48 protein-coding genes and 2 pseudogenes (2 of these 50 only partly in view) are annotated in these 57442 nt (G+C 71.6%); 29 read left to right on the plus strand and 21 right to left on the minus strand.

What is annotated here, in order from left to right; translation table 11 throughout:
- The 3 genes in view from AB0C28_RS30380 to AB0C28_RS30390 are tightly spaced (at most 28 nt apart) and all read right to left on the minus strand, a layout consistent with a single transcriptional unit that may run on beyond the window.
- On the minus strand, nucleotides 1-137 hold the 5' end (the start) of the coding sequence (locus AB0C28_RS30380; protein WP_357861524.1) for a helix-turn-helix domain-containing protein. The gene continues 697 nt to the left of window position 1, outside the view; 137 of the gene's 834 nt are visible here — the first part of the coding sequence; the start codon lies at nucleotides 135-137; its stop codon lies beyond the left edge, outside the window.
- A 28-nt stretch (nucleotides 138-165) separates the two neighbouring features.
- Nucleotides 166-750: a hypothetical protein gene (locus AB0C28_RS30385; protein ID WP_358079316.1), complete on the minus strand. Its 585-nt coding sequence runs from the start codon at nucleotides 748-750 to the stop codon at nucleotides 166-168.
- Complete coding sequence (locus AB0C28_RS30390; protein WP_358079318.1) at nucleotides 747-1406, minus strand: dihydrofolate reductase family protein; 660 nt, start codon at nucleotides 1404-1406, stop codon at nucleotides 747-749. Before AB0C28_RS30390 ends, AB0C28_RS30385 begins: the two co-directional genes overlap by 4 nt.
- A 101-nt stretch (nucleotides 1407-1507) precedes the next feature.
- Here AB0C28_RS30390 and AB0C28_RS30395 point away from each other — a divergent pair, with 101 nt between their 5' ends.
- On the plus strand, nucleotides 1508-2416 hold the full coding sequence (locus AB0C28_RS30395; protein ID WP_358079320.1) for a LysR family transcriptional regulator: 909 nt from the start codon (nucleotides 1508-1510) through the stop codon (nucleotides 2414-2416).
- Between the two features lie 2 nt (nucleotides 2417-2418).
- Nucleotides 2419-2673: a hypothetical protein gene (locus AB0C28_RS30400; protein ID WP_358079323.1), complete on the plus strand. Its 255-nt coding sequence runs from the start codon at nucleotides 2419-2421 to the stop codon at nucleotides 2671-2673.
- Here the strand turns inward: AB0C28_RS30400 and AB0C28_RS30405 are convergent.
- Nucleotides 2657-4132 carry a nitrilase-related carbon-nitrogen hydrolase gene (locus AB0C28_RS30405; RefSeq protein ID WP_358079326.1) on the minus strand — a complete coding sequence of 492 codons (1476 nt, stop codon included), beginning with the start codon at nucleotides 4130-4132 and terminating at the stop codon, nucleotides 2657-2659. The genes AB0C28_RS30400 and AB0C28_RS30405 overlap by 17 nt on opposite strands.
- Nucleotides 4133-4239: 107 nt before the next feature.
- Here AB0C28_RS30405 and AB0C28_RS30410 point away from each other — a divergent pair, with 107 nt between their 5' ends.
- On the plus strand, nucleotides 4240-5226 hold the full coding sequence (locus tag AB0C28_RS30410; protein ID WP_358079329.1) for an AraC family transcriptional regulator: 987 nt from the start codon (nucleotides 4240-4242) through the stop codon (nucleotides 5224-5226).
- Nucleotides 5227-5253: 27 nt separating this feature from the next.
- Nucleotides 5254-5502 (plus strand): annotated as a pseudogene (locus AB0C28_RS30415) (nitroreductase family protein); the annotation flags it as partial.
- 18 nt (nucleotides 5503-5520) lie between these two features.
- Here AB0C28_RS30415 and AB0C28_RS30420 read toward each other — a convergent pair.
- Nucleotides 5521-6825, minus strand: coding sequence for an MFS transporter (locus AB0C28_RS30420; RefSeq protein ID WP_358079332.1), 1305 nt, complete (start codon nucleotides 6823-6825; stop codon nucleotides 5521-5523).
- Nucleotides 6826-6910: 85 nt separating this feature from the next.
- Here AB0C28_RS30420 and AB0C28_RS30425 point away from each other — a divergent pair, with 85 nt between their 5' ends.
- Nucleotides 6911-7351, plus strand: coding sequence for a helix-turn-helix domain-containing protein (locus tag AB0C28_RS30425; RefSeq protein WP_357861508.1), 441 nt, complete (start codon nucleotides 6911-6913; stop codon nucleotides 7349-7351).
- 11 nt (nucleotides 7352-7362) lie between these two features.
- On the opposite strand, the gene AB0C28_RS30430 is transcribed toward AB0C28_RS30425, so the two are convergent.
- From AB0C28_RS30430 to AB0C28_RS30445, 4 genes are all read right to left on the minus strand, one after another.
- On the minus strand, nucleotides 7363-8223 hold the full coding sequence (locus tag AB0C28_RS30430; protein ID WP_357861506.1) for a hypothetical protein: 861 nt from the start codon (nucleotides 8221-8223) through the stop codon (nucleotides 7363-7365).
- Complete coding sequence (locus tag AB0C28_RS30435) at nucleotides 8216-8815, minus strand: RNA polymerase sigma factor (protein ID WP_357861504.1); 600 nt, start codon at nucleotides 8813-8815, stop codon at nucleotides 8216-8218. The genes AB0C28_RS30430 and AB0C28_RS30435 overlap by 8 nt, the downstream gene beginning before the upstream one ends.
- Before the next feature lie 72 nt (nucleotides 8816-8887).
- Nucleotides 8888-10567 (minus strand): ribosomal protection-like ABC-F family protein, encoded by a 1680-nt coding sequence (gene abc-f / locus AB0C28_RS30440; protein WP_358079335.1) that lies wholly within the window; start codon nucleotides 10565-10567, stop codon nucleotides 8888-8890.
- Between the two features lie 115 nt (nucleotides 10568-10682).
- Nucleotides 10683-12131, minus strand: coding sequence for an MFS transporter (locus AB0C28_RS30445; RefSeq protein WP_358079337.1), 1449 nt, complete (start codon nucleotides 12129-12131; stop codon nucleotides 10683-10685).
- 104 nt (nucleotides 12132-12235) lie between these two features.
- On the opposite strand from AB0C28_RS30445, the gene AB0C28_RS30450 reads away from it, so the two are divergent.
- From AB0C28_RS30450 to AB0C28_RS30490, 9 genes are all read left to right on the plus strand, one after another.
- Nucleotides 12236-12850 (plus strand): TetR/AcrR family transcriptional regulator, encoded by a 615-nt coding sequence (locus tag AB0C28_RS30450; RefSeq protein ID WP_357861498.1) that lies wholly within the window; start codon nucleotides 12236-12238, stop codon nucleotides 12848-12850.
- A gap of 183 nt (nucleotides 12851-13033) precedes the next feature.
- Nucleotides 13034-13657 (plus strand): DUF1326 domain-containing protein, encoded by a 624-nt coding sequence (locus AB0C28_RS30455; protein ID WP_357861496.1) that lies wholly within the window; start codon nucleotides 13034-13036, stop codon nucleotides 13655-13657.
- The gene (locus AB0C28_RS30460; protein WP_358079339.1) at nucleotides 13654-14409 is read left to right on the plus strand and encodes a DUF2182 domain-containing protein; all 756 of its coding nucleotides are present in this window, start codon (nucleotides 13654-13656) and stop codon (nucleotides 14407-14409) included. The genes AB0C28_RS30455 and AB0C28_RS30460 overlap by 4 nt, the downstream gene beginning before the upstream one ends.
- Entirely contained in the window at nucleotides 14409-16739 is a 2331-nt protein-coding gene (locus AB0C28_RS30465; protein ID WP_358079341.1) for a galactose oxidase early set domain-containing protein, read from the plus strand. Before AB0C28_RS30460 ends, AB0C28_RS30465 begins: the two co-directional genes overlap by 1 nt.
- Nucleotides 16732-20154: a DUF6603 domain-containing protein gene (locus tag AB0C28_RS30470; protein ID WP_358079343.1), complete on the plus strand. Its 3423-nt coding sequence runs from the start codon at nucleotides 16732-16734 to the stop codon at nucleotides 20152-20154. Before AB0C28_RS30465 ends, AB0C28_RS30470 begins: the two co-directional genes overlap by 8 nt.
- Nucleotides 20151-23210 (plus strand): hypothetical protein, encoded by a 3060-nt coding sequence (locus tag AB0C28_RS30475; protein ID WP_358079345.1) that lies wholly within the window; start codon nucleotides 20151-20153, stop codon nucleotides 23208-23210. Before AB0C28_RS30470 ends, AB0C28_RS30475 begins: the two co-directional genes overlap by 4 nt.
- Nucleotides 23203-28641, plus strand: coding sequence for a hypothetical protein (locus tag AB0C28_RS30480; RefSeq protein ID WP_358079346.1), 5439 nt, complete (start codon nucleotides 23203-23205; stop codon nucleotides 28639-28641). Before AB0C28_RS30475 ends, AB0C28_RS30480 begins: the two co-directional genes overlap by 8 nt.
- Nucleotides 28634-30454 carry a hypothetical protein gene (locus AB0C28_RS30485; RefSeq protein ID WP_358079348.1) on the plus strand — a complete coding sequence of 607 codons (1821 nt, stop codon included), beginning with the start codon at nucleotides 28634-28636 and terminating at the stop codon, nucleotides 30452-30454. The genes AB0C28_RS30480 and AB0C28_RS30485 overlap by 8 nt, the downstream gene beginning before the upstream one ends.
- Before the next feature lie 75 nt (nucleotides 30455-30529).
- A complete protein-coding gene (locus tag AB0C28_RS30490; protein ID WP_358079350.1) occupies nucleotides 30530-32512 on the plus strand; it encodes a hypothetical protein in 1983 nt (660 codons plus the stop codon).
- A 48-nt stretch (nucleotides 32513-32560) separates the two neighbouring features.
- On the opposite strand, the gene AB0C28_RS30495 is transcribed toward AB0C28_RS30490, so the two are convergent.
- Nucleotides 32561-33130, minus strand: coding sequence for a dihydrofolate reductase family protein (locus AB0C28_RS30495; protein ID WP_357861480.1), 570 nt, complete (start codon nucleotides 33128-33130; stop codon nucleotides 32561-32563).
- Between the two features lie 160 nt (nucleotides 33131-33290).
- Nucleotides 33291-34262, minus strand: a complete 972-nt coding sequence (locus AB0C28_RS30500) for an alpha/beta hydrolase (RefSeq protein ID WP_358079352.1) — start codon at nucleotides 34260-34262, stop codon at nucleotides 33291-33293.
- 235 nt (nucleotides 34263-34497) lie between these two features.
- Here AB0C28_RS30500 and AB0C28_RS30505 point away from each other — a divergent pair, with 235 nt between their 5' ends.
- Nucleotides 34498-35034 carry a GNAT family N-acetyltransferase gene (locus tag AB0C28_RS30505; protein ID WP_358079354.1) on the plus strand — a complete coding sequence of 179 codons (537 nt, stop codon included), beginning with the start codon at nucleotides 34498-34500 and terminating at the stop codon, nucleotides 35032-35034.
- Between the two features lie 81 nt (nucleotides 35035-35115).
- Here AB0C28_RS30505 and AB0C28_RS30510 read toward each other — a convergent pair whose 3' ends face one another.
- A complete protein-coding gene (locus AB0C28_RS30510; protein ID WP_358079356.1) occupies nucleotides 35116-35664 on the minus strand; it encodes an ATP-binding protein in 549 nt (182 codons plus the stop codon).
- 574 nt (nucleotides 35665-36238) lie between these two features.
- On the opposite strand from AB0C28_RS30510, the gene AB0C28_RS30515 reads away from it, so the two are divergent.
- On the plus strand, nucleotides 36239-36844 hold the full coding sequence (locus AB0C28_RS30515) for a DUF2975 domain-containing protein (RefSeq protein WP_358079358.1): 606 nt from the start codon (nucleotides 36239-36241) through the stop codon (nucleotides 36842-36844).
- Nucleotides 36841-37059 carry a helix-turn-helix transcriptional regulator gene (locus AB0C28_RS30520; protein ID WP_357861470.1) on the plus strand — a complete coding sequence of 73 codons (219 nt, stop codon included), beginning with the start codon at nucleotides 36841-36843 and terminating at the stop codon, nucleotides 37057-37059. Before AB0C28_RS30515 ends, AB0C28_RS30520 begins: the two co-directional genes overlap by 4 nt.
- A gap of 277 nt (nucleotides 37060-37336) precedes the next feature.
- Here AB0C28_RS30520 and AB0C28_RS30525 read toward each other — a convergent pair whose 3' ends face one another.
- The gene (locus AB0C28_RS30525; protein ID WP_357861468.1) at nucleotides 37337-38029 is read right to left on the minus strand and encodes a GNAT family N-acetyltransferase; all 693 of its coding nucleotides are present in this window, start codon (nucleotides 38027-38029) and stop codon (nucleotides 37337-37339) included.
- A 97-nt stretch (nucleotides 38030-38126) separates the two neighbouring features.
- Here AB0C28_RS30525 and AB0C28_RS30530 point away from each other — a divergent pair, with 97 nt between their 5' ends.
- Nucleotides 38127-38861 (plus strand): TetR/AcrR family transcriptional regulator, encoded by a 735-nt coding sequence (locus AB0C28_RS30530; RefSeq protein WP_358079360.1) that lies wholly within the window; start codon nucleotides 38127-38129, stop codon nucleotides 38859-38861.
- Nucleotides 38862-39538: 677 nt separating this feature from the next.
- Here the strand turns inward: AB0C28_RS30530 and AB0C28_RS30535 are convergent.
- Genes AB0C28_RS30535 through AB0C28_RS30550 form a run of 4 tightly spaced genes read right to left on the minus strand, consistent with a single transcriptional unit; the run spans nucleotide 39539 to nucleotide 42954 of the window.
- Nucleotides 39539-39925 (minus strand): hypothetical protein, encoded by a 387-nt coding sequence (locus AB0C28_RS30535; RefSeq protein WP_358079362.1) that lies wholly within the window; start codon nucleotides 39923-39925, stop codon nucleotides 39539-39541.
- Nucleotides 39926-39980: 55 nt separating this feature from the next.
- Nucleotides 39981-41558 (minus strand): hypothetical protein, encoded by a 1578-nt coding sequence (locus AB0C28_RS30540; RefSeq protein ID WP_358079364.1) that lies wholly within the window; start codon nucleotides 41556-41558, stop codon nucleotides 39981-39983.
- Complete coding sequence (locus tag AB0C28_RS30545) at nucleotides 41558-41881, minus strand: helix-turn-helix transcriptional regulator (RefSeq protein ID WP_358079366.1); 324 nt, start codon at nucleotides 41879-41881, stop codon at nucleotides 41558-41560. The genes AB0C28_RS30540 and AB0C28_RS30545 overlap by 1 nt, the downstream gene beginning before the upstream one ends.
- On the minus strand, nucleotides 41878-42954 hold the full coding sequence (locus tag AB0C28_RS30550) for a site-specific integrase (protein WP_358079368.1): 1077 nt from the start codon (nucleotides 42952-42954) through the stop codon (nucleotides 41878-41880). Before AB0C28_RS30550 ends, AB0C28_RS30545 begins: the two co-directional genes overlap by 4 nt.
- A gap of 297 nt (nucleotides 42955-43251) precedes the next feature.
- Between AB0C28_RS30550 and AB0C28_RS30555 the strand changes: the two are divergent.
- Nucleotides 43252-43335: pseudogene (locus tag AB0C28_RS30555) on the plus strand (DUF6545 domain-containing protein); the annotation flags it as partial.
- Between the two features lie 180 nt (nucleotides 43336-43515).
- On the opposite strand, the gene AB0C28_RS30560 reads toward AB0C28_RS30555, so the two are convergent.
- Together AB0C28_RS30560 and AB0C28_RS30565 are read right to left on the minus strand one after the other, a co-directional pair.
- Nucleotides 43516-44007, minus strand: coding sequence for a nitroreductase/quinone reductase family protein (locus tag AB0C28_RS30560; protein ID WP_358079370.1), 492 nt, complete (start codon nucleotides 44005-44007; stop codon nucleotides 43516-43518).
- Entirely contained in the window at nucleotides 44004-44447 is a 444-nt protein-coding gene (locus AB0C28_RS30565; RefSeq protein WP_357861458.1) for a hypothetical protein, read from the minus strand. Before AB0C28_RS30565 ends, AB0C28_RS30560 begins: the two co-directional genes overlap by 4 nt.
- A 538-nt stretch (nucleotides 44448-44985) precedes the next feature.
- Here AB0C28_RS30565 and AB0C28_RS30570 point away from each other — a divergent pair.
- From AB0C28_RS30570 to AB0C28_RS30590, 5 genes are all read left to right on the plus strand, one after another.
- Nucleotides 44986-45627 (plus strand): TetR/AcrR family transcriptional regulator C-terminal domain-containing protein, encoded by a 642-nt coding sequence (locus AB0C28_RS30570; protein ID WP_358079372.1) that lies wholly within the window; start codon nucleotides 44986-44988, stop codon nucleotides 45625-45627.
- Nucleotides 45628-45675: 48 nt separating this feature from the next.
- Nucleotides 45676-46926, plus strand: a complete 1251-nt coding sequence (locus tag AB0C28_RS30575; protein ID WP_357861454.1) for a hypothetical protein — start codon at nucleotides 45676-45678, stop codon at nucleotides 46924-46926.
- A 177-nt stretch (nucleotides 46927-47103) separates the two neighbouring features.
- Entirely contained in the window at nucleotides 47104-47292 is a 189-nt protein-coding gene (locus AB0C28_RS30580) for a hypothetical protein (protein WP_358079374.1), read from the plus strand.
- Nucleotides 47293-47554: 262 nt separating this feature from the next.
- Nucleotides 47555-48505, plus strand: a complete 951-nt coding sequence (locus tag AB0C28_RS30585; RefSeq protein WP_358079376.1) for an amidase — start codon at nucleotides 47555-47557, stop codon at nucleotides 48503-48505.
- Nucleotides 48427-48954: an amidase family protein gene (locus AB0C28_RS30590; protein WP_358079378.1), complete on the plus strand. Its 528-nt coding sequence runs from the start codon at nucleotides 48427-48429 to the stop codon at nucleotides 48952-48954. Before AB0C28_RS30585 ends, AB0C28_RS30590 begins: the two co-directional genes overlap by 79 nt.
- Nucleotides 48955-49061: 107 nt before the next feature.
- Here AB0C28_RS30590 and AB0C28_RS30595 read toward each other — a convergent pair whose 3' ends face one another.
- Nucleotides 49062-49985 carry a hypothetical protein gene (locus tag AB0C28_RS30595; protein WP_358079380.1) on the minus strand — a complete coding sequence of 308 codons (924 nt, stop codon included), beginning with the start codon at nucleotides 49983-49985 and terminating at the stop codon, nucleotides 49062-49064.
- Nucleotides 49986-50204: 219 nt separating this feature from the next.
- On the opposite strand from AB0C28_RS30595, the gene AB0C28_RS30600 reads away from it, so the two are divergent.
- The 5 genes from AB0C28_RS30600 (at nucleotide 50205) to AB0C28_RS30620 (ending at nucleotide 57190) form a co-directional block, all read left to right on the plus strand.
- Nucleotides 50205-50396 (plus strand): hypothetical protein, encoded by a 192-nt coding sequence (locus tag AB0C28_RS30600; protein WP_346103884.1) that lies wholly within the window; start codon nucleotides 50205-50207, stop codon nucleotides 50394-50396.
- Nucleotides 50397-50552: 156 nt separating this feature from the next.
- Complete coding sequence (locus tag AB0C28_RS30605) at nucleotides 50553-51851, plus strand: glycerophosphodiester phosphodiesterase family protein (protein ID WP_358079382.1); 1299 nt, start codon at nucleotides 50553-50555, stop codon at nucleotides 51849-51851.
- A 66-nt stretch (nucleotides 51852-51917) separates the two neighbouring features.
- Nucleotides 51918-55442, plus strand: coding sequence for a serine/threonine-protein kinase (locus AB0C28_RS30610; protein WP_358079384.1), 3525 nt, complete (start codon nucleotides 51918-51920; stop codon nucleotides 55440-55442).
- Nucleotides 55443-55542: 100 nt separating this feature from the next.
- Nucleotides 55543-56205 (plus strand): VC0807 family protein, encoded by a 663-nt coding sequence (locus tag AB0C28_RS30615; protein ID WP_358079386.1) that lies wholly within the window; start codon nucleotides 55543-55545, stop codon nucleotides 56203-56205.
- A complete protein-coding gene (locus AB0C28_RS30620; protein WP_358079388.1) occupies nucleotides 56195-57190 on the plus strand; it encodes a hypothetical protein in 996 nt (331 codons plus the stop codon). Before AB0C28_RS30615 ends, AB0C28_RS30620 begins: the two co-directional genes overlap by 11 nt.
- 10 nt (nucleotides 57191-57200) lie before the next feature.
- On the opposite strand, the gene AB0C28_RS30625 is transcribed toward AB0C28_RS30620, so the two are convergent.
- Nucleotides 57201-57442: the final stretch of a hypothetical protein gene (locus AB0C28_RS30625; protein WP_358079390.1), read on the minus strand. 304 nt of this gene lie beyond the right edge of the window; 242 of the gene's 546 nt are visible here — the last part of the coding sequence; its start codon lies beyond the right edge, outside the window; it ends in the stop codon at nucleotides 57201-57203.

Raw genomic sequence — 57442 nt, forward strand, 5'->3', positions numbered from 1 at the left:
CCGAGGTTGACGATGAGCAACGCGGCCGGCATCGGCGGCAACATCAGCCGGGCGTACGGCGGCGTGCCCGCCAGGTAATAGAGGTCGTCGATCAGCCCGTCCAGCGGCGGTCGCGGCACTCTGGACACGTACTCCACGCCCACAGTATTCACGTCAAAGGGCGCGTCAGACGCCGGGCACGCTGTCCCAGCCGGAGACGAACCAGGTGACCTCGCCGGTGGCGGGATCGTAGGCCCGCCGTCTGATCGTGGCGATGTCGCCGCCGTAGACGTGGATCCCGATCGTGGGCACGGCGCCGACGGCCTCGACGGCGTGGACGTCGTCGTCGGTGGTGCAGCAGACGGTGACCTGGCCCGGCACCCACACCGTCTCGCCGGCCGGCGTCAGCGGCCCGGCGGGGGCGGACCCGGCCGGCTTGAGGTAGCGGACCTCGTGCTCGGCTCCCGCGTAGACGCCGGCCACGCCCCAGGTCTCGTGCGAGTGCACGCCGGTCCGCTGGCCCACGTCCCAGACGACCGACGCCAGCGACCAGCTTCCGTCGGCGGCGATGTGCAGCGGATACGTCAGGTGGCGCTCGGCGGACGCGCGCGTCAGCTCGGGCGGGAGCCGGTAACCGGCCGCCAGCAGCGCGGACAGCCGTTCTGCGACCCGCGCCGTGATCTCGTGCTCGTCGCCGGTCGTGCTCACCACGTGGTCCACGTCGTCGATGAAGGCCCGCATCAGGCCGCTCTCCCGCACGAGGCTCTTCACGATGACGCACCTCGCAGGACCCGGTACTTCAGGTGGGTGACGCCGGCCCCCTCGACGGCCCTGATCTGCTCCAGCCGCACGTCCGCGCCCTCGAGGTCGTCGAGCAGGCGGGAGCCGCCGCCGAGCAGGACCGGGACGACGTGCAGTTCGAGCTCGTCCAGCAGCCCCGCCGCCAGGTACTGGCGGGCGACGTCGCCGCCGCCCCACAGCATGACGTCCTTGCCGTCCGCGGCCTTCTTGGCCTGGTCGAGTGCGGATTCGAGGCCGTCGGTGACGAAGTGGTACGTGGTCCCGCCGCGCATCTCCACCGGCTCGCGCGAGTGGTGCGTGATCACGAACACGGGGTAGTGGTACGGCGGTTCGTCACCCCACCAGCCCTTCCACGCCCCGTCGCCCCACGGGCCGCCGCCGATGGGGCCGAACATGTTCCGGCCCATGATCCCGGCGCCGAGGTTCGCGATCGTCTCCTCGAAGACCCGCGTGCTGGCGGTCACCGCGCCGCCCTGCCCGCCGTGGGCCTCGCGGAAGGCGGCCAGCGGAACGACCCAGTCGTGCAGCTGTTCGCCGCCCTCGCCGAGCGGGTTCTCCTCGCTCTGGTTGGGGCCGGCGACGTATCCGTCCAGCGAGATCGAGATGTGGCACCTGAGCTTGCTCATCACTTTTCCCTTCGTACGGCGTCCTCACCAGAGAGCATGGCCGGGCGATGAGATGACGTCTAATGCCAAATCTTCGACGGACTCATTGATATCTTTGATCGATGCTGAACCTGACGCATCTCAAGGTTCTGGCGGCGGTGGCGCGGCACGGGTCGGTGACCGAGGCCGCGAAGGAGCTGCACTACTCGCAGCCGTCGGTGAGCCATCACCTGTCCCGCCTCGAAGCGGCCACCGGCGTCAAGCTCCTCCAGCGGGTCGGGCGCGGCATCCGGCTGACCCCGGAAGGGCGGCTGCTGGCCGGCCGGGCCTCCGAGATCGTCGGGCGGGTCGACGCGGCGGCCACCGAGCTGGCGGCGCAGGCCGGGCTGCGGGCGGGCCTGGTGCGCCTGGCCGCCAACGCCTCGCCGCTGAGCACGATCGTGCCGGCGGCGGCCGTCGCGCTGGCCGAGGCGCACCCGGGGCTGGAGCTGATCCTGATCGAGCGTCACCCGGTCGAGGCGCTGCAGCTGTTACGGGCCGGCGAGATCGACGTGGCGCTCGTCTTCCGCCACGCCGACGCCCCGGCGGAGGAGGAGGGGTTCCGCCTCGTCCACATCGGCTACGACCCGATCTACCTGGTCAGCCGGCAACCCGATGACAGCATCGCCAACCATCGTCTCTCGGCGTGGATCGGTGGTTGCGAACGCTGTCAGGAGGAGCTGGTCAACCTGTGCCGGCAGAACGGCTTCACGCCGCGCATCGGATCGCTGAGCGACGACATGGTAGTGGTGCAGGCCCTCGTCGCCGCGGGCAAGGGCGTCACCACCCTGCCGGGTCTCGCGTTGCGCGCCCACCGCCGGCCCGACATCCACACCACCGAGCTGACCGGGTTCACCCGCCGGCTCTACGCCGTCACGTACGGAGACCCTCCCGACCCGCCCGCCACCGTCGCGCTGATCCAGGCCCTCGCGGACGCCGTACCCCCGGAGGCGCGGCCCGGCGGGCCCGCCGGGACCCCGTTAGAGTCGTGATCATGAAGTTACGGGAGCGGATGATCACGGGCGGGCACTGGCTCGGCAGGCGGCTGGTCGCTCGTCCGGTCGCCACGCTGGCGGTCATCGGGGTGATCTCCGCGATCGGATACTTCCTCTTCGGGGTCGCCGTCTCGCTGGCGACGGGAGAGCAGCCGATCCCCTGGTGGCGCTACACCAGGGGCGCCGGGATTCAGCTGTTCCTCTGGGTCGGCGTGGGGCTGCTCGTGCGGAGCCAGCTCAAGAAGGGCGATTGACGCCCCGCCGTACGGGCCGCGCCGCGCCCAGCACGATCGCCCCGAGCGTGAGCGCCACGCACGCCCAGGCGAACACGTCCCCGACGACCCGGTAAGGCGTGGACGTCCCGCGCGTGGGGACGTCCACGATCCACGGCAGGTTGTCGCCGGGCGTGGTGTCCTGCTGCGACAGCACCCGCCCCTGGAAGTCGAAGGCCTGCGAGGAGCCGTTGAAGTCCTGCCGGACCAGCGCGTAGCCGTTCTCGATCGCCCGCAGGCTGGCCATCTTGGTGTGGATGCGCCCCATCTCCGGCCAGTCGCCGCCGGGCACGAGCATGATGTCCGCCGCGACGTGCATCATCGCGGGAAAGTCCGCGTCGTAGCAGATCACGTTCGACAGGCGCCCGTACGGCGTCTCGACCACGGGCGCGGGACCCGTGCCCGGCTCGTAGCTCTCCAGGCCGGGAATGGGATGGCGCTTCTGGTACGTCCACAGCACCTTCCCGTCCGGCCCGACGAGCACGGTCTGGTCGCGGCCGTAGGGCGCGTCCGGCAGATAGACGTTGGCCGCGACGGAGAGGTAGATGCCCCATTGCCGGGCGAACGCGGTGGCCTGGGCGAGCAAGGCCGGTTCGTCCTCGGCGCGCACCTTGGCGGCGTTCTCCGACCAGAACACGATCTTCGCGCCCGCCTGCGCCGCCTTCCTGGTGTCGTCGAACAGCTGCCTGCTGATCACCTCGGAGGCCGCCCGCACCGTGCTCACGCCGACGCGCGAGACGCCCGCGAGGTCGGTGGGCGCGGTGCCGAGCAGCCGTCCGGCCGCCTCCAGCGAGGCCCCGGAAGGGTTGATGCCCGCCACGCGCACGGTCGGCGCGCTGGGCGCGGGCGCGAACGCGAGCCTGGCCTGCCCGCCCACGAGCACCGCCGCCAGCACCCCGGCGACCGCGAGCGCCGGCCGGAACCCGCCGTTCTCCCACAGGTGGTTGGCGGCGGTCGCGACCACGCCCATGAGGAAGGCGACCGCGTACGGCCCGGCCACCGACAGCGACTGCAGCAGCGCCAGGTTCTCGTGCTGGGTGACGGCCAGCAGCCCGTACGCGGTCCCGAACGGGTTGAAACTGCCCAGCAGGAACTCCACGGCGGTCAGCGCGGCGGGGAAGGCGAGCAGCCGGACGACCGGCCCGACCCGCTCGTGCAGCAGCCGGTCCACGGCGAACGGCACCAGCGTGGCCGATCCCAGGGCGAACACGCCGGCGAACGTCAGCGGAGTCAGCGGGACGGCCAGCTGCACCGTCCAGAACAACGCGCCGGCCACCCCCACCAACCAGGCCAGGATCAGCCCCGGCAGGGGGCGTCCTGTGCGCAGGAACCTGAGCAGGAAGACCAGGAAAGCCCAGGCGGCCAGCGGCAGGTCCCACCGGCCGCCGACGGCGAACAACTGCAGGAGCAGGCCAAGGGCGAACCAGACATATCTAGGCATGGTGGGAAACGTAGGGTTTCGTCCAGGGGGTTCCGAGTACCGTGCCGAGCGGATCTCATGACCGCCGCGCGCATCCCGTACCAGGCGGGGGCCGATAGGCTGCCCCGGTGGGCGGGTCGACGCAGCCGGGCGACGTGGTGCGGCGGCTGGTGCGCGCCGGCGAGCGGCGAGGGCTCGACGTGGCCTCGCTGCTGCGGCGCAGCGGCATCCCGGCCGACACGCTGGGCCGGCCTGGCGGCGGCTGCGTGAGCCACACCCAGCTGTCCGAGCTCACCCAGGAGCTGTGGATCCTGACCGGCGACGAGCTCTTCGGGATCGGGCCGCCGCTCCCGCTCGGCTCGTTCCGCCTCATGATGCGCTCGCTCATCCACGCGCCGGACCTCGGCGCGGCGCTGCGCCGGCTGGCGGAGGCCGGCGAAGTGCTCGGCGCGCCCCGGCTGCGGGTGGCGGAGCGTCCGCCGCTGGTCGTCGTCGAGATCGACCCGCGCCGCCTCGACGACCCCGACCACCTGGCCGCCGAGCTGCTGGCCACGGTGATCCACCGCATGCTCGGCTGGGTCACCGGACGGCGCATCGCGCTGCGCGAGCTGACCCTGCCCTGGCCCGCCCCCGCCTACGCCGCCGACTACGAAGGCGTCTTCGGCCGGCATCCGGTGTTCGACGCCGACCGGCTCACGCTCGCCTTCGACCACGCCCTGCTCAGCGCCCCGCTGATCCGCGACGAACAGCAGCTCGCCGACTACCTCGCCGACCAGCCCAACGTCTGGTTCACCACGCGGGACTACGGCTCGTCCACCGCCGACTGCGTCCGCAAGATCCTCGAACGCGGGCTGCGCGGCCACTGGCCGGCCCCCGGCGACATCGCCGCCCAGCTCGCCATGAGCACCCAGCACCTGCGCCGGCTGCTGCGGGCCGAGCACACCTCGATCGGGCAGATCAAGGAGGACCTGCTGCGCGACGCGGCCATCGCCAGCCTGCGGCGTGGTGACGAGACGGTCGAGGAGCTGGCCAGGCGGCTGGGCTTCTCCGAGGCGAGCGCCTTCCGCCGCGCCTTCCGCCGATGGACCGGCCGGCCGCCGGGCGCGTACCGCTAAGAAGGGGGTCAAGCCGGTACGGAACGGATGACGGCGGCCACCTCGTCCACCACCGCCCGCGTCGGCCGCTGGCACGCCAGCCACCTCGTCGAGATCATCGACCAGGTGCCCGTGCTCCTGGTGCCGTGCATCCAGGTGGGCTCGCGGGCCGAGCTCGCCGATCCGGCGACCCAGGCCGGGACCTGGGGCTCGGAGCTGCCTGCCGTGTGGAGCTTCATGCTGGCCGCGCGCAGCCGCGGGCTCGGCACCGTGTGGACCACCCCGCACCTGAACTACGAACGCGAGGCGGCCGAGCTACTCGGCCTTCCTCACGAGACGACCGTCCAGTGCGCGCTGATCCCCGTCGCCTGGACGATCGGCACGGACTTCAAGCCCGGCCGCCAAGTCCCGGTGACGGAGGTCGTCCACTGGGATTGCTGGTAGCGTCCGGCCGGCGATCCAGACGGTCAGCGCGCAGGCCGCGTACCCGGCGCCCAGGAGGCTGGAGCCCGCCCAGCCGTGAGTGGCGAAGACGGCGGTGGTCGTCGCCGCGCCCAGGGCGGAGCCGAGGGAGTAGAAGACCATGTAGCCGCCGACGACGGTGCTGGTGCGGTCCGGGTGCGCGGCGGTGAGCAGGTGCTGGTTGCTCACGTGCACGGCCTGGACCGCGAGGTCGAGCAGCACGATCCCGGCGACGAGCGCCCACAGTGCCGCCGGCAGTTGCGCGATGGCCGCCCATGACAGGACGAGCAGGGTGAGCGCGAGGCCGGTGACCGGGCCCGCCCGGCCCGCGTCCGCCCACCGTCCCGCGCGGGCCGCGCCCAGCGCGCCGGCCAGCCCGGCGAGGCCGAGCAGCCCGATCCGGCTCTCGCCCAGCTGCCATGGCGGGCCCGCCAGTAGCAGGGACAGACCACTCCACAGGGTGCCGAACGAGGCGAAGAGGAAGAAGGCGATGAGCCCGCGCGTCAGGAAGAGCCGCCGCGTGAACAGCGCGCCGAGTCCGGCGACGGCCTGCCGGTATCCGGCGGTCCGGCCGGGGCGCTCCTCGCTCGGCAGAGCGGTCCGGCCGGGGCGCTCCTCCTTCGGCAGGGCGGCCAGGACGACGACGGCCAGGCCGAGCGCCGGCACCGCGAGCACGGCGTACACGCTCCGCCAGCCCCACAGGTCGGCGAGCGCACCGGTGACGACCCGCGCGCCCAGGATGCCGGCCACGACGCCCGAGGTCACGACCCCGATGTTGCGCCCGCGTTCGGCCGGAGGGGAGATCGAGGCGGCGTAGGCCACCGTGATCTGCACCACGACCGCGAACACCCCGGCCGCCGCGAGCCCCGCGAACGCCACCCACGCGACCGGCGCCGACGCCGTCAGGATCAGGCCCGCCGCCGTGAGCGCCAGGTGCGCGGCGATGAGCCGCCGCCGGTCGAGCAGGTCCCCGAGCGGCACCAGCAGCACCAGCCCGGCCAGGTAACCGAGCTGGCCGGTCGCCACGATCCAGCCGGTCAGCTCCGCCGGAACGCCGAGATCACGTCCCATCGGCTCCAGCACCGGCTGCGCCGCGTAGACGCTCGCCACCGCGACACCGCACACCACCGCGAGCAGCCACCGCCGCCACCCGTCCATCGCTTCCCCCGATCAGTAGCAGATTGCAACTGTTTCGACCGTAGGACATAATGGTTTCAATTCGCAACTGATTGGGAGAGGGCTCATGGAACGCGACTGGACCGACCCCGAGTGCCCCGTGGCCCGGGCGCTCGACCTCGTCGGCGACCGGTGGAGCCTGCTCGTCGTGCGCGACGCGATGGACGGGGCGCGCTCGTTCACCGAGTTCCAGCGGCGCACCGGCGTCGCCCGCAACATCCTCACCGACCGCCTGCGCCGGCTCACCGCGGCCGGGCTCCTCGCCCAGCGCACCGCGCCGTCGGGCCGGCGGCAGGAGTACGTGCTCACCGACGCCGGCCGCGACCTGTTCCCGGTGATCCTCACCCTGCGGCAGTGGGGGGAACGCCACGCCTTCGCCCCGGGGGAGAGCCACTCCACTCTCGTCGACCAGCACGGCGTCCCCGTCCCCGAACTCACGCCGACCGGCGCCGACGGCGCCCGCCTCGACACCGCCACCACCCGCGTGCGCAAAGTGGGGACAGACTGAAGCGGGCGTCGTCAGTTCCCGTGGACGGGGTTCTTCGCCACCCGCTTCTCCGACACCAGCAGGCGCACCGCACCCTGCCGGGAGGGCTCGGCGGCCCACACGATCCAGTGCCCGCCCACCTCGGCCGACTGCTTTCCGGGGTTCATCGAGAAGCCGTTCCCGTCGGGGGCGGGTTCGATGATCTGGAAGGTCACCTCCAGGCCGCGCTCGCGCGTCTCGGCCAGGACCTCGGCGACCGTGCGCCCGTCCGGGTCGTACCCTTCAAGTGCCTCGCCCTTCGCGCCGGCCATCGCGTTGTTCTCGTACGGCTCCGCGGCCCTGGCGGGGCGGCCCAGGTAGAGCACGCCCCTGCCGCTGAAACCCTTGCTGACGGTGACGGTCAGGGCACAGCCGGGACGGCCGTAGGAGCACCCTTCCGGTTCCAGACCGGAGCCAATGCGGTCCTTCTCGGTCGTACCGGAGAAGCCGAGCCGGAAGACCTTGCCGACCCCGGACGGGGAGGCGGGCCGCAGGTCCAGGGCGACGTCCAGGCCCAGCGCCTGGAACGCCTCGGTGTAGCGGGCGTGGTCGGCGAAGGGATCCTTGATCGTGGCGACGTACTCGTCCCCGCGCAGCTCGATGGCTATGGCGGAGTTGGCGTAGGCGGTGGGAAGGGCGTCCCCGCTGATCAGCGCCGGGCCCAGGACGGCCACGACGGTCAGCGCGGCGGCGGCGAGCAGACCGGTGACCACGACGCGGCCGCGGCGCCCGCGCCGGGCCGGGGGCACGGCGGCCATGGCCTTCATGAGCCGCTCTTCCTGGGCGATCAGGGCGTCCGGCGTGGGGGGCGGCACTTCGGAGCGGAGCCGGACGAGCTCGGACATCTCATTCATGGACGGGCTCCTCGCTGATGATCGTCATGGGATTGACTCCTCCGAGCTCCCGGCGCAGCTTCTCCCGCGCCCGGTTGATGCGCGACCGCACGGTTCCGAGGCGTACGTCCAGCGCCCGCGCGACCTCCGGATAGGTCAGGCCGGCCCAGGCGACCAGGAGCAGCGCGTCCCGATGGCCCTGCGGCAGCGTCGCCAGCGCCCCCGCCAGGCGGTGGCGGGCGGCCTCGGCGCTGACCCGGTCGTCGCTGCGGTCGGTGAAGGGAGCCGTCACCGGGTCGACGCCCGTTCGTTCGAGGACCCGAAGCTGGTGCACCTCCGTACGCCGGTGGCGGCCGATCAGGTTGGTGGCGATGCCGTACAGCCAGGGGCGGGCGTCCGGGCGGCTCAGGTCGTAGCGGCCACGCTGCCGGAACGCGGTCAGGAACGTCTCCGCCACCACGTCGTCGGCGGCGTCCACCCCCAGCCTTCTGGTGACGTACCGGGTGATGTCGGGCGCATGCCGGCGGAAGAGCGCGGCGAACGCCTCCGATTCGCGCAAGGAGCGCTCGATGTGGGAGGCGTCATCGCCGTCCGCCTGGCTCATGCCGCTCATGTCGTGGCCTTTCGGCGAAATATCAGCACAGCAGTTGTTGCCAGGCCGACGGCACTTGGTTCCCGATTCTCGTCAGCAGCGCACGGGGAGAGGGCCGGCCGTGATCGGGCGGGTCGCTTCGCCCGCGTCGAGCTCCAGGTGGGAGCCGGTGAAGGCGGCCCGCAGGCGGCGGTCGTGGGTGACCATGACGAGCGCGCCCCGGTAGGCGCTCAGCGCCTGCTCCAGGTCGTCCATCAGGCCGGGGGACAGGTGGTTGGTGGGTTCGTCCAGGAGCAGCAGGTTGGCCGGCTCGCTGACCACGCGGGCGAGTTCGAGCCTGCGGCGCAGGCCGGGGGAGAGGGACGCGACCGGCGCGTCGAGCTGGGCGGCGCGGAACAGGCCCAGCGCGAGCAGCGCGTCGGCGTGCCCGTCCTGATCTCCCGGCCGCCCGGCCGCGAACGCCTCCAACACCGTGCCCGCCCAGTACGTCGGCCCGTACGCCGGCCCGTCGTCCTGACGTAGGTGCCCCACGCGCGGCCTCCCGCGGACCGTGCCGGCGTCAGGGGTGAGCTCGCCGGCCAGCACGCGCAGGAGCGTGGTCTTGCCCGCCCCGTTCGGACCGGTGACCAGCAGCCGGGCTCCCGGTTCGACGCGCAGCGACTCGACCCGCAGGCGCTCGCCCACCCGCACCTCCGTCAGTTCCACGAGAGGGCCCGTGGTGACGTCGGCCGCGATGCGGGCGGCGAAGCGCAGCGGCCGCGGAGGCGGCGGAACCGGGGTCAGGTGGAGCCGGCGCAGTCGTTCACGAGCACCGCGGATCCTGCTCATCGCCCCGTGCGCCCGCGACCGGGCGCGGAAGGCGCCCGCCCCGCTGAAGGCGGCCGGCGCCTTGCGCGGGATGACGGCCAGCCGTTGCGCGTGCACGTCGGCCAGCCCCTCCGCGCGGGTCACCTCGGCGCGCCACTCCTCGTGCTCACGCGCCCAGCGCGCCCTGGCCGCCGACTTGGCCGCCAGGAAGCCGGCGTAGCCGTTGCCGTAACGGCGCACGGTACGCAGGTCGCCGTCCACCTCCACGATGGCGGAGGTGACCCGTTCCAGGAACAGCCGGTCGTGCGTCACCGCGACCAGGGTGCCCCGGTGCGTGCGCAGGTGCTGCTCCAGCCAGGCCACGGCCTGGTCGTCGAGGTCGTTGGTGGGTTCGTCGAGCAGCAGTACCTCGGGGGCCGCGGCCAGGGTCGCCGCCAGCGCCAGCCGGGATCTCTGCCCGCCCGAGAAGGTGCCGAGCGGGCGCGTGCGGTCCAGGTCCGGCAGGCCGAGCGCGTCCAGCATGATCTCGACCCGGGTGTCGGCCCGGTACCCGTCGCGGGCCTCGAACCGGGCGACCAGGTCGGCGTAGTCGTCCAGTTCGGCGGGCGTGGCGTCACCCAGGCCGAGCTCGGCCTCCCGGATCCGGCGTTCCAGCTCGCGCAGGTCCGCGAGCGCGAGATCGACGGCTTCGCCGGCGGTCGCGGTGAGGGGCAGGTCCAGTGTCTGGGCCAGGTAGCCGACGCCGCCGGGCGTCGCGAGGTCGGCGGCGCCGTTGTCGGGCCGGCAGCGTCCGGCGAGCAGGCGCAGCAGGGTGGACTTGCCGGACCCGTTGTCGCCGATCACGCCGACCTTCTCGCCGGGCTTGACCGTGAGCGAGACCTCGTTGAGCACGATCGTGTCGTCATACCGCTTGGTGACGCCGGACAGGATGAGCCGGGTGCCGGATGAAGGAGGCCCGATGCGCATGAAACTCCCGATGGGTCGATTGCGAGACGATCCGTCTCGTCTTGTTGCAAGGAGGACGATAGCCGTTCGCGCCTCCTGAGCGCAAGACGAACCGTCTCGTTTCGTTTCTCGGGAATCAGGACGCAGGCGAAGCGGGGTGTGCCGAGAGCCGTCGCGTACGGACGATGCCCCAGCCGACCAGCGCCGCCGCCACCATCGTAAGGAGGAGGCCTGCCACTGTGACCGCCTCCTGGAACTCCGCGCTCTGCCGCGCGCTCCACCCCGACGCGGCGATGTCACCGGTGAACAGCGCCGCGAGGACGGTGCCGATGACCGCGATGCCCGCGCCGGAGGTGACCTGGCCGGCGGTGTCGGTGAGCGCGGCGCCGATCGTGGTCCGCTCGGGCGGCAGGCCACGGAGCACGTTGACCCCGGCGACGACGCCGACCACACGCATCCCGGCCGCCGTGAGCACGAGGGCGAGCGCGACCCACATGTACCCGAACCTGCCCAGCACGGCGTAGACGGCCAGGCCGCCGACGACCGCCGCGGCGCTGAGCCAGGCGGCCCGGTCGAGCCCGGCCCGCCGGACGAACGGGCCGACGAACGCGCCGCCCGCGATGAGCACGGCGACCTGCGGCAACATCCCGACGGCGGCGAGTGCGGGCGTCCACCCCCAGTCGAGCTGCAACTGCAGCGTCACCATGTAGCCGAGACCGGCGGTCGCCAGCCCGGCCGCGGCCTTGAACGCCAGCCCGCTCGACACCAGCGGGTGCGCGACGAGCTTGAGGTCGAGAAGCGGATGACGCGCCGCGCGCTGGCGCAAGAGGAACGCGAGCGCCCCCGCGACGGCCGCCGCCGTGGCCGTCCACGCCGCCCAGGATCCGGCGCCCTCGTCCACGAAGAGCGTCGGCGCGATGAGCGCCAGCACGATCGTGGCCGTGCCCAGCGCCGCCCCCGCGCCGTCCACCGGATCGCGGTGCAGGCCGGCCGGGTCGTCGGCGGCGATGCCCGCCCGGATCCCGATGATCGCGAGCACTGCGATCGGCACGTTCACCAGCAGCAGGGCCTGCCAGGGCGCGACCGCGAGCACGAGGCCGCCCGCCGTCGGGCCGAGCGCGAGCCCGGCCAGGCCCACGGTCGAGATGAGGGTGGTCGCGCGGACACGCAGGCCGTCCTCCTCGAACAGGCGGAAGGCCAGCGCCATCGAGCCCGGCGTCGTCATCGCGGCCGCGACCCCCATCGCCACCCGTACGGCGATGAGCTGCTCGGCCGTGCGCACCAGGACGGTCGCCAGGCCGGCCACGCCGAGCAGGACCAGCCCGGCGAGCATGACCCGGCGCCGGCCGAACCGGTCGGCGAGCGCGCCGAAGGCCAGCATCGACCCGCCGAACACGACCGCGTACGCGCCCGTCACCCACTGCAGCGCGGTCGTGGACGCGTGCAGTTCGCGGCCGATGGTGGGCAGCGCGACGTTCAGGATCGAGTTGTCCAGCATCTCGAAGAGGAACACCGCGGACAGCCCCGCCAGGGCCACCCAGGCCTCCCGCAACGAGCGCGGCGCACCCGCGGTCTGCTCCAGCACTGAGATCTCCTTCGTGGGAAAGGCCCTGCTTGAATGAACGCGCGGGTGAGGGCCCACAACTAGATTAAGCGACTAAATTTAGTCACACAAGAGAGTGAGGTCGGATGCCCAGAACGGGAGAGCGTGGCGGGCCGCGGACGCGGGCCAAGATCTCGCAGGTCGCGACCCGGTTGTTCCTGGAACGCGGCTTCGACGCCGTCACGGTCGCCGAGATCGGGCGGGAGGCCGGCGTGTCGAGCGTCACGGTCTTCAACCACTTCCCGCGCAAGGAGGACCTGCTCCTCGATCGCGGGGAGGACGCCGTGGCGATCCTGCGCTCGGCGGTGCGCGACCGCGCCGCGGGCGCCGACGTGCTGACGTCCCTGCGCGACGCGACCCTCCGCCTCGCCGACGAGCGCCACGCGCTCTCGGGGTTGAAGGACGGATCCGTCCCCTTCTTCCGGACCGTCGCGGCCTCGCCCGCACTGATCGCCCGCGCCCGGGAGATCGCCGCCGACCTGCAGCGGGTCCTGGCGGACGAGCTCGAACGCGACCCGGACTTCGACGGCGACGGCCCGCTGCTCGCCGCCTTCTTCATCGCCGGTTACGGCAGCGTGCTGGTGGAGACCGCGCGCCGCCTCATCGCGGGAGAGCCGCAGCAGGCCGTGGTGGACGACCACCGGGCCCGCCTGGAACGCCTGTTCGCCGCCCTGCGTGACGGGGTGATCCCGCGTCCGTGAGCGCCTGGCCGGATGCGGACGCCCGCCTTGACGCGAGGGAGCGGCGTCGAGGACATTGACTGCACGGTAGGTCAGGCGGGCGCGGACACCCCGGGGGCGGCTGAGGCGTCTCCTGGCCGGGCGTGCGGTGAGGCGCGGTTCCGGCCGGGCTTCTCGGCTCCGACGGGGTGAGGTGAACCGCCCATGGGCTTGCCCGCCTACCGGCTGGACGGCCGGTTCTTCGAGCTCTGCGACTGCTACACGATCTGCCCGTGCTGGGTCGGGCGGGAACCTGACGACGGCCGGTGCACGGGGGCATTCTGCTGGTCGGTCGAGACCGGGACGATCGGCGGCGTCGACGTGTCGGGATTGTCAGTGGTCAGCGTCTCCTTCCACTCCGGCCACCGCGACAGCGGCGGCCAGGAGGTCACCGTCTTCATCGACGAGGGCGCCGACGACGCTCAGTTCACCGCGCTCGCCTCGGCGTTCACCGGCGGGTACGGCGGCCCGCTCGGCGAGCTCGGCCGGCTGATGGGCGTGCTGCGCTCGGCCAGCCGCGCCCCGATCAGCATGACCACCGAGGACGACCACCTGTCGGTCATCGTCGGCCGGATGGTCAGGGGCGCCGGGTCGGTCATCCGGGGCGGCGACGGCGAGATCACGGAGCTGCGCAGCGGGAAACTGAGCGAGGTGCTCGGCCCGCGCGCCGAGGTCGGCAACACCTCGGCCTTCCGCATCGACCTCGGCGGCCAGGCCGGATCCGTGCAGGTGGCCGGCCGCGCGGCGATGCGTGGACCGTTCCGCTACGAGAGCAGGGACGCGTCGTGAGCGCGGCGGCGGGCGCACGCGCCACGGTCGCCGTCGGCGCCGTCACGGCGGTCGCCGCGATCGGGCTGCTGGCGTGGCAGCTCTCGCCGGGCCGCTCGCATCTCGGCCATGACCTGGGCGGGGGCTGGCCGGCGGCCGGCTGGTTCACCGCCTCCTGGTTGCTGATGACGGTCGCGACCATGCTGCCCACCTCGCTGCCGCTGCTCCGGGCGTTCGCCGGGATGCTCGGCGAGCGGCGGGACGCCGGCCTGCTGGTGGTCACCGTGGTCGGCGGCTACCTGGCCGTGTGGACGGTCGCCGGGCTGGCGCTGGCGGCGGTCGACGGCGGCGTGCGCGCGCTGATCGGCCGCACGCCGTACGCGTGGGTCGTGCTGCCCCTGACCCTGCTGGCCGCCGGGCTGTATCAACTCTCCGGCACGGCGGCGCGGTGCCTGACGGCCTGCCGCTCGCCGTTCGGGATCATCGCCAGGCGCTGGTCCGGATGGCGGCCGGCGGGGGTGGAGGCGGCCCTGGTCGGCGTGGACCACGGGCTCTTCTGCCTGGGCTGCTGCGCGGCGCTGATGACGGTGATGTTCGCCGCCGGGATGTCCAGCCCGCTGCTGATGATCGCCCTAGGCGGCGTGGCCGCGCTGCACAAGCACGCGCCGTGGGGCGCCGTGCTGGCCAGGCTCACCGGCGTCGCCCTGGTCGCCGCCGCGGTCCTGGCCGGCGCCGCCCACCTCACCGCGGGCGCGGGACACGGGGGGCACTGATGCCGGCCGACACCGACGGTTCCTGGCAGGCGCCCAAGCCCGTGCCGTTCAAGCCGGGCGAGGTGCTGCGCGACAAGAGCGGCGCCAACCCGGTGCCCGACGAGCGCGGCCTGTTCGTCATCCACGCGGTGCACCTGCACACGGGCAAGGTGCTGTGGTTCTGCGGGCACGCCGAGACCCTCGACTACGCGCTCGTCGCGTACGTGTTCGACCCGCGCAACCCGGCAGCGGCACCGGTGCGCAAGCCGTTCCCCAACGGCGCGGACCTGTTCTGCTGCTTCTGCGTCCAGCTCCGCGACGGAAAGATCCTGGTCGTCGGCGGCTCGCAACTCGACCACCTGGCGGGCGCGGTCTACAACCCGAACACCGACTACCGCGGCAGCGCCGGATCTTCCACGATCATCGTCTTCGACCCGCGCAAGGAGGTGTGGGAGAAGCCCGATCCGAAACGGAAACTGCTCCAGGGCCGCTGGTATCCGACCGCGGTCGCGCTCGGCGACGGCAGCGTGGTCGTCGTCTCGGGCCGCCGCGAGCTGGCCATCTTCGCCGGCTCCGACAAGTGGCCGGACCCCCAGCTGACCGAATGGGTGACCAACCACGGCATCGCCGACGTCGTCGAGCATCTCAGGCCGCCGAAGTACGTGCCGGAGAAGGTCACCGGCGCCAATCGCCCGATCCCCATCTATCCGGGCATCCACCTCGCCCCCGACGACCGGCTCTACACCACCCACACCACCTGGGGCCAGGAGATCGACGAGCCGCCGACGCTCTCGCTGACCGTCCAGCCGCCGCCCTCGGGCGCGCCGAAGGGCACGACCGCCACCGGCACCTGGACCTCATACGTGCTCCCGACCGCGACGGCCAAGCAGCCCCAGCGGGAAGAAGGAATGAGCGTGATGCTGCCGGTGCTGCTCGACCCGGTCACCAAGGCCCGCGACCCGAACACGGTCGGCAGGTTCCTGGTCGTGGGCGGCGGGTTCGCGGTCGACTCCGCGGGCGTGTCGCTCGTCCGCAAACCGATCATCGCGGGGCCGCCGTGGACGATCACGGTCGTGGCGAGAGGGACGGCGGCCTTCCACCATCACGACATCCCCGCCCCGGAGCCGGTGGAGATCCTCGACACCAGCCTGACCGGCGCGCCGCGCTGGACGGCCGTGCCCGGCCTCAACCACCGGCGCATCAACAGCCACTGCGTACTGCTGCCGGACGCCACGGTGCTCATCCTCGGCGGCCATGACTCCTACAAGTGGAACGGCAGCGGGCGTAGTCCGCTGGCCGCGGCGAAGAGCGTGCCGGTCACCCAGCCGGCCCTCGAAGCGGTGATCTACACACCCGGCGGAGGATTCCACGTCGGTGCGCCGATGGCCCATCCGCGCATGTACCACTCCATCGCGATGCTGCTTGCCGACGGCTCCGTGATCGTCGCGGGCGGCGCCGACCCCAACGAGCACGAGCCCTCGCTGGCCTTCCCGCCCAGCTTCAACGGGCGCACCTATCTAGGCACGTCCCGCCTGCTGGCGGCGGCCGCCGCCGGCGCCACCACGCTCGTCCTGGACATCCGCCCGTCGGTCTATCTCGCGCCCTTCGCCACGATGCCGGCCGGCACCACCGTGGTCATCGACCGCGGACCGAGCGAGATCAGGACCACCCTGGCCGCACAGCGGACGGGCGTGCCGGGCTTCTCGGGCTTCTTCCTCCTGGACATCGCCACCCCTCTCCCGCGCGCCATCCTGCTCGGGACCCGCGTGGACTTCGAGCCGGCGACGGGCAGCACCACGATCCCCCGGGTCGAGGAGTGGCTGGAGGACACCACGGTCGTACCGGCGAGGGACGAGCACGTCGGGTACTCCATGGCGCTCAACCGCAAGGACTACGAGATCTACCAGCCGCCGTACTTCCACAAGGCAGGCACGCGTCCGGTGCTGCCGCCGCTGAAGCCCGGCGAGGTCCAGGTCAAGTACGGGTCGACGTTCAAGATAAGGACGCCCGACGCGGCCAGGATCACCCGGGTGGCGATCATGCGGCCGGCCGCGGTGACCCATCACACCGACACCGAGCAGCGCTTCGTCGAGCTGCCGTTCACCGCCGGGACCGGCACGCTGTCGATCACGATGGTGCCCGGTACCGACAGCTCGCTGGTGCCGCCCGGCTACTACATGTTGTGGATTCTGGACGGGGCGCTGCCGTGCGTCGAGGCCCGCTTCATCCAGGTCACCGGCGCGCCCGCGCTGCGCTCGCCGGTGGTGCCCGTCGAGGTGGCGCCACCGCCCGTCGTGCCACCGCCGGCACCGCCGCCCGGCCCGTCGGAGGAAGGGGGCCGCCATGGCTGAGCCCGGCACGCTGGAACGCCTGGCGCTGATGCTCGGCTCGGCCCTCGCCGACCTGGGCGCGGAGTTCGCCGACGACCCGATGGCCGTACTCACCGACCTCGGCCTGCAACTCCCGCCCCCACTGGTGTCGCCGGCGCTGCGCAGCGCGCTCGGCTCCTGCGCCTCGTCGGCGCAGGAGTTGCCCGGCCTGGTCGGCGAGCTGGCCGAGGCGATCGAGGCGGACGCCGGCGCACTGGAGCTGGCCGCCAAGGCGAGCCCGCTGGTCGCCGAGCTGGTGAGCGTGATCCGCTCGTTCGACACGATCGCCGGCGAGGTCGGCGGCCTCGACCTCGGCACCATCCCCGGAGCGCTGGAAGAGTTCGCCGCCGCGCTGCCCAGGCGAATGCTGGACCGGGTCGTCTTCCGCCACCTGGCCGACAACCAGCCGATCGTCGCCGGCGTGCTCACCGCGCTCGGCGTGCTGGGCACCACGGCGATCAACGTCGGCTCCACGGACCCGGCGCTGCCCGAGACGACCGTCCAGTACGTCGACTTCGCCCGGATCGGCCAGTTCCTCTCCTCGCCCGAGACGGCGTTCACCTCACTCTTCGGCTGGGGCACCCCGCAGTTCGACGGCGCCCTGCTCATCGACCTGCTGTACGAGCTGCTCACCTTCCTCGGCGTCGCGGTGGCCTCGGGCGTCGACCCCGGGCCTCCCGAGCGGCCGTTCATCGAGTTCTTCCTGGCGGCGCTCATCCCCACCGACCCCACCGTGACACCGCCCGGCCTCGACCTGATCGTCAAGCTGGGCCTGGCCGACGGCCTCGACCTCACGACACCGGTCGGCGGCGGATTCCTGGCCGGCTTCGGCGTCTCCGGGGCGATCTCGGCCGCCACCGGCATCCGCATCCAGCCGCCCGCCACCCTCTCGGTGATCCCGCCCGAGGGCACGGTCCAGGGCACCCTCTCCGCCGGGCTGGACAAGGTGCCCGCGCCGGACCAGGACACGGTGATCCTGCTCGGCGTGGCCGGCGGCACCCAGCTCAGCGCCAGGCGGATCAGGATCCGCCTGACCACCTCCTTCGCCTGGGACGTCGTCGCCGGTCAGGCCACCGGCGACTTCGGCATCGAGGGCGCCGTCGAAGGCGGCCGGCTGGTCATCTCGCTGGCCGGCGCCGACGGGTTCATCGGCAGCGTCATGGCCGGCTTCGCGCTGGAGGCCCAGTTCGACCTGGGCCTCGGCTGGCGGGCCGGCTCCGGCGTCTTCTTCACCGGCAGCGGCGGGCTCGACGTGCAGATCCCGTCGCACATCCAGCTCGGCCCCGTCGAGATCGACAACCTCACGGTACGGGCCGGCATCGAGGACGGCGGCTTCCCGATCGCGCTCATGGCCACGATCAAGGCCGCGCTCGGGCCGCTGCGGGCCGTCGTCGAGGACATCGGGGCCGAAGCCCTGCTCGGCCTGCCGCCGGACGGCGACGGCAACCTGGGCCCGTTCGACCTCGACTTCCGCTTCAAGCCGCCCACCGGCGTCGGCCTCTCGCTCGACATCGCCGTCGTCAAGGGCGGCGGCTACCTGTTCATCGACACCGAGCGGGGCGAGTACGCCGGCGCCCTGGAACTGGTCATCGCCGACTTCCTCACGGTGGCGGCGATCGGGCTGATCACCACCCGCAACCCGGACGGCTCGCCCGGGTTCTCGATGCTGATCGTCATCACCGCCGAGTTCCCCGGCGGGATCCAGCTCGGCTTCGGCTTCGTGCTGCTCGGCGTCGGCGGGCTGCTCGGCGTCAACCGGACGATGAACCTGCCCGCCCTGATGGAGGGCGTACGCAGCGGCGCGGTGGAGTCGGTGATGTTCCCGCGCGACGTCGTGGCCAACGCACCCCGGATCCTCAGCGACCTGCGCGCTTTCTTCCCCGCCAAGCAGGGCACGTTCCTCGTCGGCCCGATGGTCAAGATCGGCTGGGGCACGCCCGCGCTGATCACGGCCTCGGTCGGTGTGATCATCGAGATCCCCGGCAACATCGCCATCGTCGGCGTGCTCAAGGTCGTGCTGCCCACCGAGGACGCGCCGCTGATCAAGCTGCAGGTCAACTTCGCCGGCGCGATCGAGTTCGACCGCAAGCGGCTGTACTTCTTCGCCTCGCTGTTCGACTCCCGGATCGTCTTCCTGACCATCACAGGGGAGATGGGCCTGCTGGTGGCCTGGGGCGACGAGCCGGAGTTCGTGGTCAGCGTGGGCGGCTTCCACCCCGCCTTCGAGCCGCCGCCGCTGCCGTTCCCCGTGCCCCGGCGGATCACGGTCAGCATCCTCGACGAGGACTGGGGCCGGATCCGCATCACCAACTACTTTGCCGTCACCAGCAACACCGCGCAGTTCGGCGCTTCGGCCGAGCTGTACTTCGGCTTCAGCGGGATCAGCGTCCAGGGACACATCGGCTTCGACGCGCTGTTCAGGTTCTCGCCGTTCTACTTCATCGTCGAGATCTCCGCGTCGGTGTCGCTGAAGGTGTTCGGCGTCGGCGTCTTCAGCATCCACCTGCAGTTCGCGCTGGAGGGAACCTCGCCGTGGCGGGCCCACGGCCGGGGCTCGATCTCGTTCTTCTTCTTCGACGTGTCCGTCGACTTCGACGAGACCTGGGGCGAGCCCAGGCACACCGAGCTCGATCCGGTGAGCGTGCTCCCGCTGCTGCGTGCCGAGCTGGACAAGCCCGAATCGTGGCGGGCGTTCCCGCCGCCGGGCAGTCACCTGTTCGTGTCGCTGCGCGGCCTGCCCGACTCCGGGCCCGCCGCGCTGGTGCTGCACCCGGTCGGCACCCTGGAGGTACGCCAGCGCGCCGTACCGCTGGACCTGACGATCGCCAAGGTCGGCGCCAACCGGGCCGGTGACGCGACCCGCTTCACGCTTACCGTGCAGGGCACCGGGCTGCGCAAGGGCGCCGACGTCACCGAGCCGTTCGCCCTCGCGCAGTTCCTGGAGCTGGACGACGCCGCCAAGCTGTCGCAGCCGTCGTTCGAGCGCCAGCACGCGGGGATGGAGCTGGTGCCGGACGGCGCCGGCACGCGATCCGCGCGGATGACCCGGCGGGTCGTCCGGTTCGAGGAGATCGTCATCGACGATCAGTTCCGGCGGCGGTTGCGGCGCTTCCGGCCCATCGCCCGCGAGTTCTTCACTCACCTGGTCACCGGCGCCAGCGTCGCCGGCTCGCCGGTCTCCGCCGCCGCCGGGCGGCTGCTCGACCCGCACCAGGACGCGGTGGGGGTCGCCGACACCGGCTTCGTCGTCGCCTCCACCGTCGACAACCGTCCCACGACCCAGGTCTTCGCCAGCCAGGCGGCAGCGCGGGAACACGTCGACGGGATGATCGCCGACGACCCCAACCAGGCCGGCCGGATCCACGTGATCCCCGCGTACGAGGCGGTCACGACATGACCGACATAGGCACCTACTCGTTCCTGCCGTGGCTGCGGCGGGGGATCGCCAACCTGATCACCACCGCGCCCGGCGGCGCGCCTCGGGCGAGCATCGGCGTCGACCTGAAGATCACCGGCGCCATGGCCGGCGGCGGCACGATCTCGGCGCCGGTGCACCGCGACGTCCAGCTCTACGGGCCTGGCGACGTGATCGGCCTGGACCCGCGGTCGATCGTACGCACCGAACCGCGTCCCGGGATCACCGACTTCGAGCCCAACTACCTGCCGTTCGTCGAGTTCTACGACGAGGACCTGCCCTGGCGCTACACCCCCGCGCCGCCCGACGGGGCCCTCCGGCTGCCGCCCTGGCTGACGCTGGTCGTGCTGACCGAGGAGGAGATGAGCGACGGCGCCGTCGCGGGCAAACCGCTGCCGTTCGTCATCGTCGAGGACCCCGGCGCGTTCCCGGCCGCGGACCAGCTGTGGGCGTGGGCACACGTGCACGTCAACCGAGGGCTGGACACGGCCGGCGAGGTGATCTCCGACGACCTGGGCCAGGTGCTGCCGCGCTTCGACGCGGCGATCGCGGCGAACCCGGACGCCGGCCTGTCGCGGCTGCTCTCCCCGCGCAGACTGAGCCCCGACACCGTCTACCACGCCTTCGTCATGCCGTCCTTCGAGAGCGGCCGGCTGGCCGGGCTCGGGCTCGACCCCGACGCGACCCCGGCGGCCACGCATCCGGCCTGGGCCCCCTACGCCGACCGGGCCGAGCCCGCGCACTACTGCTACTACCACCGCTGGCGGTTCAGGACCGGGACGGCCGGCGACTTCGAGTACCTGGTGCGCCGGCTCAAGCCACGCCGGATGGACCCGCGCGTGGGCAGGCGCGACCTGGACGCCCGCGCCCCGCTGCCCGGCTTGCCCGGCATCGACGTGCCCGGGCTCGGCGGCGTGCTGCGCCTCGGCGGAGCGCTGCGCATTCCGCTGATCAACCTGGACGAGCCGGCCCGGCAGGAGGTCGAGCGGTACGAGAACTGGGACACGCCGTTCCCGCACCCGTTCCAGACGGCGCTGGCCGATCTGATCGAGCTGAGCGAGGACTACGCGAACGGCAACGCGGCCGACCCCGATCCGGTGATCACCCCGCCGCTGTACGGGCGCTGGCACGCCAGGACCAGCCGGCTGCTGGAGGCGTCGGAGCCGCAGCTGCACGGCAACTGGGTGCACGAGCTCAACCTCGACCCGCGCTTCCGCGTCGCGGCCGGGTCCGGCACCTCGATCGTGCAGGACAACCAGGAGATCTACATGACCGCCGCCTGGGAGCAGATCGGCGCGGTGCTGGCGGCCAACAGGCGGATCCGTCTCGGGCAGCTCACCAGGGAGGTGGCCGGCAGCCTGTACCGCCGCCATCTGGCGGCGCAGGTGGCCGCCGACCCCGGCAGGGTGCTGGAGCTCACCGCGCCCGTGCACGCGCGCATCGTCCGTGGCGGCGTGACCGTGGCGCACGGCCTGCGCTCGAGCCGGGTCGCCGCCGGCCCGCTCACGGCGGCGATGCGCCGGATCAACCGGCCCGGCTCGACCGTGGTGCGGGCGCTGACCAGGAGTGGCAGGCCGCCTCGGCGCCTGCTGGCCGCCGTCGCCGCAGGCCGGGCCACCGCGGCCAGGCCGAAACAGGCACCGGCCGGCGTGCCCGCCTCCGAGGTGGTGGTGAAGGATCTCCGCCGCTACGAGGGCCGGATCTCCTTCTGGCTGGCCCGCGACGACCGCAAGCCCGAGCTGGTCGCCGAGCTGCCGCGTTACGACCGTTTCGAGCTGATCGACCCGGGCAGGGACCTCCCGGTCCTGGAGCCGACGCGGGACGACGGCAGGGTCGCGATCCGCTACAAGTCCGGCATCCGGGGCACCGCCGAGCTGATCCGCGCTTCGGCCGAGGCCGGGGCGGAGGCGGAGCGGCCGGGCGTCGCCGTGCCCGATCTGGCCGAGGCGACGCTGGAGCTGCTCGACCCGGAGGTGACCGTGCCGCGCCGGGTGCTGGCCGGGTTGACGGTCCCCGAGCGGCTGCGGCCGGTCGTGGCCGCCTTCCGCGAGGTCATGGCCTATCCGGAGATCGACGTGCCGATGTACCGGCCGCTGGCCGACAAGTCGTCGGAGCTGTTCCTGCCCAACCTGGCCCTCATCCCGCCGGACAGCATCAGCCTGCTGGAGACCGACCAGCGCTTCATCGAGGCGTACCTGGTGGGACTCAACCACGAGATGGCCCGCGAGCTGCTCTGGCGCGAGTATCCGACCGACCGGCAGGGCAGCTACTTCCGGCAGTTCTGGGACCCGGCGAACCAGCTTCCCGTGGCGGGCGAGAGCGCCGCGCAGCGCCGGGAGCGGCTGCGCGACATCCCGCCGCTGCACCAGTGGGCGCTCGGCTCGGCCCTGGGCACGCACGATCATCGTGAGCTGGGCGGGCCGGAGGACGAGGTGGTCCTGGTGATACGCGGGGAGCTGCTCAAGCGCTATCCCACGGCGGTGATCTACGCGCAACGGGCCAAGTGGCGGCGTACCCCGGACGGCGCCATCGATCCGAGCGCCGAACGCGAGCTCGACGACCTCACCCCGCAGGAGGCGGCGAACCCGCCGCGGAGCAAGCTGCGCATGCCGCTGTTCGGCGCCAAGGTCGAGCCCGACATCACCTTCCTCGGCTTCGACCTCACCGTCGCGGCGGCGCGCGGCGAGGACCCCGTGTCTCCCGACGCCGACCCTGGCTGGTTCTTCGTCCTGCGCGAGCGGCCTGGCGACCCGCGCTTCGGCCTCGACCTCGCCCGGGATGGCGAGCTCAACGTCTGGAACGACCTGGCCTGGGACGACGTCGCGGCCGGCGCGCCGTTCATCCCGGTCGGGCCGGGCGCACCGGTGCACCACCTGACCGAGCCGGCCGGGGCCGCGATTGAGAAGCACGAGCAGTGGGCCGAGGACCGCTTCCTGCACTGGGGCCCGGATCTGCACGCCTCCGAGGTCGCCTACATCCTCTACCAGGCACCGGTCCTCGTGGCCGTACACGCGGGGGAGCTGCTCGGACATGACTGACCCGCGCTCCGCCCACCGCCGCGTCCGCGAGCGCGCGCGGGAGGCCGACGACCTGCGCGCCGCCATCGCCGCGGCCGACGCCAGGCTGACCCGTCTGCGGCGGGCCCGCGACGCCGAGGTCAGGCACGTGGGCCGGCCCTCGTCCGAACCCGGCAAAGGGGTGGCGGCGGCCACGGCCGCGCTGGCCGACCTGCGCGAGAAGCTGCGCCTGGCCGAAGACGGACTGGCCGGCGAGCTGCGCGGCTTCGCGGACGTGTCCGACCCGCGCAAGGCCGTCGCCGAGCTGGACGGCCACACCCCGATCCTGCTGCTGCCGCTGCGCATCGAGACCCGCTTCACCCCCAAGGAACTGTGGGTGCGCTGCTACCCGGACCAATGGGCGGTCGACGGGTTCGAAGAGCGGCTCAGCGACACCGAAGTGGCCAACGCGACCAGGTTCTGGGCGTCGATCTTCCGCGCCGGAGGCGACGAGGGCCTGCGCCGGGCCGCCTGGCGGACCCTCGTCGGCGCGTGCGGCAGCGGCCGGGCCGGCTGGATCATCGGCGGGTTCGCCCCGCTCGACCCGTCCGCAGAACCGGTCAGGACCGGCCCGGACGAGGTCATCCTGGTGGTCGCGGGCGCCTTGGGACTGAGCGCGGCGGAACGTACCGCCCTCGCGCTGTACTGGGAACGGGTGTGGCGCGCGGGCGGCGACCCCGACGGGGCCTTCGCCGCCGAGCTGCGCACCGCGATCGGCGCGGCCAGGGCCGAGACGCTGATCGCCGTGCCGCCGCACGCGTTCGACGAGCGGCCAGAGGGTGTGGATCCCGAGCAGGCCCAGGTCACGATCGCCTTCTGCGAGCTGCCCGCGCTCGGCGAGGACGACACCAAACCGTCCGCCTGGACCCGGCCGGCCAGGGCCGGCCTGCTTCCCGACCGGATCGTGCTGATCGGGATCAACGCCGGGAAACAGGTACTCGAATTCGCCGGCGAGCAGATCCCGCCGTCGCTGATGGTCGGCCCCGATCCGGCGGCCGGGCCGGGCGAGCAGTTCCGGATCGAGAACGGCGAGCTGGTCGTGCCGGACGCCCTCACCTGGATGGTCGACTTCGACGCCGCGGTCAAGGTCGGCATGGGGATGCGCGTCCCGCTGAAGCCGGGCATGGAGGCCGGGTTCGACCGGCTCTACGCGATCGGGCTCAGGACGGGCGCCACCCCTGAAGAAGACCAGGCGGAGCTGGAGAACCTGCTCACCCACCACCATCGCGGCCGATCCGGGATGTCGATCCTCGCCCAGGGCACGCCGACGAACAACACCGAGGGCGTGCCGTCCGGCCTCAGCCGGCTCGACGACCCCGACCTCAGCTACGACCGCTACCTCGGTGCCGGGACGCCGCCGGCGAACGAGCCGCGCTGGGCCGCCAAGCAGGACGGGCAGTGGCTGGCCGAATGCCTCGGCGTGGACCCCGAGGTGTTCGCCGCGGTGGCCGGGGCCGACGGGAGCGACCAGGCGGAGTCGTACGCGATGAACGCCGCGCTGTGGCCGGCCACCTGGGGCTACTTCCTCGAGTCGATGATGCACCCGCTGTTCGACGACGACGCCGTGACCGGGACGAGGAACTTCTTCCTCGGGTACGTCAGCGGCCGCGGCCGGGTTCCCGCGCTGCGCCTGGGCCGCCAGCCGTACGGGATCGTGCCGGCCACGGCGTACGGCCGGCTCCGTTTCGGCACCGGTGACGAGCACGACCCGAAGTCGGCGCCGGACCTGCGGGTGCTGACCGTGCTCCAGGACCTGCTCGCCCAGGTCGGCGCGGACCTGGCCGAGCTCACCGACGCGGTGCCGCACGCGTACGGCGCGGGAGACCCGCACCAGACGCTGCTGGACATCGTGGCGCTGCACCCGGCGTCGGTCGAGTTCCACCAGCGCTACGCCGAGTCGATCACCGACCTGTTCAACCGGTTCCGCTTCGACAACCTGGGCCAGGAGTTCTTCACCATCTGGGAGGCGCTCGGCCAGCTGGCCGCCGGCCGTCAGCTGCTGGCCGGGCTCGGCTACCGGGGCAGCGCCACGCCGGACGTCCTGCACAAGTTCTTCCACTCCGCCCAGCACCGGCTGCGGGGGCCGGTCATCGACGACCGGCCGCCGGACGAGGAGGCGCGGGTCCGCGCCTACTGCGACGACGGGCGCAACTACCTGGCGTGGCTGGCCGAGGTCGGCCGCGCGTCGCTGGAGGACCTGCGGCAGGAGGCCGGGTTCTCCGGCGATCAGGAGCCGGCCGCGCTGCTCTACCTGCTGCTCCGCCACGCTGTGCTGCTGTGCTGGTGGGACGCGGCCGTCCGGCTCCGGGTGGAGGGCGGTCTGCTCTCATCAGCGGAGATGCTGGCGGCCCGGCGCGAGCCGCCGTTCGTGCACGTGTCCGACGCCCGGCGCACGGAGAGCCGCTGGGCCATGCTGTACGACGAGGCGCAGCCCGTCACCGGCCACCCGTCCCTCCCGCTGCACGAGGTCATCCCCGCGCTGCTCGGCAAGGCGGGCACAGAGCAGCTGATGGAGGTCACCGCCGCGATCAAGACGCTGTCCGACCTGCCGACCGCCCGCCTCGAACGGCTCCTGGCCGAACATCTCGACTGCTGCAGCCACCGCCTCGACGCCTGGCGGCTCGGCCTGGCCACCCGCAGGCTGCTCGACCTGCGCGGCCTCAGCCCCTCTGACGGCCCCTCTGACGGCACTGCGGGCGGGCCTCCCGAGCTACGCCGCGGCATCCACGCCGGCGTCTACGGGTGGCTGCTCGACGTACGTCCCGAACGCCGCCCGCTCGAACCGGTGACGCTGCCCGACGAGCTCAAGCCCGCGTTCGAGGCCGGCCCCAGGCTGATGCGCGACCACGCCAACGGCGGCTTCGTGCACGCGCCGTCGCTGAACCACGCCGCGACGGCGGCGATCCTGCGCAGCGGCTTCATGGCCAACGCCACCCCCGACCACCCGGACACGATGGCGCTCAACCTCAGCTCGGAACGCATGCGGCTGGCCACCTCCGTGCTCCAGGGGCTGCGGAACGGGCAGCCGCTGGGCGGCCTGCTCGGTTACCGGTTCGAGCGCGGGCTGCACGACCGGCACGGGCTGGCGGAGGTGGACGCGTTCATCCACCCGCTGCGGCTGGCGTTCCCGCTGACCGGAGACCAGGAGGGGCGATTGTGCGTCGACGGCCTCGACCTGGTCAGGCACGTGCGCGAGTCGGGCGACGCGCACTACCCGTTCGGCCGTACGGACCTGCCGGCCGCCGCACCGGCGCAGCGGCAGGCCATCGACCTGGAGGTGGAGCGGCTGCTCGACGTGCACGACGCGCTCGGCGACCTGGTGCTGGCCGAGGGCGTGCACCAGGCGGTGCTCGGCAACGCCGACCGGGCCGCGGCCACGCTGGACGCCGTCGCGCGTGGCGGGTTCCCGCCCGAGCCCGCCGTGCTGGAGACCCCGTCCGAGGGCGGCACGCTGACCCACCGGGTGGCGATCCAGCTGCGCGCCGGGCTCGACCATCACGCCTCCCCGGTGGACGGGATCGCGATGACGCCGCGGGCGATGGCGGAGCCGGGCGTCAACGAACTGCTCGCCGCGATGTTGCCCGCCCCGGCCGACGTGGTGGTCCTGGTCCGCTGGCCCGGCGGGGAGCTGCCGGTCAGCCAGGCGGACCTCGGGCTGCAGCCGATCGACCTGCTCCATCTGCTCCGACTGGAGTCGCAGGCGGCGCTCGGCGAGCTGGACGAGCGGATCCTGCGGTACGCGGCCGCCGAGGCGGGGCTGCGGCCCGACGTCACGCCGGCCGTGCATCTCACCGAGCGGGTGCCGGGGAAGGTGACGTTCTTCGAGCTCGCCCCGCTGGTGGGCCACCTGCGTACGGTGGTGACCGCCGGCCGGCCGCTGCGCGCCACCGACGTGCTGCGCGCCGGCGAGGCACGCGCCACTGCGGACGCCCTCGTGCACGCCGACCGGAGCCGGGTCGCCGACGTGGCGGCACGGCTGGAGGAACATCTCGGCGAGCTGGGAAGCCTCAGGAACGAGATCGAGACGGCGGTGGCCGACCCCGCGACCCTGCTCGCCTCCCTTGACGACCTGGCCGGCCGGGCCGGCGCCGCGCTGGTCGCCTCCGGCGCGTTCGGGCTGGCCGGCGGGGGAGCGGCCAGGCTCGCGGCCGCCGGGGCCGGGCTCTTCTCCGATCTCCTGGCCGCCGTGGCGAGCCTGGCCGAGCGCTGGCAGACCCGGCTGGCCCGCGCCGACGCCGCACTCGCCCGCGACAGCGCGCTGCCGTCGGTGGCCACGGACGCCGAGCGCGTCGCGGTGCTGCTCCTGGCCGACCGCGAGCTGCGCGGCACGCCGGTCACGCCGGTGCCGGCCGCCGCCACGCCGTTCCGTACGGCCATCGAGACGCAGCGGGCGGCCTTCGTGGCCAGGCTCGCCGGGTTCGAGGCGGTGGCCGGCGCGGCGACCGGGCTCACCGACGCGCTGGCGATGGTCACCGCGCTGCTGCCGGTGGAGGCGTTCGACGCCGAGCCGTTCCCGATCGGCGGGTTCGCCGACCGGGCGGTCGCCCTCGCCCGCGACGCCGCGCAGGCGCTCGGCTCCATGATCACCGAAGGGGAGTCGAGAAGCGCAGCCGCGGCCGGGCACCTCGCCGCCCACGACGCCGCCCCGGCGGGCCGGCCTCGGGTCGAGGCGCTGGCGGCGGCGGTGACCGCGCTGCTCGGCCAGGACGCGGTGTTCGTGCCGGAGTTCGACGTTCCGGCAGCGCAGGGCGCCGAGTGGATGGCAGCCCTGACCTGGAGCGACTCGGGCGGGCTGCTGTCCGGGTTCCCTTCCCGCCCGTTCCCGGTGGACGACTGGCTGCACGGGGTCGCCCGCGTCCGCGACCCGGTGCGCGCCTGGGAACAGGCGACCCTGCTCTCCGGCACCCTCGGGCGGCCGGTGGCCGAGCTCACGCCCGTCCAGTTCCCGCACACCGGCGAGCCCTGGCTGGCGCTGGAGTGGTCGCCGGGCACCCAGATCACCGGCGACCGGCTCCTCTACACCGCCCACTACCCGGCCGCGTTCGACCCGGGCGCGCCCCAGGCCGGGCTGCTCCTGGACGAATGGGTCGAAGTCGTGCCCGGCGAGACGGCGACCACCGGCATCGTGTTCCACCACGACAGCCCGAACTCCGAGCCGCCGCAGGCGATGCTGCTGGTCGTGCCGCCCGACGTGACGAAGGGCTGGCAGTGGGAGGACCTCGTCGCGGCGCTGGGCGACACCCTCGACCTGGCGCGGCAGCGGGCACTCGAACCGGCCGCCGTCGCCGGGACCGCCTACGCCGCCTTCCTGCCCGCCACGCTGTCCGAGGCGACCGTACGCGGCCTGGGCATCTCCGCCAACCTCGCCGTCAACAACGGCCTCTACCGGAGCCTGCGAGCCGACCATGCCTAACCCGCTGCTGATCCGTAACCTCCGGGCCGAGCTCGCCGAGCGTCAGCGGCCCTCGGTGACGATCTGGAACCGGATCGAGGGCCGGCCGCGCTCGCCCGACTTCCACCGGGCGCTGCGCGCCGAGATCCGCGACGGTCTGTGGATGCTGACCCGGCAGTGGCAGATGGGCGAGTTCCACGGTGAGGACGCGGGGTCGCCTGTGCTGGCCAAGGTGCAGGTGGGGCAGGCCGAGCTGGCGACGTTCCAGGCCCGCGACGGCAACCAGGTCGCCTACGACGGCACCCGGCCGCTGGAGGCGGTGGCCGAGCGCCGCGCGCTCGATCACCTCGGCGCGGGCGGGCTGGGCGCCGTCGACCTGCGGATGATGCTCGGGCAGCGCTTCCTCAAGCTCATCCCGCCGGTCTACCGGCAGGCCTTCATCGAGCGGTACGCCTTCACCGCGCCCGACCCGGCCGCCGCGGACGACACCGAGCGGGTCGCCCATCTGGAGGTGTACGCGCTGCTCCAGTCGCTGGCCGGCCGGGCGATGGACGGCTACCTGCTCTACCTGCACCTGTCCGCGAGCCCTGCCAACACGCCGCTGACCGGCATCCCGGTCGCCGACGCCGACAAGCCCGCCGTCGTCGCCGCGGGCGTGTCGCTGGTCGCCTGGTTCGAGGCGATGTTCGAGCGTCCCGACTGGCAGCCGGCCTGGGACCCGGCGCACCTGGAGCACCGGTTCGCCGTCACCGCGCACGTCTCCGACGGCGCCAAACGGCTCGTCGCCGAGGAGTACCCGGGCGGCCGGCTGGACTGGACGGCCTTCTCCGTCGACCCGGCCGGCGGGCGCGGGCACGGCCCGCTCGCCGAACCGTCGGGCACGATCCCGACGGCGACCAGGTTCAGCGGGATGCCGGACAAGCGCTGGTGGGCGTTCGAGGACGGGCACACCAACCTCGGCGACGTCGCGGCCGACACCACCGACCTGCCCCGGCTGCTGTTCCTGGAGTTCGCGCTCGCCTACGGCAACGACTGGTTCACCATCCCGTACGAGCTGCCGGTCGGCACCCTGGCCACCGTGGCCGGGCTGGCCGTGACCAACGTGTTCGGCGAGCGGCTGTGGATCGAACCCGCCGGCCGGGGCGCCGACGACGACTGGCGGCGCTGGTCGATGTACACGCTCGACGTCGCGGGCACCGGCCACGAGCCGGCCGACACCTCGCTGTTCCTGCCACCGGTCCTGCCGCGCGCGGCCGACGGGCCGCCGCTGGAGGACGTCGTCTTCATGCGCGACGAACTGGCCAACCTGGTCTGGGCCGTCGAACGGGTCGTGCCGCTCGCCTCCGGGACGGGCAAGCCGGGATCGGCGGCGGCCGAGGAGACCCTGACCCACCGGCGGCGGCTGGCCGGCCTGCCACCGGGCGGCCCGGTCACCGGTGACGCCACCGCGCCGATCTCCTACCGGGCCATGACCACGGTGCCGGAGAACTGGATCCCGTTCCTCGTCATGCACGTGCCGGGCGACGTGCGGGAGACGCAACTGCAGCGCGGGGCCATGGTGCGCACGATGGAGGGCGCGCCGCCAGGCCCCCGGGTCAGGCCGCGTACCACGCTGCTGCGGGCTGGGCTCGACCAGGCGCCGGCCGCGCCGTACTACGTGTTCGAGGAGGAGGTGCCGCGCGCCGGCACCCAGGTCTCGATGGCTTACCAGCGCACGCGGTGGCGCGACGGGCGGGTGCTGCTGTGGCTCGCCGCGACCCGTGCCACCGGCCGCGGCGAGGCGTCGAGCGGGCTGGCCTTCGACCAACTGCTCCCCACTCCGCCCGGATCGTAGATCCGGGTTGCTCAGACAGGTGGTGACCTTGGAAGCTCGTCCTCGACGACGTGTACGACCTTCCAGGAGCGCCCTGTGATCATCGAGGATCTGTCCGAGCCGGAACTCGCCCTCTGGGAGGCGTTCCCCACAGCGCGTCCCGTGGATCTTCCCGGCAGCCCCGTCCGGGCCGCGATCATCGTCAGGATGGTGCTCGGCACCCAGGAGCGCCTCGCCGGGCAGGCACCCGGCGTGCACCTGTCCGGCGCCCGGATCACGGGCCGGCTGGACCTGTCGTACGCCGAGGTGCACCACCTGCTGATCTTGACCAGGTGCGAGTTCGAGGAGACGCCGGTCTTCACCGGAGCCCGCACCGGCCTGGTGGACCTCACGGCCTCCCGGGCACCCGGGCTGCACGCCGTGGACGCTGTGATCGGCGGGGCACTGCGCCTGGAAGGCTGCGAGCTGGCCGGCCCGATCCAGCTCGCCGGGGCCCACGTGTCCGGGACCCTGGATCTCAGCGGCGTGGCGATCCACGCACGTCAGGCCGTCCATGCCGATGGCCTGATCGTCGACCGTGATCTGCTGTGCGCGGACGCCGTCATCAACGGTGAATTACGCGTCGTCGGCGCCAGGATCGGCGGGACGATGACCCTCGACGGCGCACGGGTCGGGCGGCCAGGCGGCCTCAGCCTCACCGCCGAGGGGATCGTCATCGACGGCGGGCTGTCGTGTGCCCGCGGTTTCCGCTCCTCGGGGGAGCTGAGCGTGCAGGACGCCCGGATAGGGCGCCGGTGCGTCTTCAGCGGAGCGCGGCTGTCCAACCCGGACGGCGTCGCCATGAACGCGGAGAGACTCGTCGTCGAGGGCGCTCTGCGGCTCGATGACGGCTTCTCGGCCGAAGGCGAAGTCCTGCTGCGCGGAGCTCGCGTGGCCGGTTCGCTCCGAGTCGCGCAGGCGAGCCTCGCCAACCCGGGAGGACGCGCGCTGAACGCGCCGCTGATGGAGATCGGCAGCGGGCTGCGGCTCACACCGGGTCTTGTGGCGAACGGCGAGGTCTTTCTGGACTCCACCCAGGTCCGCGGATCGGTCAACTTCGACGGCGGGACGTTGTCCAACCCGGGTGCGACGGCGCTCTCCCTGCGCCGGCTGGCGGTCACCGGCAGGCTCAGCTGCAGCGAAGGCTTCCGTGCCGACGGGGAGATCGTGCTCATCGACGCCCGGGTCGAGAGCAGCATGGAGTTTCACGGCGCCGTCCTCAGTAATCCCGGCGGGCGGGTTCTGTCCATGTGGCAGGTGATCGCGGGCGGGCGCACCGACTGCTGTGAAGGCTTCGTGGCCACCGGAGACGTCTCGATCAGGAACTCCCGGATCGCCGCCACCCTGTGCTTCGCGGAGACCAAGATCGACGGTGACCTTCACCTCCGTGGTGTGGAAGCGGCTTCGCTGAAGATCGGGCCCGAGACGGAGCTGCTGCGGGCCGTCGACCTTCGCCACAGCCGGGTCGGCGTACTCGACGACGTTCCCAGCCAGTGGCCCGCTCACGTCCTGATGAACGGCTTCACCTACGACGGCCTGGAGGCTCCCCTGCCTGTCGAGGAGCGGCTCGACTGGCTGGCCAAGGACGACTACCAGCCTCAGCCCTATGAGCAACTGGCCGCCATCTACCGCCGGCAGGGCCACGACGAGGCCGCCCGGGACGTGCTGCTGGCCAAACAGCGTCGCCTCCGCTCGGGGCAGCGGCTCGGGGCACGGCTGTGGGGATTCGTACAGGACTGGACCGTCGGGTACGGCTACCGCCCCTTTCGTGCCGCACTCTGGCTCGCAGCCCTGCTCCTGGTCGGCACGGTCGTTTTCACCGCCCACGAGCCACCGGCCTTCAAACCGGGCGAGGCACCCCCCTTCAACGCCTTCCTCTACACCCTGGACCTGCTCCTGCCGATCATCAGCTTCGGGCAGGAGAGCGCCTTCGGCCCGCACGGCGCACAACAGTGGCTCGCCGCGGCGATGATCACCGCGGGGTGGATCCTGGCCACGACCATCGTGGCCGGCCTCACGCGCGCACTCTCCCGCCAATGACGCGACCAGCCGGCCAGGAAGCGGGCCGGCTCAGGCGACCGGGGGCCCTCAGCGGGAGGCCTCGTCCGCCTGAGCCGGCCCGTAGATCAGGTACACCACACCGGTGGTGAAGGTCTCCGACCTGATCAGCCGCAGCGGGACGGCGTCCGCGCCCTCGTCGAACAGGCGCTCGCCCTTGCGGACGGCGATCGGGTGCACGAGCAGGTGCAGCTCGTCCACCAGCCCTGCGGCCAGCAACTGGCGGACCACGGAGACCGACCCGCTGATGGCGATGGGGCCGCCCTGCTCGTTCTTCAGCTCCGTGACCGCCCGCACCAGGTCGCCCTGGAGCAGCTCGGAGTTGCGCCAGCTGAACTCCAGCGGCTGGCGGGACACGACGATCTTCCGCGCGTCGCCGAGCGTCTTGGCGAACCCGGCGTCCTCGCCGCCCTCCGCCTCCCGCTCGGGCCACGCTCCGGCGAAGCTGTCGTACGTCTTGCGCCCGAGGATCAGGGTGTCGGCCATCTGCGCCGTCACGGCGGCGCCCATCTCGTCGTTGAAGTACGGGAAGTGCCAGTCCGCGGGCTCCTCGACGACGCCGTCGAGCGAGATGAACAGGCTTGCCGCGATCTTCCTCATGGTGTTTCTCCAGGTGAGGGGCGGGGCCGTCCGGCCCTGCCGTGTTGGTGTGCCTGTAGTCTCGCGGGTCCGGCTTACGAAACCCTTCAGGTCTTCCTCACGCCGGGACGGCCGCGCCATAAGCTTGCTCGCTGATCACCGTCCGGCTCGGCGTTCCGTGCTACATGACCGGTTCGTGGACGCCGAGGCGGTCACGGAGGAAGGCGAGGATCTCCGCGCCCGCCGCCCTGGCCTGCGGCAGCACGCCCGGCATGCTGAGGAAGGCGTGACCCGTACCTGGATGTTCGGTGAGCCGCACCGAGGAGCCTGCCGCGCTCAGCTTCTCGGCGTAGGCGCGCCCGTGGTCGGCCAGCGGGTCCTCGGCCGGCACCACCACGAGCGCCGGGGCCAGCCCGCCCAGGTCACCGGCGTGCAGCGGGGACAGCGGACGCGGGTCGGTCCCCGGCGGCACGGCGAGCCCGGCGAAGAACCGCAGCTGCGGCACGGTGAGGGTCGGGGTGTCGGCGTACCGGGTCGTCGAGGCGTGCTCCAGCATCGCCTCCGTCACGTCCACGGCGGGGTTGACCAGCACCTGCGCCCGCAGGGGCAGCCCTGCGTCCCGGGCGCGGATGGCCGACAGGGCGCTGATCAGCGCTCCGCAGCTCTCGCCGAACACCGCGATCCTGGCCGGGTCCACGCCCCAGCGGGTGGGGTCGCGCACCACGTGCTGGAGCACGTCCCAGCCGTCGTCGGCGGCATCGGACAGAGGGCTGCCCGGCGCCACCAGGCGGTGCTCGACGGAGACGACGACCGCGGGCAGGTGGGCGGCGAGGTAACTGTTCACCCAGTCGCACTGCACCGCCGTACCCACGAACCCACCACCGTGCACGTGCACCACAACCGGCAGCCCGACCGCGTCCGGCGCCGGCCGGTAGACGCGGATCGGCAGGTCGCGGCCGGGCAGCGCCACCTCCTGCCACTCGATCACGGCGCCCGGATCCGGCTCCCCGGTGATCGCCCGTGCCTCCGGCGACGATCGCCTGCGGTTCTCCGCCTCGCGGAAGGCGAACAGCTCCTCGGCCGTCATCGCCGCCCAGTCCGGATCCCCGCCCAGGGCCTGCCGCCGCGCTTCCGTACCGCTGACTTCACTCACGCGTCCTCCATCCCATTTCCGCTACCCGAAGTATCGATACCCATAGTAGCGAAACCTGACCTCCTCGGCATGTGACGTAGAGCACATCGAGCACATCCACCAGACCGCCAGGACACCCCCGTTCCGGCCTCAACACCCTGGCCGAAATGGTCCTGCCACACTTCACCGAAGCCGGTACTCCCTGACCCCGCGCAGCACGAACGACACGCCCGAGCAGCGCTGGAACAATCACCATGTGAGAGATCATCCTGAGATCCCGGCCCCGCTCATCGTGACGGGGCACGGCCTGTTGCTGCGCGAATGGGACGAGGAAGACCTGCCTGACATGGTGGACCTGTTCGACGACCCGCAGGTGGCCCTGCGGACCCCGCTCGCCGCGCCGTTCACGCTGAGCGCCGCCCGCGACTACCTGGGCCGAGCGCGAGTGAACCAGGCGGACGGCCGGCAGCTCCAGCTCGCGATCACCACCGACGGCGGCCGGGCCAAGGGGGAGGTGCGGCTCAACCGCTCCACGGGCACGATCAGCTACATCGTGGGCGCGGCACATCGCGGACAACGCCTGGCCACCCGGGCGCTGCTGCTGATGACCGAATACGCTCACGAGGAACTGGGCTTGTCCCAGGTGTCGCTGGAGATCGAACCGGACAACCACCCCAGCGTCGCCGTGGCCCGAGCCGCCGGTTTCCGCCTCACCAACGCGCCTCCAGAAGTGGTCACGGTCCGGGACCGCAGCTACACCCTCCACGTCTGGTCCCATCAACCATCCGCCTGACCCTGCGCCGGGGCTCTCGGGGCGGCCGATGGGCAGACGTGCGTGCCGGTGCCCGACATATCCGTCTCGCGGCCATATCAGTCACTCGGTCGCCGGCCCAGCTCGCCTCGGTGCCTCGCCGACATCGCCGTACGTGAGCGAAGGCCACCGGTCCGCGGCCCACTCCGGCCAGCCCGGCCACCCCGGTGGCGGGCCGGGAATGTCGCCGAGCTCGTCGGCATTGGGCGCCTCGAATCGTTCGCGCCAGCTGCCGACATCCGCCTCGCTCATCGGGAACGTCGTGTGCGGCGCGGTCGCCTGACGGTGTGCGATCCGGGCGCGCTGGACCTCGGGGTCGATGGGCAGGTAGACGACGTGGCAGTCGGCTCCGGCCGTCGTTGCCAGCCGGCGCAGTGCCGAGCGTTCGTCACGGCTCCAGAGCCCGAAGTCGAGCACGACGCTGGTGCCGAGCCGGAGCACCCGCAGGGCCACGGCGATGAGCCGTCCTTCCAGGAGGTCGCGCTTGCCGTCGGGCTGCGACCCGTCGAACAGGGAGATCATCCACTCGTCCGGGGTCAGCCGCAGCGCGTGGTGCGCCGTGGCGAGTTCTTCGGCCCGGGTGGTCTTCCCGGCACCGGGAAGCCCGACCATCAGAAACAGCTGAGCGCGTCGGGCGCGCACGTCATGGCCCGGCTTCCCTTTCGCGCTCGCTTGCGCTCTCGTTTTCGCTTTCGCTTGGTCGGCGGCGGCTGACCTGTCTGCGTCGCCGGCGCTGTCGTCGGCGACGTCGGCTCGGAACGTCTCGAACGCGTGCGGAACAGGCCCTTGACCTGCTGAATGGAACTGCTGCGACATGGATGTGCTCCCCGGATCACACGGGACGGCCCGGCAGCACAGCGAGACACGCGAGAGGGCTGCCGGCGGGACACTGATCCGGCGGTACGCAGTGACACCCACCCCGGCGGGGCAGGCACTGAGGCCGCGGTCTACGGCGACCGCGATACCGCCGCTAAGCGGCGGCGCGGATGTTCATCGCGGCGAAGCAACCCATACCGCCACCATATCCGAGCGCACCGGCATGGTCACCAGCCTCGGCCGCGTGCGGCAACCGTTCGGCCCCGTCACCGCCGATCCGTTCGGTCGTGTCGCCGTCGATCCGTGAAGAGAGCGACTCGGCGGAACACCACGATGGACATAACGACTATCGTTATTTACGATTATCGTTATGTCTACGAAATGGCTCACCCGGCTCCAGATCCTGCTGACCTTCTTCCTGATCCTGGCCTGCTTCGGCGCCTTAGCCATGCTGTTCTCCACTGTCGTGATCGCGTTCGTCGGCACCACCAACGGCACCGGGGTGCCCCTACGCGTGCTCGACGTGCCGATCGAAGGCATGGCGGCGCCGGGTGCCGTGATCGAGAGCGCGTCCGCCGACGTGACGGTCCTTCCCCAGGGGCCCGCGCCGCTGGTCGGCCTGCTCTTCCTGCTTCTGTGGGCACCGGGCGTCGTGACCACCCTGCTCGCCCTGTTCACCGTCGTCCGCGCGCTGAGCCGGGCCGGCGCAGGAGACAGGGCGCTGTTCTCTTCCGTCACCGCCGGCCACCTGCGCCGCCTCGGCTGGATCCTGATCATCGGCTCGCTCGCCACCGGCGTGCTCAGCATGGTGGCCGAGCCGATCCTGGCCTCCATGCTGCTGAGCAAGAGCTACCGGTTCTACGCCCCGCCGGCCGGGGTGCTGGCCGGCGTCGTGGCAGGAGTGGCGATACTGGCCGTGTCGGAGATCGTACGGCGTGGCCTGAGGTTGCTGGAAGAGACCGAGGCGACCATTTGACGGCCGAACCGACCATCCGCGTACGACTGGATGAACTGCTCAAAGAGCGCGGCATGACGCTCACCGAGCTGTCGAATCGGGTCCAGATCACCGTCGTCAACCTGTCCATCCTGAAGAACGGCCACGCCAAGGCGATCCGTTTCTCCACCCTCATGCGTTTGTGCGACGCCCTCGACTGTCAGCCAGGAGACCTGCTCCAGTACGAGCGGTCATAGGGGGCAGAGGCGACCTGGCACCAGGCCGACCAGCGGTTCCGGCGGGCCCACGAACTCCGGCAACTGTGGGGGTGCGCCGACGAACAGCCGGCCTACCCCCACGCTCGACGCCTGCCCGACCGTCCGCTGAATCAGATGGGCCGAAGGTAGAAAGTACACGGACTTCGGTCCCGAGCAGACGCCGGGCCCGCCGCTGTTGAGGGAGAAGCGCTGGATGAAGTAGAGACTGCCCGGACACGCCGCCCCTACGGTCCGATGGTGGCGGTGCGGCCCGGAATTATCGACGCTTGGCGGACGTCCGCGCTCCGGCCTCTGCCTCCTCGGAAGTGCGGCCGGCACTCCAGATCATCGTCCGCTGGTGGACCCGGCGGCCGTCGTGCCGGAGGCCGGGCACCAGTGGTGCCGGGCCGTGCTCGGCGAAGCCCATGCGCTCAAAGAACCGCACCGCCCGGGTGTTCTCGACCAGGGTCTGCAGGTGACAGCCGGGAGATCCGGCCTTCCTGAGCCGGTCAAGCCACCGGCTCATCAGCCCGTCGGCGGCACCTGTCCCTCGCGCCTCGGGTGCCACGTTGATGTGCAGGTGCGCGGGCCACCTGGCGTCGGCGAACTCGCCGACGCCAGGCTCCCTGCGGACCGCGGCCCACGCCAGATCGGCCAGGCTGCGCGCGAAGAAGGCCGCGGGCCTGGGTCGGAAGACCAGCCGGTAGGTCCGCATCGCCTTCTCCATGCGCTCACCCTCCCCGGGGAACTTCACACTGTCGAGGCATCCCGTCAGGTAGCCGACCAGGGCGCCCCCGGCGACGGCGACGAAGAGCGAATCCGGCTCCAGCTCCATGTAGGGATCAAGGTAGACGGCCGCCTCCGAGTCCACGTGCCCCCACAGCGACGCCGTGGGAGCGCCCTCGCCCACGCGCTCGAACAGCTCGCGCAGCTCGGCGCGGTCACTCGGTGCGAACGTACGGATCTCCATGACGCCTCGCTCACTATGTACAGCCTACTCTGTACGACATACACGATTACTATGCTATATGACGTACACAGATTCCGACCGCACGAGAGGATGTTCGATGGCAGAGCTGCCACCCGTCGTGGCGCGGATGTGGGACCGTGAACCCACCACGCGCAGAGGCCCCAGGCCGCGCCTGGACCTGGCCACGATCACGATGGCCGCCATCGAGATCGCCGACACCGAGGGGCTGGCCGCCGTCTCCATGAGCAACGTCGCCGCCCAGGTGGGCGTCGCTCCGATGGCGCTCTACCGGTACGTCGGCAGCAAGGACGAACTGCTGACCGTCATGGCCGACAGCGCCGTGCCCCCACCGCCCGAACGCGAGAACCTGTCCTGGCGCGCCTACCTCGCCACGTGGACCCGGCTCACCCGCGACCTCCTGCTGTCCCGGCCCTGGCTGCTGGACCTGCGCCAGAGCACCCCGCCCATGGGGCCGCGGCGACTGCTCTGGCTTGACCGGGCCCTGGACGCGCTGTCCGGTACCGGGCTGGACGACAGCCAGAAGTTCAACGCCGCCACGGTGCTGGCCGGCTACGCCCTCACCGACGCCACACTCACGCACTCGCTCGGCGCCGGTGGCAAGGAGCTCGCGGCCAGGGCCAAGGGAGCCGCCGAGTACGGCGAGATACTCACCGAGGTCCTGGACCCCGCGACGTACCCGGCGTTGTCGGCCATGATGCGCTCCGGCCTGCTCAGGGACTCCACCGGCTGGACGGAGGACGCCGACTTCCGGTTCGGCCTCGACCTCCTGCTGGACGGCATAGAGGCGCTGATCGCCCGCCCAGCCCGGTAGCCGGCCCCCGGCCGCTGGGTGAGGAGGAACGCGAATATCACCTGGCGGCGGGGGATTTTTAGGCCGGGCCTGCTCGATCACGTGCAGGCCGATCTTCCGCTCTCGCGGATCGGCGCCGAGCGTGACCGGATGCAGGACCGACCGGGACAGCCGATCCAGGCGGGTGACCTTCAAGGTGTCGCCCTAGCGCAGCGGTTGCGATACGAGATCGAGCTTTTGGGCGTGAGGCCTTCGCACCCGAGGCGCGGTCGAGGTGGATGTTCTCGCGTGCCACCCCTGCGCGCATCAGCACGTCGATCTGGTGATCGAGGTTCTGGTCCGCGGTCGACACCGCGCGTAGCCGAACAACAAGCGTCGAAATCTACTCTGCGAACCGTTCACCGACATGGAAAACCGGCACGAGTTGTCGACACATCTGAGCTGAGGCTCCGTGATCGGCTCGCGCGGTGTCGGCAGACGGTCGTTACTTGACACTGAGACGACCCACCTCGCAATCACACAGAGCAACAGCGGCTGCTCAGCGTTACTTTGCGGCTGGCGACGCGGACCCGAGTGGGGGCCTGAGAAAGCCCAGAGTTCAGGCGAACTGAAGGTTCTTCAGCGGGAACTCACGTGGGTTCGGCATCTCAAGGTCTGTTCGCCTCGTGGGTTCGGCGCACTGAACGTCGCAAAGAGTGTCAGCGGAGAGCGGCTTCGAGCGCCTCCGGCAGAGCAGTGTCGGTGATGACCAGGTCGTCGCCCAGGTTGAGGATGCGCACCTCGCCGTGATCGAGTTCGAGCCGGAGGCCGATCTCGGTCTCGATCCGGTGGTCGATGATGCGGTGAACGGCTCGGATCGACTGACCGATGAATCGGCTCATCAGAAAGTCCTCTGTGGCGGGACCGACGGTGACCTGGCCGTACTCGTCCATGTCATAGGAGTTGTGTGGTTGATCGAGCGTCAGCTCGAGTGAGGCGTTGGGGGCGGTGTGAAAGCGGACCGGGCCGAGATCGCTGATGTGTAACCACATGTGCACCAGTGAGGCTTGATTGTCGCTGGGGTGGGTGTGCCAGGACACCGTCACCTGGAGCAGCCTTCGGCTGACGAGCTCATCACCGGAGATCACGACGCCTATGGTGTCACGGTGGTTCGGGCGTTTCCGCAGCGGTCTGCAAGAGGTGGCGAGCGGCGTTGGCGTAGCGGATGGCGGTCTTGTCGTCGATGCCGAACACGGTGGCCAGATGTAGGGGATCGGGGCCGCGGGTCAGAGCCTCTTCGAGTTGGCGGTCGATGCGAAGGCGCTCCAGGGTGGCGGTCAGGCCCCGAACGGCGTTGGTGACCCAGAGCTTGCCCACCGGGGAGTTCTCCATCGCGGTGTGCTGAGTGAGCAGCAGGTGGGGGTTGGCGGTGTTCGGCCAGCGGCTGCGCCGGTAGTCCAGCCAGGCGAGGAGCGCTTGACGGGTGAGCTCGTCGAGGGGCCGAGGGTGACCGCCGATGGTGATGCGATGGTTGCCCAGGTCGATGTCGTCGAGCCGCAGGTCGCGGATCATCTTGGGCCGCGCCGCGTGGATGGCGGCCAGGGCGAGAATGAGGCGGATCGCCGGGGTCGTCGCGGTGGCGACGGCGCGGTCGATCTCGCCGGAGGCGAGGGGGAGGATCACCTTGTCCGGCCGGCGGGCGATGCGGATGCGGAGGGTGGGATCGCGAAAGATCCGTCCGGTTTTCCTGCAAAAGCGCATGAGCGAGCGCAGTGCCACGATGGTGTTCTCCCGTTTGGCGCCCTGCAGGGTGTCCTTGATGGCCACGACGTCGTCGCGGGTGACCTCGCGAAGATGATCGTAGGTGCCTGACCAGGCGAGCAGGACGGGCTGGATCTCGGTGAGGTAGCTCCAGACGGTCTGGATGCTGCGAGCTCGCTGGCGCGGCCCGCCCTCGTGCAGGAGGTGGGCCCATGCCTCGACGTCGGCGGCGATGCCGGGAGCGAGGCCGCTCAGCTTGCCGGCCAGCCAGCGGTCGAAGGCGGGGACACGGTCGTCGTCGAGCAGGCCGATGCGGGCGAGCACCTCCATGGTGCGTCCGACGCTGAGGCCGTGATGACGCAGCGCAGGAAACAGTTCCGAGAAGCGGATCATGTCGTCGGCAGTGTGGGTGGACAGCAGCACGACCAGGGCCCGGTCGACGTCACTGATGACCCGCCGGGTCCAGCCCCGAGCCTCGGCAAGAGCAACCGCCGCCGCGCGGGCCGCGCGCAAGGCCGGATTGGTCGGGTCGGCGTGCCGGTGTCGGTTGAATCTGGTGTAGTCGCGACGCAATGCGATGGGCAGCCGCAGCTGAGTCCAGCAGACAGGTGCGGTTACTGGTTCAGCGGGCGGCGGTTGAGGACGGCGGCGTCGGCGTCCCTGCCGTCCGATGCGCGGCCCGGGGCCTTGGGATCGCTGCCGGTGCATGTTGCTGAGGAACAGTTGCTGGCAGGTGAGCCTGCATAGGAATGGTTCCAGCACGGTGACCTGGTCTTTGGCCTCCAGGCTCGCCTGTAGCCAGCACAGCCGGCAGTACCCCTTCTTGATGGGGACTGCTCGGTGGCAGCTTGCGCACTCGCCGACCGGATGGAGCTGGCCGAAGGTGTAGCAGGCGCGGCAGTATCGGCCCGGGAGCACGCCCCAGGCAAAGCAGCCCACGCAGGTCGCCGCCGGTTTGGTCGGGGAGATGAGGCCCATCAGACGGGTGGCAGCGACCGTCCGTCCCGTCGCTTGGGCGTCACCACAGGCGTCTCGCCCACGGCTGTGACGTGGACCTGGCCGCTCTCGGCAGGAGCGGGCACGAGCTCCGGTTCGGGGATCAGCAGCTCTGCGATGCCGCAGCCGAGCACGGCGCAGATGACGTCCAGATCCTCCAGCTTGACGCTGGCCGGATGGCCCGACCACAGGCCGGACATCTTCCCGGCGCTGATCACCATGCCGCGTTCGGCGAGCAGACGCTGCAGCTCGCTGGCCTTCCAGATGCCGCGGTTGGCGGCGGCCAGGCGCAGGTTCCACTTCATGGGATCAATCCCTTCAACCGGTCGGCGGCTCGTTGCTGTCCGGCGAGCCAGGCCTCTTCGACGTGCGTGCGATGGACGTGGATGTACTTCATCGTGGTGGCCACCCAGGCGTGACCGAGTGTCTCCTGGATAGCGATCAAGTCCATGCCGGCGAAGTAGAGCTGGCTGGCGCAAAAGTGCCGCAGAACGTGCGGTGTCAGCTTCTCTTTCCAGTCCGGCAGGTGTCGGACGGCGGCTTCGGCCAGCGCAGCGCGCAACGCTTCGGTGCCGACCCGGGCGGCGCTGCCGTCGGCGTTCTTGCGCTCGGAGGGCAGGAGCGGGACGCCGTGACGGGTGTGGTCGTCGCCAAAATGGCCCCAGACGTCCTCGACGAACCAGCGCAGCGTCCGGCCGGCATCGTTGATCAGCGGAACCATCCGCTCGCGCGGGCCGGAGCCGCGGGCGCCCTTGCCGAGGCGGACGTGGAGTTTGCCGAACCTGCCCAACTCCCATTTGACGTCGGCGAGGTCGAGGCTGCGAGCCTCGTTCACCCGCAGGCCGACCCCGGCCATCAGCCGGGCCGCAGTGTAGTTGCGGGCTGTGGGGGCGAACTTGCGACAGGTGGCAAGCTCTGCGCGCCAGCCGGCGAACAAGCGGGTGATCTGCTCGGCGCTGGGCGGGATCCGCAGCGCCGCGTCCTTCTGCCCGCGCGGCCGGTTCATCTCATCGATCGGGCACTCCACCACGTGCCCGGTCAGCTGATGGATCTCGATCTTGTGTCGTAGCTCCAGGAACAAGAAGTAGGTTTTGATCGCCTGGGCCCGCGACAGGCGGGTGCCCTTGGCCGCACCGCGTAGTACCTGGCCGAAGTAGGCGTCGGCGTCGGCCGGTTCCATCGACCACAACGGCCGGCCGAGCCACGCCCGGACCTGCTCGATGTGGATCACCTCAGAGCTGATCGTGGCGTCTGACAGGCCGGCAGCCGCACGCGCGAGCACGAACCCGGCCAGCACGTCGGTCTCGAACTCAACCAGCTCTTCAGGGCTGACCGGGGCGCGCGCCTCACGGAGGTCTCGCACGACGGACAGGCTCAACCCACGCCTCCTCGTCTTCACCGGCGATGTCAGACGATCGAGGAGAACGATAGACCTTCAGAATCTCTGAAGTCTCATCAACTTCGGAAACTCCCGGAGCCCCAAGCAGAAGGCGCAGGCCCAGGGACTCATCAAGCCACAGAGACCTCAAGGAACCCAAGACTTATCTCTTATCGACGGGGGCTGCCGAGGCTGGCCCACCTGCTGGTGCTCATCGGCGCGACCCTGCCGGCCTGGGGCCGGCTGGTGAACGCCTCCGAGTCGCTCGCGTGGCTGAGCCGCTAGCGCACCTACCAGGCGCTGCGTCCCCTCTGGCGAGCCCTGTACACGGCCAGTCCGCACATCGCCCTCCCCGTGTCCTGCGGACGAAGGTCACGATGAACAGGAGCCGTATAACGCCCTCGACCAGGTCGTCGATGGGCATGGGGGGGTGTGTCATGCGACCCTGCCCCGGAGCAGGCGAGCCACAGCAGGATCAACGCTGCTCGGGGCTCACGACACGGTTCTTACCGGCACCCCTGCCTGCCTCGCGGCCGTCACCCACCCCCCTCCCCGGGAGGTCTACCTGGCGACGATCAGGAACACCGGATGGCCGGGCGCGATCTGCTGGAACCGTTCCAGCGACGCCCCGGGACCGAGCCCGAGGTGGGGCCTGGCCCCGGGGGCGAGGGCGGCGTAGCGGCGCAGGATCTCGGCGCGCCCCTCGGGCGGGACCTCCTGCAGCACGATCGGGGTGTCACGCCCCCGGCGGTGCAGCACGGCCTGCCCGCCCGCGGCCTGTACGTTCCGCACCCAGTTCGCGTCCGGGCCGAGCATCGACACGAGGTACTCGGCACCCCGATGCTCGGTGACCACGATCGGGATCGAGGTGCGGCGCCCGGTGCGGCGGCCGGGCACCTTCAGGACCGCGGTCCGGCGCAGCGACAGCCACCGCGATCCGTAGATCAGCGCGTCGAGCCGGTTCGCGTGCCGCATGAGGGAGTTGGGCCGCCCGTACCGGTACATCCAGCGCTTGACCGCCGCCACCACCCGCACGACCTGCCCGGGGCTCATCCTCGCTTGCTCCACAGCAGCACGACTGAGGCGAGCCCGGCGAGGCAGGGGAGGACCTGCAGCCAGCCGAGCAGGGGTGCGAGCCCGACGTCGCCGCTGGTGTCCTGAACGGTCAGGCCGGTGAGCGCGACGCAGGCGGCGATCACGAGCAGGGCGCTCGCCACCCAGCGGGCCGACCCCTTGCCGAGGCGGACCAGCCAGGCGCTGCCGAGCCAGCCGATCAACCCCAGCGCCCCGATCGCGGCCAGGATCACCGTGTACGCCATGACGGCGCTGTCGATCTCCGCCGTCTGGTAGGCGGGGTAGCCGGCCCGGATGTGCTCGGCCAGGCCGACCCGGTCGATGAAGGCGAAGAGGGTCGCGAGCACCGTGAGAGCGGCGCCGACGTACATGGTCGCGAGAGCTCCACGCGTGCCGGACCTGGTTGCCGGGATGGTCATGAGGAGAGTCCTTCCGTGAAACGAGTGGGACCGACCGCGATACGAGCCGGCCGAAGAGGAAGACGAGCGGCCCCGGCCGCGAGGTGAGCCTGCCCAGACGGATGGCGGGCGGAGCTGCCCGTAACGCGAACGGACCTTGCTACGAGGCGAGCCGGTCCGACTGGGAGGCAAGCGCGGCTGCCCGTGCCATGAGCCGACCCGGCTGAGAGGGGGGCAGTACCGGGCGCGGCAGTGACGAGAGCGGGAACGATCGCGCCGCAAATGGGCCTTGTCGTAAGGCGAGTCGGCCCGGCGGGGAGGCGAGCGCGGCTGGTCGTGACGCGGCCCGGCCCAGCTGGAAGACGAGCGGGGTCGACTGCGCCGCGAACGGGCCCTGTCGAGATGCGAGCCGACCTGGCTCTGAGGCCAGGGGGAGCGGCCGCAACTGTGAGGCGAGCGAGACCGACTACAGCTGACCGTAATCGATTCTTACACCGTATGTTTGCCATGTGCCCACTATACTTACGTCGTAAGAATCGTCCATGTGAGGTAGGCCACCATGTCCCCGAACCGCACGCGCGGCCAGAACGCCGGGCTGACCCGCCAGGCCATCCTTGAGGCGGCTCTGGCGCTGGCCGATCGCGACGGGCTGAAGGCGTTGTCCATGCGGCGCATCGGTCAAGAGCTCGGGGTCGAGGCGATGTCCCTCTACCAGCACGTCGCGAACAAGGACGCCCTGCTCGACGGGCTGGTCGAGCAGATCTTCACCCAGGCCGCCCCGCCGCTCGCCGAGGCGGTCTCATGGCAGGAGGGTCTGCGTGAGTACGCCCGCGCACTGCTGCGCATCCTGCTCGCCCACCCGAACGTCATCTCCCTGGTGGTGAGCCGGCCCGCGATCACGCCGCAGAACCACCGCCTGATGGAGAACGCGCTCCACACGCTGCGGGCCGCCGGGCTGCCGCCCGAGCGAGCGCTGGACATGCTGTACGCCGTGACCGGTTTCGTCGTCGGCCATGTCGCCATCCTGGCCGGGAGCGGTGACGGGGGATCGCCGGCCCGGGGGATGCGGCCGATCCCCGAGGAGGAACTGCGGGAGACTCCGCTCCTCGCGCAGGCCACCCGGGTGCGACAGTCCTCCGATTCCGATCCTCGTTTCGACTTCGCCCTCGAAGCCATGCTGCGCGGCTTCGAGACTCTCTGAATTTTTATTTTTATTTTCCAGAAATTGATAATTGCTAGACTCCGGTACGTGACCGAAGAGACCAGCTTCGTGACGCCGTGTAAGCACTGTGGCGCGCCGATCGAGCAGCGGCGGGGCCGGGGCCGGCCGAAGTCGTACTGTCCCGACAAGGACTGCCAGGCCGCCGCCAAGCGCGAGCGGGAGCTGCGGCGGGCCACACCGGGGCTGGAAGGAGCGCTGGCCAGGGCCGAGCAGTTGTACGACCGGATGGAGGTCGGGCTGGCCGCGGCCCTCGAACCGCTCGCACGGGCGCTGGCCGAGGAGCTCAGCCCGGCGGGGGTCGAAGCCAAGATCAGCGCCGTCCAGGCCGAGGCGCACACCCGCGTGGCTATCGCGCGTACCGAGCGGGAGCAGGCGTTCGAGCAGGTACGGCTGGCGCGGGAGGCCGCCGAGCACGCCAGGAGGCAGACGGCCGAGATGCGGCAGCGCCTGGAGGAAGCCGAGAGTGAACGCGAGACCGCGCTGGCCGATGCGGAACGGGCACGGGAGCAGGCCCTGGCCGCCCTGCGTGAGGCCGCCAGCACCGAGCGGCAGGCGTTGCAGACGGTCGAGCAGGCCAAGCGACGTGCCGAGCTGGCCGAGCGCAGGGCCGAGGAGGCCGCCCGCCAGGTCGACATGACCGAGCAGGCCAAGGACCAGACGACACAGGAGCTGGCCGAGCGGGCCGGGCTGGCCGTCAGACAGGCGGAGGAGGCGCGGGCGGAGGTCGTACAGGCTCAGCAGGCGGCCGAGCTGGCACGGGAGCAGCGCGATCGGGCTCGGGAGGAGACTGCGGCCGCCGTTCGAGAGCGTGAGCGGGCCGAACGCGAAGCGGTCGGCGCGAAGGCCCGGGAGGAGGTGGCGGCGCAGGAGCGCGAACGGGCCGTGGCACAAGCCGTCACGGCGGAGCGAGCCGCCGCCGAGGCGGAACGCGACCGCGCGATGGCGCTCAGGGACGCGTCCCAGGCACAGGCCGAGGCGGAACGGCTGGCCGCGAAGGCGACGGCGGCGGAGGCCGACGGGGCGGCGGCCCTGGCCCGGGAGCGCAAGCTCGTCTCCAAGGAGCGAGCGAGGGCCGACGCGGCGGTCAAGGAGCGCGATCGGTTCCAGAGCGAGCTGCGGCTGGAGCGGATTCGGCTGGAGGACCTGCGGGCGGAACTGGAGGCGGTGCGCGCGGAGGCGGCGCAACTGCGGGAACGTGCGGTGGCCGCGGAACTGCGGGAACAGGCGCTGGCGGCGCAGCTACAGGCCCAGGTGGTCACCGCCGAGCCGCGGGACTAGGGGTCAGCGAGATCTGGCACGAAATCCGGCGTTAACGGACTTTTCCCACCGGTCGGCGAGCCCAGCGTTTCCTGCCTTTGAACTCGGCCCGCGCCGGATCCCGTTCGATTTCACAGCGCGCCATCCATTCACCCACGGTCACCACAGGCAACACTAGGTAGCGGTTGTGATGCTCTGATGAGGCCGCGTCTGACGAGTCGGTCTTGGGAGCGGCTGCTGTCCGGCCATCCGGCCCGCACTGACAACCTGGCCGACCGCAACGCGTACGTGTTCTGCCTGCCGGAGCAGCTCCACCGCCACCTCAAACGTCGCGAGATCCACGCACCCGCCTCCAGCCGGTGCGCGACCCGGACGCGCAACCGCTGAAAGGCGCTGGTCAAGGACAGCGTGCTGACCGACCTGGGCCTGCCCGAAGACCCCGCGGCGCTGCCGGCCGACCATGACGAGCGGCTGGATCGCGCCTACCGGGGCGCGGTGTTCAGGTCCGCCAACCCTGCCCACCGGCCTCGTGATCGTTCATCGGTGATCACCCCTGATCTTCCCTCATCCCGGGCTCCCAGGGCCAAAACAGGAGATGTAGCGCAACCAGCCTGCCGTTCCTCCGGCGCCCGTAGGCGGCCTCGACCCGTTGCCGGCCGATTGCTCGCGATCCACCGGCCACGCATCCGCTGCCGCGAAAACATGCCGCTTCACCTGCAGAAACAGGACTGCTCGACGATCGATTCATCCGCCGTGCCCGCAGATCAACGCGATCGTCACCGTCGCCCGCGACGCTCTGCAAGCCGCCGAGCAGGCGGAGAAGGCGCTGCGCTCCGGCGCGGAACTCGGGCCGCTGCACGGCGTGCCCTTCACGGTGAAGGACTCCATCGACACGGCTGGGGTGCTGACCCAGCGCGGCTCGCCCATCTTCAAGGGCCGGGTCCCCGGCACCGACGCGGTCGCCGTCGAGCGGATGAAACGCGCCGGCGCGATCGTGCTCGCGAAAACCAACCTTCCGGAATTCTCCTATTCCACCGAAACCGACAATCTGCTCACCGGCCGGACGAACAACCCGTGGAACCTCGACCGCACCTCGGGCGGGTCCAGCGGTGGCGAATCAGCCGCGATCGCGGCCGGCATGTCACCGATCGGTCTTGGCACCGACCTGGCCATCTCCGTACGCGGCCCCGCGGCCCACACCGGCATCGTCGCGTTGAAGCCGACCCACGGGCGCATTCCGATGACCGGGGTCTGGCCCCGAGTACCACGCCGGTTCTGGCACGTGGGCCCGATGGCCCGCACCGTCCGCGACATCGCCGCCGCCTACTCGCTGCTGGCCGGGCCGGACGGCGCCGACGGCTACGCGGTCAGCCCGCTCAGCCTGGACACCGGACTCGGCCCGGCACCGGACCGGCCGCTGCGGGTCGGCTGGCTGGTCGAACCCGGCTTCGGCCCCGTCGACCCCGAAGTCGCAGCCACCGTGCGGCCGCGGCCGACGCGCTGCAGAGCACCGGCGCGGTCGTGGAAGCCGTCCGCATCCCCGCGCTCGAACGCGACTTCGCCCTCGACGTCTTCAACGCCCTGCACGTCATGGAGATGAAGCCGGCCTTCGCCGGAACCACCGCCGGCCACGACGAGGACGAAATCTTCAAGATCGCCAAGGGTATGCTCGACACCCCTGACACGCCCTACCGCGACTACGTCCAGGCCGAGCAGGCACGCGAGCGGCTCAAAGACGGCTACGCCGAATACTTCCAGCGCTACGACGCGCTGCTGACACCGGTGCTGCCCATCCTCGCCCACAAGCACGGCGCGACCGAGTTCGTCATCAACGGCCAGACCGTCCCCGCCACCTACATCCAAGGAGCGACCGTCCCCCTGAACGTGACCGGACTGCCCGGGCTGTCGATGCGCTTCGGCACCAGCGGCGACGGCCTGCCCATCGGCGTACAGGTGATCGCCGGCCGGCTCGCCGAGTCGACCGTGCTCCACCTGGCAGCACAACTGGAAGCCGTCAGCCCTGTGCGTGACCTGCACCCCACGCTCTGACCGGCAACAGCGCGCGGGTATCCGCCAGGGCGCCGGGGCGGCGGCCAGACGGGCTGGTCCTGACGTCGACGGTGTCCGTCACCGGCCGGCACGCCGGCGCTCCCGGCTCAGCAGGCGTTGGTCTGCCCTCCAGGTACGGGGGTGGCGGCGGCCGCGGGCAGGCCGGGCTGGGCCCAGAGCAGGTAGGACAGGGCGTTGAGGTCCGCGGCGGAGCCGATCCTGAAGGCGCCGGGCTGCTTCGGGACGGCGAGGCCGTAGTGCCCGGCGTTGGTCCTGACGCACCAGGAGCGATCCTGGGTTCCTCCCTGCCAGTCCTGGAACTCGCTCGTCCAGGACTTGGCGGGCATGGACATGCAGGCGTGCAGCGTCGGCCGGCCGGGACCGGGGAACAGCGCGGCCGTGGCCCCGTTGACCGGCTTCGGGCCCACGTTGAAGCCGAACGTCTCGACCTGGACGTCCGCCGCGCGGGCTTCGGGCGAGTTGTCCGGCGAGGCCCGGCCGGTGTCGAGGTCGAGGAAGCCGTCCAGGTCGCCGGGGACGGTGCCGCGCAGCGCGATCCCGTCGCCGTTCCCGGCGTCGGTGACGGTGACCTCCGCCGCGGTGCCGCGCGGGATGATCACCTTGATCTGCCGCTCCTTGACGTAGAGGTCCACGTGCTTGAGCTGCGCGCCGTTCACGCTGACCTTGAGCTCGTGATCGGTGCCGAGCTCGAACACGCTCGTCCGCCGCTGCCCCTGGAGCGTCTGCTCGATCAGCAGCCACGTCTTGTCCTCGGGCACCGCGTGCTCGATGAGGTACCGCGCCAGCGCGTCCGCCGCGAACAGGCCGAGGCTGACCGCGAGACCGGGGATGCTCTTCGGCGCCGCCTCGGGCAGGACGGCGAGGACGATGGGCGAATAGGCCTCGTAGACGCCGGCGATCGTCTTCGGCGTGCAGTCGTTCTCGTCGCAGCCCGAGATCAGGCCGCCGATCAGAACGCAGGTGACGGCTGCGGATACGGATACGGGTGCTGATGCTGTGTGTCGAGGCATGGCTCGTCCCCCCACCGGTCGCGTGGTGTCCCCTCGCCTGTCGCGTGGCGTCCTCCGCCCGTCGCGTGGCCCCTGCTCCAGGATCGGCTCGCGGGCGCGTGCCGGCAAGCGTCCGATAACGAGTCCGTCGCGCCACGGCGAGGACTCCACACAGCATGGATTCGGCAAGGCGCTACGTTGCCACGGAGGTCCCCGACCAGGCTGATCTACCCTTCCGGCATGGCATTTGTTATCCCGGAGATCAAGGTCGGCCTGGCCGAGCTCGGCGGCGAGCAGGGGACCTGGTGCACGAAGTGCGGCAAGCGCGCGACCCTGTACATCGTCGATCCGGAGACCGGAGGCCACGCGTTCGCCTGCACGGCCGACGTCGGCGCGGAGATCGAGGACATGCTGCTGCGGACCGCCGGCTAGCCGGAACGAAGCCTATACCGGTGGATAACGGGCAAAGGGAGAGCACCGGCCGGCAGCCGTGACGTCGCGAAACATTCATCCGCCGGACGGAGGAACCGTTTACAGTGCCCACGCGCGAAAGATCCATCCGCGTGCGCCTAGACAGAAAGTTCCCCCATGCGACTCCCAGGCTTCATCGTCCAGCGGCTGCGTACCGCGCTCGTCCACTCGGCCGCGCTGGCCGCCGTGGCGGCGACGCTCGTCTCCGCCCAGCCCGTTTCGGCGGACGCCTCGACACCACCGGAAACGGCCGCCGGTCGGCAGGTGAAGCGCGGCGAGCCGGTGGTCTGGTCGCATCGGGGCGCCTCGAAGAACGCGCCGGAGGAGACGACCGCGGCCTACCGGCGGGCCCTGGCCGACGGCGCCGACGTCCTCGAAGGCGACCTCGCCCAGACCAAGGACGGCGTGCTCGTGGTCATCCACGACAACACCCTCGCCCGGACGACGAACGCCGAGGAGGTCTTCCCCGACCGCGCCCCGTGGAACGTCATCGACTTCACCCTGGCCGAGATCAAGCAGCTCGACGCCGGCTCGTGGTGGGACCCCGCCTTCGCCGGGCAGCGGATCCTCACCCTGCGCGAGTGGTTCCAGCTCACCGGCGGCCGGGCGGGCCTCGCGCCCGAGCTCAAGTCGCCCACCCTCTACCCCGGCATGGTGGAGAACCTGGTCAAGGAGCTGCGCGCTTGGGGCTACACCCACGACCTCAAGGCCAGGAACGGCGCTCCGCAGATCTGGGTCCAGTCCTTCGACGAGGCCGCGCTGCGCCAGTTCCACGCGCTGCTGCCCAAGGTGCCCACGCTCTTGCTCCGCAGCGGCTACCCGTTCATGACGGCGACCGACGAGGTGCTCACCGAGCTCGCCACCTGGACCACCGCGATCGCCGGCAACCCGGTCCAGACCACCGCCTCCCAGGTCGCCCGGGTCCAGTCCTTCGGGCTGAAGGTCGTCAGCGAGGTCGAGGACGGCCCGTCCATCCTGAGCATGATCGAGCTTCAGGGGTACGACTACCTGTTCACCAACGTGCCGGACGTCGCCAAGGCCGTGCTGGACGACAAGAAGCCGCTGCGTACGACCCACGGCGTCGTCATCGACAGCGTGGTGTACAACCCCGACGGCAGCGACGTCGAGCCCGGCGGAGGCGAGTACGTCGCCCTCCGCAACACCACCCGCAGGCCGATCGAGCTGAACGGCTACACCCTGCGCGAGTTCGGCAACACCCTCCTGCGGGTGGGCGAGCGCGCCGTCATCGAGCCGGGCAGCTTCTACAAGGTGTACGTCGGCCCCGGCACCGACCGGCCGGACGCGCACTTCAACGGGCTGACCGCGGGGGTGCTCGCCAACACGGTCACCGACCACGTCTACCTGTACGACTCCAGGCGGGTCATGGAAGACCTGTACTCCTACATCGCCTCCTGACGGGAAGCACGGCGGAGGCAGAGGAGACGGCGGAACCTTGTGCGCGGTCCGGGCATCTAACACGCCGTGAACGCGCTCATCGCTGGAGATCCGCAGCACATCGGCGAGTACTGGCTGGCGGGCCGGCTCGGCGCCGGTGGCCAGGGGGTCGTGTACGACGCCTACGACGGGGAGGGCCGCCGGGTCGCGCTCAAGGTGCTCCATGCGACCGGCGACCAGGCGGGCCGTGACCGGTTCGCCAAGGAGGCGGCGGCCGCCGGCCGGGTGGCGTCGTTCTGCACGGCCAGGGTGCTGGACTCCGACCTGTCGGGCAGCCGGCCGTACATCGTCAGCGAGTACGTGCCGGGGCCGAGCCTGCGCCAGGCGATCACCCAGGGGCGCAGGTTCACCGGGGACGATCTGCACCGGCTGGCCACGGCGGTAGCCACCGCGCTGACCGCCGTGCACGACGCGGGCGTGATCCACCGCGACCTCAAGCCGGACAACGTGCTGCTCGGCCCCGACGGTCCACGGGTGATCGACTTCGGCATCGCGCGCACCGCGGACATGTCGCTGACCAGGACCGGCGAGGTGGCCGGCACGCCCACGTACATGGCGCCCGAGGTGTTCATGGGGCAGCGGGCGGGGGCTCCCGCCGACGTGTTCGCCTGGGGCGCGATCATGGTGTTCGCGGCCACCGGCGCGGACCCGTTCAGAGCCGACAATCTGGGCGGGGTCATGCACCAGGTGCTGTCGGCGCAGCCCGACCTGGGTGGGCTGCCGCCGCGGCTGGCCACGCTGGTGGCCGCCGCGATGGACAAGGACCCCGCGGCCCGTCCCACGGCGCGCGACCTGCTGCTCGCGCTGGTCAGCGGCAACGGACGCGACATGCGCGGGCTGCTGACTGCGGGCAGTCACGCGGCCAGGGGCGTGCACGTGCCCGACTCGGCCGTCCCGGCGCTGGGCACGATCGCCGAGGACGCCTACGAGGCGCTCACGCCGGACGAGCGCGAGCTGGCCGCCGAGGTCTTCCTGCGCATGGTGGCGGTCACCGACGACGGGCACGAGACCGTTCGCTGGGCGCTCAAGGAGGAGCTGCTGGCGGGCCGGTCCGAGCGGGAGATCGTGGCCATCGAACGCATCCTGCGCGCGTTCTCCTACCTGGTGACGCAGAAGGGCGACGCGGTCGGGCTGTCGCGTCCCGCCCTGCTGCGCGCCTGGCCGCGGCTACGACTGTGGGTGGACGGCGACCGTGACGGGCTCGCCGTAGTGAGTCAGATCAGCGACGCGGCCCGCCGCTGGGCCGAGAACGGGCACAAGGACGGCGACCTGCTGCAGGGCAGCCGGCTGGACGACGTGCTGACCTGGGCGGCCACCGGGCGCAGGCACATCACGCTGACGCCGGGCGAACGTGACTTCATCGCCGCGGGCACCCGGCTGACCAGGAAGCGCATCCGCCGCAGGCGGCTGACCACGCTCGCGCTGTCGGGATTGCTGGCGGTGGCGCTGGTGGCGGGCGGCATCGCGGTGCTGCAGAGCAGGCAGGTGGCCGAGCAGAGCACGCTGGTCGGCCGGCAGCGCGACCAGGCTGTGGGCCGGCAGGTCGCGGCCGAGGCCGACAAGCTGCGCACCACCGACCCGGCCGGGGCGATGCTGCTCAGCGTGGCCGGCTGGCGGCTGGCCCCGGGCACCGACACCAGGCGGAGCCTGACGACGTCGCTGACGATGCCGGAGAGCGCGGTCTTCCGCGACCCGGGCGCCAAGGGGGTCTCCGCGGCCGCGGCGGCGGCCGACGGGCGGACGCGGGTCATCGCCGGCGAGGACGGGGTGCGGGTCTACGACACCCCCTCGCGGCGGCAGACGGCGTTCTGGACGTGGCCGGACGGGCTGCGCGCCCTGCCGACCGCGGCCGCGCTCAGCCCGGACGGCAGCACCCTGGTGATCGTCAGCAGGGACAAGGCGTACTCCTGGGACACCATGACGGGCAGGAAGTTGTACGAGCACCGCGTGGGCGAGGGCACCCCGGGCGTGCAGGTCGCCTTCGACGGGCACGAGAGCCTGGCCGCGGTGATGCGGGAGCAGTCGGTGGAGTTCCTGTGGGACACCAGGACCGGCAGGTCGTACACGCCGGAGCTGGAGGCGGACCCCGCTCCGGCCATCGCTCCTTCCGGCGCCTACATCGCCGGGGTCGGCCTCAACCAGGGCGGGCTGAAGGTGATCCGCCTGCCCGATCTCACCGTGGACACCCGGATCCCGAAGAAGTGCGGCGCGGTGGTGGCGTTCACGCCGGACAGCCGGCGGCTGCTCTGCGCGAACGGCGACATCGAGGCGTGGGACCTGCGCACCGCCAGGAAACTGCCCGACGAGGACCGGCCGTTCTGGCAGAACTCGGCCGCGGACGACCTCAGCGGCGCGAGACTGCGGGTCAGCAGCGACGGCCGACGGTTGCTGGCCGCCGACGGGCGGAGGATCCACCTGTGGGACGCGGACGAAGGCGACGAGCTCTACACGTACCAGGCGGAAGGCGAGGTCGACGAGGTCTGGCTGGACCCTGACGGCGGGTCCATCCGCTATCTGCTCGACAACTCGATCATCTCCGTCGATCCCGGTTCCCGCAGCTCCTCCCGCGAACTGCCCGGCGGGTACATCGTCGACGCCTTCAGCCAGGACGCCCGCCTGATCGCCGCCACGAAGGACGACGGCCCCGTACGCGTGGGCGACGGGCGCGGACCCGGCCTGCCGATGCGCGGCAGCGAGGGCGGCACCAGCACGCTGTTCGACCCGGCGGGCAGACGGCTGGCCGTCCTCACAACCGAGCACACGGCGATCTCCGTCTGGGACGTGGCCACGGGCACCCGGCTGTGGCGCTACGCCGTTCCGAAGGATCAGCTCGTGCTCTCGCGGGCGTTCACCCCCGACGGCGGCAAGCTGGTGCTGTCGCTCAAGGAGCTGAGTCAGCGGGACGCGCGTAACGAGCTGATCGTGCTGGCCGCCGACAGTGGCCGCGTGCTCTCCCGGCACCCCCTCAACACCGCCACCGGGACCATCGTCTCCAACCGTGACGGTACGGCGGTGGTGAGCAGCACGGGCAAGGTGCTCGACCTGCGCACCGGAGCCGCCGTCGGCCCCGGCTTCCACGGCGAGGGGCAGACCCTCGCGGTCAGCCCTTCTGCGCCGCTGGTGGCCCTCGGCTCCACCACGGTCGAGCTGTGGGACCTCGCGAAGGGCGCCGAGTTGCCTCCCGCCCTGCGCGTGGCGAGCAACGCCCAGGTCGAGGCCGTGCTGTTCGGCCATCGCGGCGATCTGCTCGCCCTGATCAGCAGAAGCATCGGTGAGACGTTCGACGACGTCTACACTGTCCAGATCTGGGACGTCGCCTCACGGCAGCGGCTCGGCTCGTTCCCCATCGAGATCTTCGACCTGCTGGCGTTCAGCGCCGGCGACGACCGCCTCTACGTCTCGGGCAACAAGTCGGGGACCGTCACGGAGATCCCGGTCGCGGGGGACCGGATCGCCGAGCTCGTGTGCGAGCGCGCCGGTCGTACCTTGAGCGTGCGGGAGTGGGACCAGTACCTGAAAGACGTCCGGTACCGGGATGTCTGCTCGCGCTGAGCAGATCCACCTCAGGGTGGAGATCACGGGTCTCATGCCACAGGTTGAGGACCCCCGTACGGCGTGTGACTAGCGTCTCCGATCCAGGAGGCGACATCACATGGACAAACGCAAGCTCATCGTCGGACTGCTGTGGGACGCCGGGCTGCCCACCGCGGTCTTCTACCTGTGCCGGGCGCTCGGCCTCGACCCCATGCCGGCTCTCATCGCGGGCGGGCTGGCGGCGTTGGCCCGGGTCGGGTACGTCGCGGTCGTACGGCGCCGGCTGAACGGGCTTTCCGCCCTCATGGCCGCGACCTTTTTGCTGCTGCTCGTCGTGTCGGCGCTCACCGGAGACCCCCGGGTGCTGCTGGCCAAGGAGTCGATCCTGACCGGCGCGGCGGGCCTGCTGCTGGTGGGCTCCTGCGCGCTCGGCCGGCCGGTGCTCTTCGCCCTCGTCCGGCGTCTCGGCGCGGGCGGCGACGAGGCACCAGGGCGGTGGGAGGAACGGTGGCGGACCGAGCCGGCGCTCAGGCGGCAGTTCTATCTACTGAGCCTGGTGACGGGCAGCGGGCTGCTGCTCGACGCCGTCGTACGGGTGGTGCTCGTCTACCTGCTGCCCATCGACACGATGGCGGGCCTGTCGACGGCGCTGCACGTCACCACGCTCGTCCTGCTGGGCGGCTGGGTGACGTGGTACCGGCGCCGCCGCGTTCAGGCCGCCCACCCAGTTGCCGGCCACCCCGTTACGGCGACAGGATCGGAGCACACTCATGCGCGGTAAGGGAATCCACTACGACACCGGGACCCGCGTGACGGACGGGTGGAGCCGGCCGGCGTTCGACGTCTCGGACGTGCGCCGCGACATGCGGGTCATCGCCCGCGAGCTGCACTGCACCGCCGTACGCGTCACCGGCAGCGATCCCGGCCGGCTGACGATCGCGGCCGAGCAGGCGGCCGAGGCGGGGCTGGAGGTGTGGTTCGCCCCGTTCCCGTGCGATCTGACCACCGGGCAACTGCTGCCGCTGTTCGCCGAATGTGCCGACCGCGCCGAGACACTGCGCCGGAACGGTGCCAGTGTCGTGCTGGTCACCGGGGGCGAGCTGAGCATGTTCTGCCACGGGTTCCTGCCCGGGGACGACTTCCTCACCCGCATCGCCCTGTTCACAGGGGCCAACCCTGATTCGCGGGAGGGGCTCGCCGCGCTGCCCGCGCGGATCAACGCCTTCCTCGCCGAGGCCGCCGACACGGTCCGCGCGCGGTTCGGGGGCAAGATCACGTACGCCTCCCTGCCGTTCGAGCGGGTGGACTGGGCGCCCTTCGACTACGTCGCGGCCGACGCCTACCGCGCGGCGCGCAACGCCGCCACCTTCCGTGAGGAGCTCCGCGACCTGCACCGTCACAGCCGTCCGGTGGTGATCACCGAGTTCGGCTGCTGCACCTACCGCGGCGCCGCGGACAAGGGCGGGGCCGGCTTCCTGATCGTCGACCGTGACCACGCACCCTGGCGGCTGGACGGCCACTACGAACGGGACGAGGACGGGCAGGCCGCCTATCTGCGTGACCTGCTGCGCGTCTTCGAGGAGGAGGGCGTGGACACGGCCTTCTGGTACACCTTCGCCAGTTACCGCTACCCGCACCACGCCGACCCCCGATTCGACCTGGACCTGGCCGCGTACGGGCTCGTCCGGGTCGACCCGGACCTGAGCCTTCGGCCCAAGGCCGCCTTCCACGCCCTCGCCGCCGAATACGGCGAGGAGCGAAGGTGATGATCACCGGTCAGAAGACGCCGTTCACCTGGTTGGACTCGCTGGTGATGGTGTCGCCGGCGCCGTCGACCCACCTGGCCCTGATGAAGATCTCGTCGCCGGCGGTGTCGAGCGAGCCCCAGTCCTCGTTGAGCTGGTCGTGCGTGGCGGGCAGCCGTACGTGCAGGTGGATGCCGTTGTCGTCGGCGTAGAGCGGCCCCCTCCTGTAGGTGTACGGGCCCATCTGCAGGTTGTCGAACCAGGTGTCGCGTC

Source organism: Nonomuraea sp. NPDC048892, assembly GCF_040649735.1.
GTDB lineage: Bacteria > Actinomycetota > Actinomycetes > Streptosporangiales > Streptosporangiaceae > Nonomuraea > Nonomuraea maheshkhaliensis.

Bases quoted from the DNA above. Each gene is read 5' to 3' on its own strand.
- AB0C28_RS30540 (WP_358079364.1), bottom strand. From the start codon at position 41,558: ATGGGCCTCATCTCCCCGACCAAACCGGCGGCGACCTGCGTGGGCTGC.
- AB0C28_RS30495 (WP_357861480.1), bottom strand. From the start codon at position 33,130: ATGAGGAAGATCGCGGCAAGCCTGTTCATCTCGCTCGACGGCGTCGTC.
- AB0C28_RS30580 (WP_358079374.1), top strand. From the start codon at position 47,104: ATGAGGCCGCGTCTGACGAGTCGGTCTTGGGAGCGGCTGCTGTCCGGC.
- AB0C28_RS30565 (WP_357861458.1), bottom strand. From the start codon at position 44,447: ATGACCATCCCGGCAACCAGGTCCGGCACGCGTGGAGCTCTCGCGACC.
- AB0C28_RS30620 (WP_358079388.1), top strand. From the start codon at position 56,195: ATGCGCGGTAAGGGAATCCACTACGACACCGGGACCCGCGTGACGGAC.
- AB0C28_RS30455 (WP_357861496.1), top strand. From the start codon at position 13,034: ATGGGCTTGCCCGCCTACCGGCTGGACGGCCGGTTCTTCGAGCTCTGC.
- AB0C28_RS30400 (WP_358079323.1), top strand. From the start codon at position 2,419: ATGAAGTTACGGGAGCGGATGATCACGGGCGGGCACTGGCTCGGCAGG.
- AB0C28_RS30515 (WP_358079358.1), top strand. From the start codon at position 36,239: ATGTCTACGAAATGGCTCACCCGGCTCCAGATCCTGCTGACCTTCTTC.
- AB0C28_RS30395 (WP_358079320.1), top strand. From the start codon at position 1,508: ATGCTGAACCTGACGCATCTCAAGGTTCTGGCGGCGGTGGCGCGGCAC.
- AB0C28_RS30525 (WP_357861468.1), bottom strand. From the start codon at position 38,029: ATGGAGATCCGTACGTTCGCACCGAGTGACCGCGCCGAGCTGCGCGAG.
- AB0C28_RS30465 (WP_358079341.1), top strand. From the start codon at position 14,409: ATGCCGGCCGACACCGACGGTTCCTGGCAGGCGCCCAAGCCCGTGCCG.
- AB0C28_RS30595 (WP_358079380.1), bottom strand. From the start codon at position 49,985: ATGCCTCGACACACAGCATCAGCACCCGTATCCGTATCCGCAGCCGTC.
- AB0C28_RS30420 (WP_358079332.1), bottom strand. From the start codon at position 6,825: ATGGACGGGTGGCGGCGGTGGCTGCTCGCGGTGGTGTGCGGTGTCGCG.
- AB0C28_RS30390 (WP_358079318.1), bottom strand. From the start codon at position 1,406: ATGAGCAAGCTCAGGTGCCACATCTCGATCTCGCTGGACGGATACGTC.
- AB0C28_RS30475 (WP_358079345.1), top strand. From the start codon at position 20,151: ATGACCGACATAGGCACCTACTCGTTCCTGCCGTGGCTGCGGCGGGGG.
- AB0C28_RS30615 (WP_358079386.1), top strand. From the start codon at position 55,543: ATGGACAAACGCAAGCTCATCGTCGGACTGCTGTGGGACGCCGGGCTG.
- AB0C28_RS30530 (WP_358079360.1), top strand. From the start codon at position 38,127: ATGGCAGAGCTGCCACCCGTCGTGGCGCGGATGTGGGACCGTGAACCC.
- AB0C28_RS30470 (WP_358079343.1), top strand. From the start codon at position 16,732: ATGGCTGAGCCCGGCACGCTGGAACGCCTGGCGCTGATGCTCGGCTCG.
- AB0C28_RS30560 (WP_358079370.1), bottom strand. From the start codon at position 44,007: ATGAGCCCCGGGCAGGTCGTGCGGGTGGTGGCGGCGGTCAAGCGCTGG.
- AB0C28_RS30430 (WP_357861506.1), bottom strand. From the start codon at position 8,223: ATGAATGAGATGTCCGAGCTCGTCCGGCTCCGCTCCGAAGTGCCGCCC.
- AB0C28_RS30480 (WP_358079346.1), top strand. From the start codon at position 23,203: ATGACTGACCCGCGCTCCGCCCACCGCCGCGTCCGCGAGCGCGCGCGG.
- AB0C28_RS30570 (WP_358079372.1), top strand. From the start codon at position 44,986: ATGTCCCCGAACCGCACGCGCGGCCAGAACGCCGGGCTGACCCGCCAG.
- AB0C28_RS30435 (WP_357861504.1), bottom strand. From the start codon at position 8,815: ATGAGCGGCATGAGCCAGGCGGACGGCGATGACGCCTCCCACATCGAG.
- abc-f (WP_358079335.1), bottom strand. From the start codon at position 10,567: ATGCGCATCGGGCCTCCTTCATCCGGCACCCGGCTCATCCTGTCCGGC.
- AB0C28_RS30450 (WP_357861498.1), top strand. From the start codon at position 12,236: ATGCCCAGAACGGGAGAGCGTGGCGGGCCGCGGACGCGGGCCAAGATC.
- AB0C28_RS30485 (WP_358079348.1), top strand. From the start codon at position 28,634: ATGCCTAACCCGCTGCTGATCCGTAACCTCCGGGCCGAGCTCGCCGAG.
- AB0C28_RS30605 (WP_358079382.1), top strand. From the start codon at position 50,553: ATGCGACTCCCAGGCTTCATCGTCCAGCGGCTGCGTACCGCGCTCGTC.
- AB0C28_RS30405 (WP_358079326.1), bottom strand. From the start codon at position 4,132: ATGCCTAGATATGTCTGGTTCGCCCTTGGCCTGCTCCTGCAGTTGTTC.
- AB0C28_RS30600 (WP_346103884.1), top strand. From the start codon at position 50,205: ATGGCATTTGTTATCCCGGAGATCAAGGTCGGCCTGGCCGAGCTCGGC.
- AB0C28_RS30545 (WP_358079366.1), bottom strand. From the start codon at position 41,881: ATGAAGTGGAACCTGCGCCTGGCCGCCGCCAACCGCGGCATCTGGAAG.
- AB0C28_RS30510 (WP_358079356.1), bottom strand. From the start codon at position 35,664: ATGGTCGGGCTTCCCGGTGCCGGGAAGACCACCCGGGCCGAAGAACTC.
- AB0C28_RS30425 (WP_357861508.1), top strand. From the start codon at position 6,911: ATGGAACGCGACTGGACCGACCCCGAGTGCCCCGTGGCCCGGGCGCTC.